General features: G+C 46.9%; 50 protein-coding genes, 2 tRNA genes and 1 riboswitch (1 of these 53 only partly in view). Of the genes, 7 read left to right on the top strand and 45 right to left on the bottom strand.

Annotated features, from left to right (window positions below):
* The 3 genes in view from AMS66_RS08985 to metA are tightly spaced (at most 24 nt apart) and all read right to left on the bottom strand, a layout consistent with a single transcriptional unit that may run on beyond the window.
* Nucleotides 1-586: the 5' portion of a trans-sulfuration enzyme family protein gene (locus tag AMS66_RS08985; RefSeq protein WP_053780461.1), read on the bottom strand. Its footprint begins 608 nt before the window's first position; only the first 586 of its 1,194 coding nucleotides appear in the window; its start codon is at nt 584-586; the stop codon falls past the left edge of the window.
* The gene (locus tag AMS66_RS08980; RefSeq protein ID WP_053780460.1) at nt 579-1,766 is read right to left on the bottom strand and encodes an aminotransferase class I/II-fold pyridoxal phosphate-dependent enzyme; all 1,188 of its coding nucleotides are present in this window, start codon (nt 1,764-1,766) and stop codon (nt 579-581) included. The genes AMS66_RS08985 and AMS66_RS08980 overlap by 8 nt, the downstream gene beginning before the upstream one ends.
* A 24-nt stretch (nt 1,767-1,790) precedes the next feature.
* Nucleotides 1,791-2,708 (bottom strand): homoserine O-acetyltransferase MetA, encoded by a 918-nt coding sequence (gene metA / locus AMS66_RS08975; protein ID WP_053780459.1) that lies wholly within the window; start codon nt 2,706-2,708, stop codon nt 1,791-1,793.
* Nucleotides 2,709-2,942: 234 nt separating this feature from the next.
* A riboswitch (SAM riboswitch) is annotated at nt 2,943-3,067 on the bottom strand.
* A gap of 453 nt (nt 3,068-3,520) precedes the next feature.
* Here metA and corA point away from each other — a divergent pair.
* Complete coding sequence (corA, locus tag AMS66_RS08970; RefSeq protein ID WP_053780458.1) at nt 3,521-4,456, top strand: magnesium/cobalt transporter CorA; 936 nt, start codon at nt 3,521-3,523, stop codon at nt 4,454-4,456.
* Nucleotides 4,457-4,554: 98 nt separating this feature from the next.
* Here the strand turns inward: corA and AMS66_RS08965 are convergent, their stop codons facing one another.
* The 8 genes from AMS66_RS08965 to AMS66_RS08930 form a co-directional block, all read right to left on the bottom strand.
* Nucleotides 4,555-5,556, bottom strand: a complete 1,002-nt coding sequence (locus AMS66_RS08965; protein ID WP_053780457.1) for an HRDC domain-containing protein — start codon at nt 5,554-5,556, stop codon at nt 4,555-4,557.
* Between the two features lie 183 nt (nt 5,557-5,739).
* Complete coding sequence (locus tag AMS66_RS08960; RefSeq protein ID WP_053780456.1) at nt 5,740-6,618, bottom strand: ROK family protein; 879 nt, start codon at nt 6,616-6,618, stop codon at nt 5,740-5,742.
* A 70-nt stretch (nt 6,619-6,688) separates the two neighbouring features.
* Entirely contained in the window at nt 6,689-7,384 is a 696-nt protein-coding gene (locus AMS66_RS08955) for an MOSC domain-containing protein (RefSeq protein WP_053780455.1), read from the bottom strand.
* Between the two features lie 29 nt (nt 7,385-7,413).
* Nucleotides 7,414-8,520, bottom strand: a complete 1,107-nt coding sequence (locus tag AMS66_RS08950; RefSeq protein WP_053780555.1) for a phosphodiester glycosidase family protein — start codon at nt 8,518-8,520, stop codon at nt 7,414-7,416.
* 5 nt (nt 8,521-8,525) lie between these two features.
* Nucleotides 8,526-9,419: a 5'-3' exonuclease gene (locus tag AMS66_RS08945; protein WP_082350622.1), complete on the bottom strand. Its 894-nt coding sequence runs from the start codon at nt 9,417-9,419 to the stop codon at nt 8,526-8,528.
* Nucleotides 9,420-9,592: 173 nt separating this feature from the next.
* Nucleotides 9,593-9,958, bottom strand: coding sequence for an arsenate reductase family protein (locus AMS66_RS08940; RefSeq protein WP_053780454.1), 366 nt, complete (start codon nt 9,956-9,958; stop codon nt 9,593-9,595).
* Between the two features lie 353 nt (nt 9,959-10,311).
* Nucleotides 10,312-11,295 carry an RluA family pseudouridine synthase gene (locus tag AMS66_RS08935; protein WP_053780453.1) on the bottom strand — a complete coding sequence of 328 codons (984 nt, stop codon included), beginning with the start codon at nt 11,293-11,295 and terminating at the stop codon, nt 10,312-10,314.
* Complete coding sequence (locus AMS66_RS08930) at nt 11,292-11,873, bottom strand: cob(I)yrinic acid a,c-diamide adenosyltransferase (RefSeq protein ID WP_053780452.1); 582 nt, start codon at nt 11,871-11,873, stop codon at nt 11,292-11,294. Before AMS66_RS08930 ends, AMS66_RS08935 begins: the two co-directional genes overlap by 4 nt.
* Nucleotides 11,874-12,099: 226 nt before the next feature.
* Between AMS66_RS08930 and AMS66_RS08925 the strand changes: the two genes are divergently transcribed.
* Nucleotides 12,100-12,711, top strand: coding sequence for a DedA family protein (locus AMS66_RS08925; RefSeq protein ID WP_024628348.1), 612 nt, complete (start codon nt 12,100-12,102; stop codon nt 12,709-12,711).
* 105 nt (nt 12,712-12,816) lie between these two features.
* Here the strand turns inward: AMS66_RS08925 and AMS66_RS08920 are convergent, their stop codons facing one another.
* From AMS66_RS08920 to AMS66_RS08890, 7 genes are all read right to left on the bottom strand, one after another.
* The gene (locus AMS66_RS08920) at nt 12,817-13,353 is read right to left on the bottom strand and encodes a bifunctional adenosylcobinamide kinase/adenosylcobinamide-phosphate guanylyltransferase (protein WP_053780451.1); all 537 of its coding nucleotides are present in this window, start codon (nt 13,351-13,353) and stop codon (nt 12,817-12,819) included.
* Nucleotides 13,354-13,390: 37 nt separating this feature from the next.
* Complete coding sequence (locus AMS66_RS08915; protein WP_053780450.1) at nt 13,391-13,942, bottom strand: type 2 periplasmic-binding domain-containing protein; 552 nt, start codon at nt 13,940-13,942, stop codon at nt 13,391-13,393.
* A gap of 159 nt (nt 13,943-14,101) precedes the next feature.
* Nucleotides 14,102-14,368, bottom strand: coding sequence for an aspartyl-phosphate phosphatase Spo0E family protein (locus tag AMS66_RS08910; RefSeq protein ID WP_053780449.1), 267 nt, complete (start codon nt 14,366-14,368; stop codon nt 14,102-14,104).
* Nucleotides 14,369-14,513: 145 nt separating this feature from the next.
* Nucleotides 14,514-15,722 (bottom strand): aminotransferase class I/II-fold pyridoxal phosphate-dependent enzyme, encoded by a 1,209-nt coding sequence (locus AMS66_RS08905; RefSeq protein ID WP_024628344.1) that lies wholly within the window; start codon nt 15,720-15,722, stop codon nt 14,514-14,516.
* Nucleotides 15,723-15,735: 13 nt separating this feature from the next.
* Nucleotides 15,736-16,236: an Lrp/AsnC family transcriptional regulator gene (locus AMS66_RS08900; protein ID WP_024628343.1), complete on the bottom strand. Its 501-nt coding sequence runs from the start codon at nt 16,234-16,236 to the stop codon at nt 15,736-15,738.
* A 158-nt stretch (nt 16,237-16,394) separates the two neighbouring features.
* Nucleotides 16,395-16,754 carry a spore coat protein gene (locus AMS66_RS08895; RefSeq protein WP_407944532.1) on the bottom strand — a complete coding sequence of 120 codons (360 nt, stop codon included), beginning with the start codon at nt 16,752-16,754 and terminating at the stop codon, nt 16,395-16,397.
* Nucleotides 16,755-16,825: 71 nt separating this feature from the next.
* The gene (locus AMS66_RS08890) at nt 16,826-17,059 is read right to left on the bottom strand and encodes a hypothetical protein (RefSeq protein ID WP_053780447.1); all 234 of its coding nucleotides are present in this window, start codon (nt 17,057-17,059) and stop codon (nt 16,826-16,828) included.
* Between the two features lie 97 nt (nt 17,060-17,156).
* Here AMS66_RS08890 and AMS66_RS08885 point away from each other — a divergent pair, with 97 nt between their 5' ends.
* Nucleotides 17,157-18,377 carry an NAD(P)/FAD-dependent oxidoreductase gene (locus AMS66_RS08885; protein ID WP_053780446.1) on the top strand — a complete coding sequence of 407 codons (1,221 nt, stop codon included), beginning with the start codon at nt 17,157-17,159 and terminating at the stop codon, nt 18,375-18,377.
* A 61-nt stretch (nt 18,378-18,438) separates the two neighbouring features.
* Here the strand turns inward: AMS66_RS08885 and AMS66_RS08880 are convergent, their stop codons facing one another.
* The 4 genes from AMS66_RS08880 to AMS66_RS08865 all read right to left on the bottom strand — a co-directional run bounded on the left by AMS66_RS08880 (nt 18,439) and on the right by AMS66_RS08865 (nt 23,328).
* Complete coding sequence (locus AMS66_RS08880; protein ID WP_053780445.1) at nt 18,439-19,653, bottom strand: MFS transporter; 1,215 nt, start codon at nt 19,651-19,653, stop codon at nt 18,439-18,441.
* Between the two features lie 125 nt (nt 19,654-19,778).
* Nucleotides 19,779-20,345 (bottom strand): hypothetical protein, encoded by a 567-nt coding sequence (locus tag AMS66_RS08875; protein WP_053780444.1) that lies wholly within the window; start codon nt 20,343-20,345, stop codon nt 19,779-19,781.
* A gap of 120 nt (nt 20,346-20,465) precedes the next feature.
* Nucleotides 20,466-20,885, bottom strand: coding sequence for a DUF350 domain-containing protein (locus AMS66_RS08870; RefSeq protein ID WP_236703290.1), 420 nt, complete (start codon nt 20,883-20,885; stop codon nt 20,466-20,468).
* Nucleotides 20,886-20,958: 73 nt separating this feature from the next.
* Nucleotides 20,959-23,328, bottom strand: a complete 2,370-nt coding sequence (locus AMS66_RS08865; protein ID WP_053780443.1) for an endonuclease MutS2 — start codon at nt 23,326-23,328, stop codon at nt 20,959-20,961.
* A gap of 187 nt (nt 23,329-23,515) precedes the next feature.
* Here AMS66_RS08865 and AMS66_RS08860 point away from each other — a divergent pair, with 187 nt between their 5' ends.
* Nucleotides 23,516-23,881 carry a phage holin family protein gene (locus tag AMS66_RS08860; protein ID WP_053780442.1) on the top strand — a complete coding sequence of 122 codons (366 nt, stop codon included), beginning with the start codon at nt 23,516-23,518 and terminating at the stop codon, nt 23,879-23,881.
* Nucleotides 23,882-24,084: 203 nt separating this feature from the next.
* Complete coding sequence (locus AMS66_RS08855; protein WP_053780441.1) at nt 24,085-24,468, top strand: cupredoxin domain-containing protein; 384 nt, start codon at nt 24,085-24,087, stop codon at nt 24,466-24,468.
* A 104-nt stretch (nt 24,469-24,572) separates the two neighbouring features.
* On the opposite strand, the gene zapA is transcribed toward AMS66_RS08855, so the two are convergent.
* From zapA to leuB, 15 genes are all read right to left on the bottom strand, one after another.
* A complete protein-coding gene (gene zapA / locus AMS66_RS08850) occupies nt 24,573-27,293 on the bottom strand; it encodes a cell division protein ZapA (protein WP_053780440.1) in 2,721 nt (906 codons plus the stop codon).
* A gap of 138 nt (nt 27,294-27,431) precedes the next feature.
* Nucleotides 27,432-29,885, bottom strand: a complete 2,454-nt coding sequence (gene pheT / locus AMS66_RS08845; protein ID WP_053780439.1) for a phenylalanine--tRNA ligase subunit beta — start codon at nt 29,883-29,885, stop codon at nt 27,432-27,434.
* Between the two features lie 72 nt (nt 29,886-29,957).
* Nucleotides 29,958-30,992 (bottom strand): phenylalanine--tRNA ligase subunit alpha, encoded by a 1,035-nt coding sequence (pheS, locus tag AMS66_RS08840; RefSeq protein WP_024628331.1) that lies wholly within the window; start codon nt 30,990-30,992, stop codon nt 29,958-29,960.
* A 459-nt stretch (nt 30,993-31,451) separates the two neighbouring features.
* Nucleotides 31,452-33,344, bottom strand: coding sequence for a ribosomal protection-like ABC-F family protein (abc-f, locus tag AMS66_RS08835; protein ID WP_053780438.1), 1,893 nt, complete (start codon nt 33,342-33,344; stop codon nt 31,452-31,454).
* Nucleotides 33,345-33,870: 526 nt separating this feature from the next.
* Nucleotides 33,871-33,941: transfer RNA gene (locus tag AMS66_RS08825), tRNA-Gly, on the bottom strand.
* Between the two features lie 11 nt (nt 33,942-33,952).
* Nucleotides 33,953-34,026 (bottom strand) — tRNA-Pro (locus AMS66_RS08820).
* 142 nt (nt 34,027-34,168) lie between these two features.
* The gene (locus tag AMS66_RS08815) at nt 34,169-36,295 is read right to left on the bottom strand and encodes a bifunctional diguanylate cyclase/phosphodiesterase (protein WP_053780436.1); all 2,127 of its coding nucleotides are present in this window, start codon (nt 36,293-36,295) and stop codon (nt 34,169-34,171) included.
* A 407-nt stretch (nt 36,296-36,702) separates the two neighbouring features.
* Nucleotides 36,703-37,659, bottom strand: a complete 957-nt coding sequence (locus AMS66_RS08810) for an aldolase catalytic domain-containing protein (RefSeq protein ID WP_053780435.1) — start codon at nt 37,657-37,659, stop codon at nt 36,703-36,705.
* Nucleotides 37,660-37,742: 83 nt separating this feature from the next.
* On the bottom strand, nt 37,743-39,059 hold the full coding sequence (locus AMS66_RS08805; protein ID WP_053780434.1) for a DUF4129 domain-containing protein: 1,317 nt from the start codon (nt 39,057-39,059) through the stop codon (nt 37,743-37,745).
* Nucleotides 39,056-40,171 (bottom strand): DUF58 domain-containing protein, encoded by a 1,116-nt coding sequence (locus AMS66_RS08800; RefSeq protein WP_053780433.1) that lies wholly within the window; start codon nt 40,169-40,171, stop codon nt 39,056-39,058. Before AMS66_RS08800 ends, AMS66_RS08805 begins: the two co-directional genes overlap by 4 nt.
* A gap of 3 nt (nt 40,172-40,174) precedes the next feature.
* Nucleotides 40,175-41,143, bottom strand: a complete 969-nt coding sequence (locus AMS66_RS08795) for an AAA family ATPase (protein WP_053780432.1) — start codon at nt 41,141-41,143, stop codon at nt 40,175-40,177.
* A 127-nt stretch (nt 41,144-41,270) separates the two neighbouring features.
* A complete protein-coding gene (locus tag AMS66_RS08790) occupies nt 41,271-42,374 on the bottom strand; it encodes an ATP-binding protein (RefSeq protein ID WP_053780431.1) in 1,104 nt (367 codons plus the stop codon).
* Nucleotides 42,375-42,816: 442 nt separating this feature from the next.
* On the bottom strand, nt 42,817-43,233 hold the full coding sequence (locus AMS66_RS08785) for a hypothetical protein (RefSeq protein WP_024628323.1): 417 nt from the start codon (nt 43,231-43,233) through the stop codon (nt 42,817-42,819).
* Between the two features lie 358 nt (nt 43,234-43,591).
* On the bottom strand, nt 43,592-44,131 hold the full coding sequence (locus AMS66_RS08780; protein WP_024628322.1) for a peroxiredoxin: 540 nt from the start codon (nt 44,129-44,131) through the stop codon (nt 43,592-43,594).
* A gap of 273 nt (nt 44,132-44,404) precedes the next feature.
* Nucleotides 44,405-45,490, bottom strand: a complete 1,086-nt coding sequence (leuB, locus tag AMS66_RS08775) for a 3-isopropylmalate dehydrogenase (RefSeq protein ID WP_053780430.1) — start codon at nt 45,488-45,490, stop codon at nt 44,405-44,407.
* Nucleotides 45,491-45,720: 230 nt separating this feature from the next.
* Here leuB and AMS66_RS08770 point away from each other — a divergent pair, with 230 nt between their 5' ends.
* Nucleotides 45,721-46,701, top strand: coding sequence for an aldo/keto reductase (locus tag AMS66_RS08770; RefSeq protein WP_053780429.1), 981 nt, complete (start codon nt 45,721-45,723; stop codon nt 46,699-46,701).
* A gap of 227 nt (nt 46,702-46,928) precedes the next feature.
* Here AMS66_RS08770 and AMS66_RS08765 read toward each other — a convergent pair whose 3' ends face one another.
* The 4 genes from AMS66_RS08765 to ilvB form a co-directional block, all read right to left on the bottom strand.
* On the bottom strand, nt 46,929-48,470 hold the full coding sequence (locus tag AMS66_RS08765) for a 2-isopropylmalate synthase (RefSeq protein ID WP_053780428.1): 1,542 nt from the start codon (nt 48,468-48,470) through the stop codon (nt 46,929-46,931).
* Between the two features lie 124 nt (nt 48,471-48,594).
* The gene (ilvC, locus tag AMS66_RS08760; RefSeq protein ID WP_053780427.1) at nt 48,595-49,587 is read right to left on the bottom strand and encodes a ketol-acid reductoisomerase; all 993 of its coding nucleotides are present in this window, start codon (nt 49,585-49,587) and stop codon (nt 48,595-48,597) included.
* 303 nt (nt 49,588-49,890) lie between these two features.
* Nucleotides 49,891-50,373, bottom strand: a complete 483-nt coding sequence (ilvN, locus tag AMS66_RS08755) for an acetolactate synthase small subunit (RefSeq protein WP_053780426.1) — start codon at nt 50,371-50,373, stop codon at nt 49,891-49,893.
* Entirely contained in the window at nt 50,370-52,121 is a 1,752-nt protein-coding gene (gene ilvB, locus AMS66_RS08750) for a biosynthetic-type acetolactate synthase large subunit (protein WP_053780425.1), read from the bottom strand. The genes ilvN and ilvB overlap by 4 nt, the downstream gene beginning before the upstream one ends.
* 601 nt (nt 52,122-52,722) lie before the next feature.
* On the opposite strand from ilvB, the gene AMS66_RS08745 reads away from it, so the two are divergent.
* Nucleotides 52,723-53,166, top strand: a complete 444-nt coding sequence (locus tag AMS66_RS08745; RefSeq protein WP_053780552.1) for a GNAT family N-acetyltransferase — start codon at nt 52,723-52,725, stop codon at nt 53,164-53,166.
* Nucleotides 53,167-53,172: 6 nt separating this feature from the next.
* On the opposite strand, the gene AMS66_RS08740 is transcribed toward AMS66_RS08745, so the two are convergent.
* The 4 genes from AMS66_RS08740 to AMS66_RS08725 all read right to left on the bottom strand — a co-directional run bounded on the left by AMS66_RS08740 (nt 53,173) and on the right by AMS66_RS08725 (nt 57,339).
* Nucleotides 53,173-53,547, bottom strand: a complete 375-nt coding sequence (locus AMS66_RS08740) for a hypothetical protein (RefSeq protein WP_053780424.1) — start codon at nt 53,545-53,547, stop codon at nt 53,173-53,175.
* A gap of 218 nt (nt 53,548-53,765) precedes the next feature.
* A complete protein-coding gene (locus AMS66_RS08735; protein ID WP_053780423.1) occupies nt 53,766-54,728 on the bottom strand; it encodes an ABC transporter permease in 963 nt (320 codons plus the stop codon).
* Entirely contained in the window at nt 54,729-55,808 is a 1,080-nt protein-coding gene (locus AMS66_RS08730; protein ID WP_053780422.1) for an ABC transporter permease, read from the bottom strand. It abuts the gene before it with no gap.
* Nucleotides 55,801-57,339 carry an ABC transporter ATP-binding protein gene (locus AMS66_RS08725; protein ID WP_053780421.1) on the bottom strand — a complete coding sequence of 513 codons (1,539 nt, stop codon included), beginning with the start codon at nt 57,337-57,339 and terminating at the stop codon, nt 55,801-55,803. Before AMS66_RS08725 ends, AMS66_RS08730 begins: the two co-directional genes overlap by 8 nt.
* Between the last annotated feature and the right edge of the window lie 332 nt (nt 57,340-57,671).

The raw sequence follows: 57,671 nt of genomic DNA, 5'->3' as shown, positions 1-57,671 counted from the left end.
AGTACGGTGTCATAAAGGTATTATCAAGAATGGAGATTAACTCATGTTCCTGTGCCCAGGAGGTGACCGCAGCAATATCCGTGATCCGAAGTGTCGGGTTGGATGGTGTCTCCATATAGACTGCCTTCGTGTTCGGTTTGAGCGCTGCCTTTACTTCCTCAATATTGGTCATATCCACAAAGGTAGTCTCGATCTGCATCCGGCTTAGAATGGAAGTAAGCAGTCGATACGTACCTCCATATACATCTTCCGTTACAATCATGTGATCTCCTGCGGAGAACATCATGAACACGCTAGAGATGGCTGCCATGCCGGAGGAATAGGCAAATCCGCGGGCTCCACCTTCCAATAATGTAATGTAATCCTCCAATGCCTGACGAGTCGGGTTACCGGAACGGCTATAATCATGTTGAGGCGGATTAAAAATATCAAAATGATGGAATGTGGAAGCCTGGTAAATGGGCACACTGGAAGCCCCGGTGGTTTTATCGATTTCGTCACCGAAATGCAACAGCTTGGTATCGAACTTCAGGTCAGAATGAACATTCCGTTCATGATTGTTGGCATTATTGTTTTGCTCACTCATGATGCGTTCCTCCTTCTATCTCCTGCTGTGCAGCTGTGAGTGCATTGCCCAGATCGGCAATCAGATCTTCGGCATGCTCAATCCCTACAGAAAAGCGCAACAGACGGTCATCCACACCTACAGCGTCACGAATTTCAATCGGGATATCCGCATGGGTCTGTACCGCAGGATAGGTCATCAACGACTCTACCCCCCCGAGGCTTTCCGCAAAAGCAATTAGTTTGATGTGACGCAGCAACGGTTCAACATAACGAGCATCCTTTACTTTGAAAGAGAAGATGCCTGTGTTCCCGCTCGACTGTTTATTTTGTATTTCAAATCCGGGATGATCCGACAAACCAGGATGATACACTTCGTTAACGGCTGGGTGTTCCAAAAGATACTTGGCAATCGTCAAGGCATTATACTCATGCCGCTCCATACGAAGAGCGAGTGTCTTCATACCTTTCATCAACTGATAGGAGTCGCTCGGAGACAACACTGCGCCAATGGAATTGTGCAGGAATGCCATTTCCGCTGATAATTCTTCCCCTTTGGTAATAATTAATCCGGCAAGCACATCATTATGACCTCCCAGATACTTCGTGGCACTATGGATGATGATATCTGCACCAAGTTCAATTGGACGCTGGAAGAACGGAGTCAGTAGTGTATTATCCACAATGGTCAGCAAGTTGTGGCTCTTGGCCCAGGAGCAAACAGCTTCCACATCCGTAATCATCATTAGTGGATTGGTAGGTGTCTCAATAAATACCGCTTTTGTATTCGGCTGACGAATACTTTCCAGAGCTGCAAGATCATTGGTATCTACGTAACTTGCCGTCACACCAAATCGAGACAGAATGCGCTCAAGCAAACGATACGTTCCCCCGTATAGATCCAGCGATACAATCAGATGATCCCCTTGTCCAAATAAAGCGAAAATCGTTTGCAAAGCAGCCATGCCGGAGCTACAGGCAAAACCTGCATCACCCGACTCCAATGCTGCCGCTGCTTCTTCCAATACTTTCCGGGTTGGATTGGTCGTACGAATATAATCAAACCCCGTGCTTTGTCCAAGCTTCGGGTGGCGAAACGCAGTGGATTGATAGATCGGAAAATTAATGGCACCTGTTACCGGTTCATTGATGGACCCAATTTGAGCCAATCGGCTTTCGATTTTCAACTTGTTGTCTTCCATTGCAGCATCCTCCTGTAATGTCGATTAGATTTGCGGACCAATATCGTAAGGCGTCTCTTGATACACATAGTAATTGAGCCAATTAGAGAATAATAAGTTTGCATGGGCCCGCCAAGTGGCCGGGGGAACACGGGAAGGATCGTCGTTCGGGAAATAATGTCTAGGCAGCGCAATGTCCATGCCTTTAGCCGCATCCCGGTCATATTCCCATTTCAATGAGAGCGGGTCATACTCGGCATGACCGGTGGCAAATATCTGTTTGCCGTCTTTGGTAGCAACCAGGAAAATACCCGCTTCCTCCGATTCAGCCAATATTTCGAGATGCTCATTCTTTTCAATATCTTCACGACGCACTTCCGTATGGCGGGAATGCGGGACGTTGAATACTTCATCGAATCCGCGCAGTAACTGCACATTGGATCTGTTGATCGTATGTGAGAATACACCAAAACATTTTTCATCCAGCGGAACTTTGGGAACTCCGAAATGATGATATAAACCCGCTTGGGAAGCCCAACATATATGCATGGTCGAAGTCACATTGGTTTTGGTCCATTCGAAAATCTCCTGGATTTCTTTCCAATAGTTCACATCTTCAAAGTCCATTTGCTCTACAGGAGCACCTGTAATGATCATACCGTCAAAACGGCGGTGTTCAATTTCATCAAAGGTTTTGTAGAACAAGTCCAAATATTCTTGGGATGTGTTCTTGGATGTATGGGACTTCGGATGAACCAAAACGATATCTACCTGTATGGGTGTGTTACCCACCAGACGAAGCAATTGAGTTTCTGTCGTTTCCTTAGTGGGCATCAGGTTTAATATAGCGATACGTAGTGGACGAATGTCCTGCTGGTAAGCGGATGTCTCGTCCATGACAAAGATGTTCTCTCCTGCAAGTACTTCCTTGGCAGGCAGTGTGTCTGGAATTTTGATTGGCATGATGGTTCTAACTCCTCCTTGTGCATAGATAGATTCAGCCACTGCGGGTACGATACGATTCGCATCCGTACAGCTATAGGCTGCCATGAGCTTGCCTGCAGGCGCTGAATTGCAACCACAATGCTGGTGGCAAGCTCAAGTTCCTTAGCGAAAATCACTGCTGAGAAGTCGGTGCATATAACAAAGACCTTTCTCGGATTCCGAGAAAGGTCATATGTAAATAGATATGCGCCTCTCTCATCTCTCAGTTACAACAGTGTCACTTGGACACTTGGTCGCTGCAAGAATTAGCACCGTGCGGTATACCGCCGGTTGCCGGGTTTCATCGGGCCAGTCCCTCCACCTACTCTTGATAAGATTTCGCTTTATTTAATTGTAAAAACTAGTGTGGTTCAACGTTTACTTTAAAACATTAATCCCCTCACGTCAAGGTGTAGTTCAATGTCTGTTCCTCAGGATCGGAACCGTTCACCATCCGTTGTCATACACTGCTCCAGGGCGCGAAATCGACACATTTTTGCGCTTGAAAGGACCCTGTACCAGCGGTATACTAGACAAGTGTTGTAAACCCTTATGTGAGAGGTGACATATTCAATGGATGGCGACCCGAGGCCTGACTGGCAGCCGAATTCCGACAAACTGCATAGAGAATTGATATCAGCATGCCGGCAGCGGGACGTTACTTCCGTTTGGTTATAAAGCGAACGCAGTCCTGACTCCCAGGCTCCGCTGCCGACCGGCTGATCTGTTCTTTTTGCGCCCATATTGATGAAATCCGCCCATTTGGCGGGTGCAGAAGGAGTAGATGAACAATGAAAATCCGGTTGGTAAACAACGGTGTATTTATTCCGGTGGACGACATTCAGCAGGCGCTGACTCCACCAGCGGAGGGATTTTACTGGATTGATGCGGACGTAGACGATTTGGCGGTACTTCAACCGCTGTTCATGATGCATGATCTGGCCGTGGAAGACTGTTTGAGCGACGAAGAACAACGTCCGAAGATTGAAATTTATGAGAGCCATTATTTTATTGTTATTAATAGCATTCGTTTTGATGATGAAGAGATTTTTTTACGTGCCGTTAACCTCTTCCTTGGCAGACACTTCATTATCAGTGTTACCAAACAGAAAGTCAGCGAATTGCGGACATTGAAGCCAATCCTGTGGGAACAGGAGATCAGTACGCCAGATAAGCTGCTGTATCTGCTGGTTGACTTGATTGTTGATAATTATTTCACAGTTGGTGACCGAATTGAAGCCCGCATCGAGAAGCTTGAAGAAGACATCCTGATGCATACCAAGAAGTCTCATCTGAATGAGATTATCGGGCTGCGCAGTGAGATTTTATGGCTAAAAAAAGTGCTGGGACCTCAGAAAGAGGTCATCAACACACTCAATAAAAAAGATCTGCGTCTTATTGATGATCAACTGCAGAAGTATTTCAGTGACATTTATGAGAATGCTGTGAAAATATCCGAAACTTTCGAGACTTATCGCGACCTGATGGGGAACTTGCGAGAAGCTTACCAATCCAGTATCGCCAACCGGGCGAATGAAATCATGCGTGTGTTCACCGCTATTACAACGGTGTTCATGCCGCTGACCGTTATTACGGGCATCTATGGGATGAACTTTACGAACATGCCTGAGTTGGACTGGAAGTATGGTTACTTTGTGGTCATTGGCCTGATGGTTACACTGGGCCTGAGCATGTTCTTTATTTTCCGTAAAAAAGATTGGGTTTGAAATAACAAAGACGAAGCGCTCCACATCTGGAGACGCCTCGTCTTTTTTTATTTAATCTATTTTAGAATGAAATGAACACCTGCTGATCTATCCCAATTCTAGCCTGCATTCTGCTCCGTCTCTGTGTGACGACGAAACCGGATTCGAATCATACGCAGTCTTTCGTAGACCTGCTCCAGATTGCTCCCGCCAGGCTTCTCTCCTCCATATACTTTATGTAGCACAGGCTTCAGAAACGTATCTCCCAGCTCCTCGTAGGCACTCCATACCGCCTCTTGCTCCTCTTCGGGCATGACAGCAAGCTCCGCATCGAGTAGACAATCTGTGTCATACCCCTCCAGATCCAGTGTCTCCAACAGCTCAATTAGCTCCCGCCGGGACAATCCGGAACGATTCACGATCTCCTCCAGCGTATGCCCTTCCTTCATGCCTTCGAGTACCTGCTTGCGTGTTGTGAATCTGTCCAGCTCCTGCTTGTATTTCTGCTCTCTCTGTTTGTACAGCCAACTCTCATATTCTTGTTCCTTCAGAACCGTGTACACCCACTCTAGCGGAAAAGATGTGGAACGTTCCAGTCCATTCGTAAGCTCCAGCCATTCAGCTCCGTACTCAGACGCCTTATTCTCTCCTACGCCAGGCAGTTGCATCAATTCATCGATGGATTGTGGAACAAAGGCACTGATTAAGCGTAACAATCGGTTCGTTGCAATAAAATAGGGGGCTTTCCGATCAGACGCCGCTCTCTTCCTGCGCCATATGCAAAGATCCATATATAGCCCCTCATTGCCATATAATTCACTGTAACAATGAAGACGCTGACCGCCATAACTGCGCGACTTCAAATCATCATTTTCGTGAAACAAACCCTGCAACAATGGACGATACCCTTCGCCCATCTGTATCGCTAGCTGATGACGATAAACATGTAACAGCTCGTCCCATGAACTCCCATCATACCAGATGGCATCCACACGATCTCCTTCCTCATATCGGGTCCAGCCCAGATGCCACTCTCCTTCTTCTTCACCGATCCACAACTGCGCATGCTCTTCATTCTGATCTGACATTCTGGATAATCTGTTCATGAAAATGACTTCCATTTCTTGTCCCTCCTTTAATAGTTCAGCTCCACACAGTCTGTATTGTGCTATCTTATGCAGCACAAAAAAACACCTCTCCTGCAAAATCCATGCAAGAGAGGTGCTTCCTCATTAACCGTGCTATGCTGTTGCTCATATATTACCACAATGGAAAAATTCGTCAACTACTTATTTTTAAAGCTATTACTTGTTCAAAGCCAATTTTGCCAGTGCAAGCGAACCACACAGACCCGCATTATCGCCAAGTCCCGGTGAAACGACATACTGGTCAATTTCGGACTGAAGTGCAGGATGCTGAACGTATCCAGCGAGCAATTCCTGCAGCTTGCTCCGGACCATCGGGAACAGATGCTCCTGCTTCATCACACCGCCACCCATTACGATTTTTTGCGGAGTGAGGATCAATACATAATTCATCAAAGCATGCGCCAGGTAATGTGCTTCAATCTCCCAGGCTTTATGATCGGCTGGCAGTTCGTAAGCCGGTTGCTCCCAACGTTTATTGATGGCAGGACCTGCGGCAAGGCCTTCCAGACAGTCTCCATGATACGGACAGAACCCTTCATACGTATCTTCGGGATGTCTGCGTACAATGATGTGCCCCATCTCTGGATGAGACAATCCATGGACCATTTTGCCTCCTACAACTGCACCTGCACCAATACCCGTTCCAACCGTAATATACAGACAGCTATCCAGGCCTTGTGCAGCTCCCCAGGTTGCTTCCCCGAGTGCTGCACCGTTTACATCCGTGTCGAACGTCATCGGTACATTAAAGTGCTCCTTGAGCTTACCAATCATATTGTACTGTCCCCAATGTGGTTTCGGTGTTGTTGTGATGTAACCATAGGTCGGGCTTCCTTCAATTGGATCGATTGGACCAAATGAACCTACACCCAAAGCTTCAATTCCTTTACCTTCAAAAAAAGCAATGACTTGAGCCATCGTCTCTTCCGGTGTCGTTGTTGGAAAGCTTACGCGTTCAAGAACTTCTCCTTCTTCCGTACCGATACCACATACAAATTTGGTTCCTCCAGCTTCAATTGCGCCTAAAATCGTCATGTTAGTCACACTCCCAAGTAGTTTAAAATTAAAATGGATCTTCGAATCTGTCCTCTGAACGATGGCATCATTAATCCAGTTCAGCAGTTTCGAGCTTGGCCAATCGCTTCAACAAGGACTGCTTCCAGCTGTCGGCCAGCGTTGAAATGGCCAGCAAAGCACGCATACCAACCGCATCATGTTTCCCCTGATGCATAATTCGATTAGCTTCCAGAATGGTCATTGATGCAGGATCAGTGCTGATTCGTCTGAATGGTGCAGAGAGAGTTACCTCACCTTCTTGCAACACTCGAAAATAAAATCCGGTATGTCCGCTCTCCTGAAAATAAACAGGCAATTCTTTGTAATCATACCGTGCACCCAGCTTGAAGCAAGGCTGTCTTGGCTGGCTGACCTGTACCTTGGCTTCCCCCAATTCATACACATCACCAATCCGGACTTCATCTTCCATACAGCCTTCAACAGTCAGATTTTCTCCACAAGCTCCCCAGTCCAGCTTGCGATCCAACAGTTGTTCAAGGGCCGGATAACGACTGTAATCGTATACACAAACCGCCTTATCAGGCCCACCATGATGCTCCAGATCCGCCTGGGCATCCCCTGTCATTCCGGTGAATGACAGGAAGACCGGGCTGGATATGGGATGTTTCACAATGCCGCTCAACACTTCGCGCTTCTGGCCAGGCAAGGCCTGAAGTTGCCCTACGTTTACAGCTAATACCGCCGTTTTGCTTTCATCTGGCTTCCGGTTATGTGTGAGTGTCATCTGATTCTACCTCCCATATTAGCTTTCTTTTAACGAACAGAGCCACCAAAAACTAGCGTATTACTTAACAAGCGGCCAGGGGAAGTAAGCATTTTGCCGCCCGCATACATGCCTGAAGATGCACCACCATCCAGATTCATTGCCTGCTTGGCACCGAGCTTCTGCATGACAGCAGCCCATTCCTTGATCGTCGCTCCCGAAACGGTAGCCAGCATAACCGAACCGTCTGCCATAATGGCTATACCGCTTCTTGCGCCTGAGGCGTTGAGAATTTTGGTATCCTTGAAGCCCTCACTCGCTGGATTTACGGCAACTTTGCCGTCTTTCACCAGACGTGGACCTGCGCCCACAGCGGTGACTACATCTTGCCAAGGAATCTCCTTACCTGCTGCATTGGTGTATTTATAATTCATCTCTACAGTTGATCCAACGGTGAAGCGGTCCGACGAAGATTTCTGATTCCCCGTGAAGACCAGCACCGAGCCATTCTTCGGAATGGCTACATTGGTATTGGGTACTTTCTTGGTGACAATCCCTTTCTCCATCACAACCGCCGTCCCCCCTTTGAACCCGACTGTAGATCCCCGCTCTGGTGTGTATAACATCGTAATACTCGCATTCGCGGAAGGTGTTCGGTTAATAAAGGTCGCATACCAACTGCGTGATTTTCCTTCTGTATCTGTTACTTTACCTGTCAGGCTCACTTGAAGCGAATCCATGATGGCTGAGCCGTCTTCCTTAAATCCAATCGTTGTTCCGTATCTTCCAATATGTATAACTTTACCGTTTGCTATTAACATGCCGTATGGATCTGGAGCTCCGTTATAAGCTTCAAAAAACGCTCCGTTAATGGCCGCTTGCGCGCCATATGCCTTAACAATCGAAGGTAATGTTGCGGTCTGACCAACCTGCTTCTTCGCTAATCCTACGGTAACTGGTGTACCCTTGGGAATACTAACCGTCTGAACGGTAAAACTTCGTCCTGCTGCTTTTACTTTCTGTACCTTGGTGCTAATTGCCGCTTTGGCATCTGCTGTCTGTGGAGCACTCACCGCTCCTGAAAGGATTACAGGCAAAGCAAGGACGAGGGCCATAGCCCCTGTCCACCACTTTTTGCCCGTCCGTTTTGTCTGCATGCTACTCACCCTATTGCCACTCCCATCCAAGAGCCCAGGCTCTTCATCTCAAGTTGTTCGAACTTGTCCATCACCATATCCGGATCAAGACGCAATTCACATACATCCAGTGCACAAGCTACCGGAACAGCACAGTGAATCTCTGCCAGTTTGCGGGACAGATGAAGCATGTCGAGATCATTCTCAATCTTGTTACGTACTGAAGGGGTAAGTTTATCCATATTGTCCAAAATACCTTCAATGGAGCCAAACTCCTGCACAAGCTTCAAAGCCGTCTTCTCCCCAATGCCCCGTACCCCAGGATAATTGTCACTGGCATCGCCCATCAGACCTTTCATGTCAATCACTTGTCGAGGTGTCAGTTGTTTCTCCGTCATTAGAGATTCAGGCGTATACACCATGTAATTGCCATGACCTTTTTTCATAATAATAATGCTTGTGCGGTCATCGATCAGTTGCAACATATCGTGATCACCCGTAAGTACCATCACGTTCATATCCGTCTGCTCGGTGTAGTACTTGGCAAGTGTACCGATGCAATCATCAGCTTCATATCCTTGAGCGCCAATATTCGGAATGCCCAAACTATCCATCACTTCACGAATTAGAGCAAACTGAGGAATCAGATCACCCGGAGCTTCCGGACGGTTTCCCTTGTAAGCCGCATACTCTTCACCGCGAAACGTCTTGCCCCCCATATCCCAGCAGCATACGACATGACTTGGCCCAAAGGTCTGAACCGCATCCCAGAAATAACGGATAAATCCGTATACTGCGTTGGTTGGCACGCCTGCCTTTGTACGTCTGATATATCCGCTTGCAGATGTTGCATAGAATGCACGGAACAACACCGCCATACCATCTACCAGCAACAAAGTAGGTTCATTACGTTGATTCACTTGAAATTATTCTCTCCTATCCTGTATCTAGCAAATAAAATATCGAACTAATTCTATCATTATAGCATAGTTCCGCCAAGGATCGACCAGCCAAAAAAGCCCTGAAATTTGAACATTCAGAGCCTTTTTCACCTTGGTTCATTTAACAATCAATGAAATCATTCATTTATAATTTACGCATTGTTCCATTCTTGCTCATACATGTCTTCCTTAAATCCTACGGTCACTTTGTGACCATCCGTAACGATTGGACGTTTGATCAGGCGACCATTGGAAGCCAGCAAACGAATCTGCTCTTCTGAAGACAACCCTGGTAGCTTGTCCTTTAACTGCTGCTCCTTGTATACTTCTCCACTCGTATTGAAGAACTTCTTCACTTCAAGTCCGCTCTTCTGAATCAAGTCGGTCAATTCCGCTTCGGATGGCGGTGTGTCGAAAATAGGGATTAGCTCCGGCTCATGCCCCTGAGCTTCCAGCCATTTTACCGCTTTGCGGCAAGTGCCGCATTTGGCATATTGATATACTTTCAGATCACTCATCGTTATTAGTCCTCCTATGCTGCTCCGGTGGTGCTCCGGTTTCGATTTCTCGCTTCCCTTGGTTTGCTTCGCAAATCCAAAAGTCGCTCCAAACCGATACCATCGCACTGTAATTTTAAACCTTTGTGCCAATGAGAAAAAAGTACATTTGGCTATATCATTTTAGGTTCAAAAACCTTAAAACATAAAAACCTTAAGACCTTAAGACCTTAAGACCTTAGCCTACGGCATTTTGTTCGGGTGCGGTTGCATCACTCACATAGGTTCATCTATCTAAAACCATTGATAGACAGCAGGGCACCGTGCACTGAGATGCTACACACAGCGCAAATCACAGGCCGATTCACAGTATTTTACAACGCTTCTCTGGGAGATGCCTCAACATCCAGGCGTGCCTCCAATGCCGCCATATCAGCGGGCAAAGGGGCATGGAACGTCATCCGATTGTGCAAAATGGGATGGTCAAACGATAGCTCGCATGCATGCAATGCCTGACGTGCAATCCAAGTGTCTCGTTCCTCCCGAACAGCCATGGTCTGTTCATCGATCTCATGCACGGGAAGGGTCTTATACATCCGATCCCCAATTAACGGGCAGCCGATCGATGTCATATGTACCCGTATTTGATGGGTTCTGCCGCTCTCCAGCTTCAGGTTCACCGCACTAGCGCTGCCACCCGCCCATCGGGCTACAGTCGTATATAACGTTCTTGCCACATACCCGTCAGGTGTAACGATTCGACGATGCGGCTCCTCGGGATCACGATCGATCGGGCCATCGATGGCCCCCTCTTCTTGGGCAGGACTACCGTGCACAAAGGCAATATACTTTTTCTCCACCGTTCCTGCGATCATCTGTTCCGACACATGCTGATGCACATATGGATTTTTCGCGATTGCCAGCACACCCGAAGTTTCCTGATCCAGTCGATGAATCGGTCTGAAGCGGAAACGCTCGCCTTTGGACTTCCAATAATGGACAACTCCGTTTGCCAATGTACCTGTGTAATGCCCATGTGTTGGATGTACAATGACACCGGAATCCTTGTTCACGATAAGCAAGTGCTCGTCTTCATATAGTATCGTAAAGGGAATCGGCTCAGGTAAAATATCATCCGACTCTTCCTGTTCCATTCGGACTTCCAGGACGTCCCCTGCGCTAACTTTGACGCTGATGTATACCCGTTCGCCATTTAACATAATTCCCTGCTCCGTGAGTTTGAGTCTCGACAGAAGCTTGCGCGAAACCTGCAGGCGGCGTTGGAGCACGGTCTTCAGCAGCCAGCCATCTTCATGTTCGGGAACGGTGTAAGTAAGTGGTGAATAATAACCGCTCATTCTTTGTCTTTGCGGCGGAATACTTTTTTGCTCCGCACATATTCAATGTCCGCTACCTGTTGTCTCGCATTGGCAGTCCGTGCAACAACGAAGAAATAATCAGACAGACGATTCAAATATCGTCGCACAGAAGGGTTGATATCCGTATGCTGTCCGAGTGTTACGGCGCGGCGCTCAGCACGGCGACATACTGTACGGCAGACATGCAATGTGGAAGAGAGCAGACTACCCCCAGGCAAAATAAACCGTTCTACCTTCGGATTTTCCTCATCATACTGATCAATCCATTGCTCAAGCCGGGTGGCCATCTCATCCCGCACTTTATATTTGGTTTCGCTGATTTTTACAAAGGCCAGATCGGACCCGCAATCAAACAATTCTTGCTGAATTTCGAGCAAGTGTTCACGCAGATCTTCAAATTCCCCATTCGCCTGATCAATAAAACTGATGGCCTGCCCAACAAAACAATTCAGCTCATCAATTGTCCCGTAAGCTTCAACCCGGTCATCGTCCTTGATGACCCGCCCTCCAATGACTGAGGTCTGTCCCTCGTCACCTGTTCGTGTATATATGCCCATTGTAATCCCTCCTATTGTTAATATCATTCGCATGGTAGAACGCTGGGGTTAAATATAAATGCATGCCCTTCTTGAGTTTAACTTAATCAGTATACTTGACCTGCTATGAATACGGGAATGCTATTATTTTCAGAAACCAGTGAGATCCTTCATACGTATATATGAGTTGGCGTACTCTGCCGAGTATACGCCAAATTCTTGCAAACCAAAAGTAGAGGAGACGATTATGCAAAACTGGATAACCGATTTCATGGAACAATACGGCTACATAGGCATTGCACTTATTATTGCTCTTGAAAACGTATTCCCCCCCATCCCCTCCGAAATCATATTACCATTTGGCGGCTTCATGACCACCTACACCAGCCTAACCCTTCCTGGCGTCATTATTGCGGCTACCATTGGTTCTGTGCTTGGTGCTGTCATTCTGTATGGGATCGGACTGCTGATTGATGTCAATCGACTGGAGAAGATTGTAGAACGTTGGGGTCATATTCTGCGGATCAAAAAAGAAGATATCCACCGTGTCGATGCATGGTTTGACAAATATGGAATGTGGACCGTACTATTCTGTCGCATGGTTCCCCTAGTTCGCAGCCTGATCTCGATTCCTGCCGGCATGTCCAACATGAAATTTGGTTTATTCCTGCTTTTCACAACCATTGGAACACTCGCCTGGAATATTATTCTCGTCTCGGTTGGTGCGGCGCTTGGTGCTTCATGGGAGAGTATCCTGCACTTTATGGACGTGTACTCCCTGGTCGTATATGTACTTCTGGCGATTATTGTTGTGGGCTGTATAATCTGGTGGATCAGACGAAATAAAACTCGGAAATAAAGAGATTTACACGCATAGCTTTTGTCATAAAATAAAGCCTCCGCACCACCATTTGTGGTGACGGAGGCTTCTTTAGGCTCGTCTATCGTTTAATGTTATAAAATGCTAATCTTCATATCGAAGCCCTCGATCTTTGAGATCAACAGCTAAACCAGATATCAACAGATACATCTGTTCCGAATGCGCCTGCAATGCCCGGTTAACCGACGCCATTCTTGCCGCAAAAATTCGTTCTTCCTCTGAAGGATACAAAGAACCGTGCATTTCATTGGTAATCACGAGCAGCTTTCCCTGGTAAGACAGAAGGGCGTCCAGCAACAACTGTGTCTCAGAACGCTGCTGATCCAGATCATCACTTGCCCTGAACCCTGCTGCCATCCATGCTGTCAGACTATCCACAATAACGATTCGCTGATCTGCGAGGAAGAGATTGGACTCTCGATTAATCTGGTGAAGCACCTCCGTCAGGTGCTGACCGTTTCCAGCCTGGATGGCACGATAATGAGCGGATGGTAATTCGGGAATCACGGGATCATGATCACCAGTGGATAAATAGATGCCTTCCCGGCTAATCCGGGCTGCGTATCCAAGCGCAAATCGGGTTTTACCACTGCCTATGCCGCCTGTGACCGTAATTAGCAATCCGCTCCCCTCCTTCAGTAGCCATACTAGATTGCATTTACTCTGTCAGCGCCTTCAGCACTTTCTTGGATTCTTCGACATTGGACGCTGAAACTGGAATGGTAGCAAACAGATTTTGCGCAGCATAATCTACATCTTTAAACATTTGCATGTCTTCCAGCGGAATGCCATAGAGATGTGATTCTGTCTTGATATCTGAACCGTCATCTCCTTCACCCTTCTCCACCAGAACCCCGCCTTCAAATACACCGCGCTTATACTTCTCCGGATCAAATGTATCATCAAGCGGAATATTGGAGCCGTTACTTCCGTACTGCTTCATATCAGCCTCAGGCAAAATAAAAATATCATGTCCACCAGCTGCATACTCTACCATAATTTTCTGAACATCATACATCGCACTGGTGATAACCTCCACCTTGGGCTCCTCGCCCAACTTTTGCTGCAAATTAGCTTGCAACTGCTCCGAGATCACGGATGGATTTCCTTGGTTGTCAATAAAAAAAATGGTAAACCCGTCCTTACCGCCACAACCAGCAAGCAGAAAAATCATAGAAATAATTGCGGTAAGCCCCCAAAATCTCTTCATTCCAGTTCCCCCTTTAGTCTCCTATGTACAATATATCACAATTGTTCCACGCAAAAAAATAACCCTGCTTATCCGAAGCAAACTGTTCATAAATCAAAAAAAAGACCCCTACCGGGTCTTCTTCGAATTGCATACGTAACGTTTCGATACAACGAAAAATTATTTTCCTTTAATCGGATTAGCCTTCATGTATTCATTAATCTTCAAATCTAGCAAGCTGCTAATTTCAATTACAATATCGGATGTGAATGATTTCTCTTCAAGGAATATCTGTTCCATCTTGCGGCGTAGCATATGGATCTCATCTTCCAAGGAAACGTTATGCAAAGATGCGTGATCCGGTTTCACCGACCATCGGTCGCCATGATCGCCTTCTGCCAAATAATGCCCACGATTAGTCGGTAAATCATATTCAACACAAAACAAAGCCAACCCCTCCTTGGAAAAATTAGTTTCCAAATACAAGAAAAACATATTTCAAATTGAAATTATATCACAATATTTTGTAAAAGAAAGTTATTTTTTTCTAGTTTGAAGAATGTTCACAATTGTTTTAAGCTTCTAATCCCTATTAACCCTCTTTTTGCAGCTTGTAAACAAAGTTTCCGATTCGTTCCAATGCTTCATTCAATTGGGTCACGGATGTTGCATAGGAACAACGAAGAAATCCTTCACCTTGTGGACCGAACACATTACCTGGAACAGCCGCTACTTTATTTTCCGTTAGCAGGCGTTCGGCAAAAAGATCTGAACTCAGCCCTGTCTTCTGGATACTAGGAAATGCATAAAATGCTCCCTGAGGTTCATGGCAGTCCAGTCCAATTTCCCGAAAACCCTGTACGATAAGGCGTCTGCGCTGATTATAGGATTCGACCATTCTATCCTTCTCACCCAAACCGTTTGTCAATGCCTCAAGCGCAGCCACCTGTCCCATGGCAGGTGCACACATCACCGTATATTGATGGATTTTGAGCATCGCTGCAATCAGTTCAGGATGTCCACACATATACCCGATTCGCCAGCCGGTCATCGCAAAAGCCTTGGAAAACCCACTAACCAATATGGTTCGTTCCTTCATATCCGGAATTGAAGCGAAACTAACATGTTTTTGCGTATACGTCAGCTCTGCATAAATCTCATCCGCGATGACGATCAGGTCATGCTTTTTAATCACTTCAGCAATAGGCAGCCATTCTTCATAGGTCATAATGGCACCTGTTGGATTACTCGGATAACATAAGATAACCACCTTGGACTTCGGTGTAATTCCCGCTTCCAGCGCCTCGGCAGTCAGTTTAAACTGATCCTTCGCATACGTTTCTACACCAACCGGTATACCTCCACCAATCGAAGCGATTGGAGAATATGCCACATACGAAGGTTCGGGAATAAGAATCTCGTCTCCAGGTACGATTAATGCACGCAATGCCAGATCAATGGCCTCACTACCACCAACGGTAACGATAATCTCATCCTTAGGATCATACTTGGTATCAAACTGAGTGTCCAGATACTCGCTAATGGCTTCCCTCAGTTTAGGCATTCCCGCATTGGAAGTATAACTGGTCATGCCTCTTTCGAGTGAATATACACAAGCTTCACGCATATGCCATGGTGTTACAAAGTCCGGTTCACCTACACCCAGTGTGATGATGTCCTTGTTGTCGCCGACCAAATCAAAAAATTTACGTATACCGGATGGCGGTATCTGTTGAACCAAAGGTGCCAGGTACGAAGTCATTTTCTTGTTGTTTCCTGTTGTCTGTTCATTCACTATCATGACGCATCTTCCTTTACGGCGAGATCATGAGACGGTTGTCTTCCTGATGGTCTTCAAAAATAATCCCGTCCTGCTTATATTTTTTAAGAATAAAATTCGTTTTGGTTGAAAGTACAGAGTCAATCGGAGACAATTTCTCCGATACAAAATTAGCGACTTCACGCAGGTTGCCACCTTCTACTTCTACGAGCAGATCATATGCACCTGACATGAGATATACCGATTTCACTTGCGGATACAGATAAATGCGTTCAGCGATTCCTTCGAAGCCACGCCCACGCTCAGGCGTAATCTGCACTTCGATCAAGGCTGTTACTTTCTCATCATCGATCTTGCTCCAATTCACAACGGTTGCGTATTTCACAATAACGTGGTCCTGTTCAAGCTGTGCCACGGCGTTCTTGATCTTATCTTCCGACTCCCCCAGCAGCGTCGACAGCAGTGCGGGAGTCCTTCTCGCGTCTTCCTTCAACAAATCCAGAACTTTTAATTGCAGATCGTTCAGATCCTTCATGTCTTTCCCTCCAGCGTCATTCAGGTTCCTGAAAATGAATTAATACTTATATTACATGAATTCAACGATCATGCAAAGACAAAAACCGCCCGCCCTGAATTCGGGCAAGCGGTGGTATGGTCTGCAACAGTCCCTGCTTCAAACCATAATTACAAAGGTTACATGTAATAAGGGTTACCGTAATTCGGTTGATGCTGGGGTACATTAGGTGCCTGGCTGTAAGCACTGGCCTGCGTATTCTTTTCCTGAATGAACTGTTGGCATTTCTGTTGGGTCTGGTGGGCCGATTGAATCTGCTTGTCCACATCCTGGCGCAATGCCTTCGAACCTACCGAATACATGTTGTTCTGCTGCATCACATTGAACAGCTCACCTTGCAGACGGAGTGTGTCATTGGTCAAGTCTGTGAACATCCGGCGTGTAATCGGGCAGGAAGCTTCGGTTGTTGCTGTCGTATATTCACGCGCGGTTCGTCTTAAATCCGCAAGAATCGACTTCAACAAATCCTGCTCCTGCATAAATGATCCATTAGAAGTTGAAGATTGAGAATACACACGGTTTCCTCCTATACGGTTAGATTCAGCTTATATTACTGTGCTTGTGTTGGAGCAATAGATTGATGTTGCTGCAGAGCATTGACGAGTGTGTTCAGATGCTGTTCATGGGAACGAACATAGTGATTCAGTGCCTGCTGAATTTGCGGATGTTGTGAGATGGAAGCTGTGGCCGCACACTGCTTGATTAGCAGTTCTTCATTGGTTATTGAATCCGCAATATAATTCAATTCTTTCGGACTCAGCGCTTGCATGGATTGATTCTGCATGTTTCGTTGACCTCCTCGGCATAAAGTTTATGCGCAATTATTGTTAACCCGGTCACTCAAAAGTATACAAACGTTAATAGCAAAGGAGATGTTTCTCATGGATCTGGTCTATGGTACACCTTTCTGGCCTTCCACTTTTAATACAAATTCCACCTATCCGCCGCTACAAACCGACATCTCCTGTGACTGCCTGATCATCGGCGGTGGTATGGGGGGCGCACTGACTTCCGAATTGCTCACGGAGCGTGGAGTTAACACAGTAGTCATTGATAAAAGGAAAATTGCCCATGGCAGTAGCTCTGCCAATACAGGTCTTTTACAATACACGAACGATAAAACACTGACCTCCTGTATTCATACCTTTGGCGAAAAAACAGGTGTGCGGTTCTATGAATTATGTCGTGAAGCCATGCAGAAGCTTACACAAATTGCGGACAAGCTAGATACGGATCCCTGGTTTATTCCGCGGACCAGTTTCTGTTTTGCCAGCAGCAAAGATGATATAGCCATGTTGGATGAAGAATATCAAACGTTGAAGCGGTATGGCTTTGAAGCTGAACTGTGGAATTCCGACAAAATTAGCAACCATTTTCCGTTCAGCAAGCCTGCCGCATTGTATACGTTGGGGGATGCCGAAGTGAACCCGTATCGCTTTGTTCATGCCTTGTTTGAATCGGCGAACAAAAGAGGTGCACGAATCTACGGACAGACGGAGATGATTCATTGTGAATTCGATGATGATGGTGTGCTGTGTCATACTTCAGGTGGGAAAATCCGTGCCAGTAAGGTTATTTTTGCTGCCGGTTATGAGACACAGGCCATCAAAAGGGACCAAGGAGCCTACCTGCAAACCACCTATGCTATTGCTACTAAGCCGTTGCCAGACCTGAAAGAATGGCATGAGCACAGCCTGATCTGGGAGACAGCACGCCCTTACCTGTATATGAGAACAACACCAGACGGACGGATGATTGCTGGAGGTCTGGATGAAGAGACACCGCGGGAAGATCAGCGCGAGATTCGGGCAAAACACCGGGGAGATACACTCCTGGAAGAAGTTCGCTCTTATTTCCCGTTGGATGATCTTGAAGTTGATTATGCCTGGGGTGCCGTGTTCGGAAATACACATGACGGTCTTCCGTTTATCGGGCCACATCCCGAATACCCACATTCTTATTTTCTCGAGGGTTATGGCGGTAATGGGACGGTGTACAGCATGTTCGCTGCTTCTATTTTGGCTGATGCTGTTACAGGCGTTAAGAATGGTGATATGGAACTTTTCTCATTAACGAGAACGAGTAAGCCTACTCCTGTATAAGCAATATCTCAATAAATAAGGGTACAGCTCAGGATCAAATCCCTGGACTGTACCCTTTTTTCTATGCAGAAGGTTTTTGCTGATCCGGATGTACTAACATTTTGCGCATAAATATCCAGCCAATAAGCGGGAAAGCCCCAAGCGCCACAATAAGCCAGGTTAACGTTTGTAATGAAGGGCCATTCATGACAGTCAAGATAAATACAGCAAGGCCAAATAAACGACCGACCATCAAACACAGCTCCCTTAATACGACAAGTTCAACCCTTTTCTCTACATTTTCGCCGCTCGTTCCCATCAGGTCGAATCCTGCCGAAATCATCGGCAAAATATACAGTGGCATCGACAAGGCTGACCCGATTCCCATAATCAAAAGCGTCCCATAGCTGACCTTCCATAACAAAGGAATCAATACGATAAATAACAATATCGCTCCAGCTAACATTCCCCTGGACCTGTATTGCGGCTTAAACCATTTCCCTGCGGCCCAGTAACTCACCAGAGCTACGGCAGAAGTGATTAACGAGAACTGCCCAAGCTTATATTCCTGCTTCGTAGCTATATAGACGAGCAATGCAATCAGAAAGGCAAATACACCTTCTCGCACGCCTTGCGCGAACAGTCCCATGCCAAGCGGTCTCCATGGACTATCCTTGACAGATAACTGTCGCCACGGTTCAGACCAGCGGTATGTGCCGCTGACCTCCCTTTTTTTCAGAAAAAAACTGAACACGACGGCAATCACATAAATCACCAACGAAACCGTAAAGATAAGGCGATAGCCCGTATTATCAGCCATTCGTGAAATAATAAGACCTGAGAACCATGGGCCGATAATGCCTGTCATGGAACCCAATAAACCCACCCAACCGTTGAACAGGTCCCTATTTTCCCGGTCAGTCACCTCAAAATAAACAACGTTGAACGCAATCCAGAACAATCCGAGTGCACATCCAAACAAAATCCCCAGAGGCCATATCCAGTCAACCGCCCTTGGTCCCGCCCATAACACAAGCATGTAAAAAACACCTGACAATCCCGTTCCCAATCGCAACGCACTCATTTTATTATGTTCCTTGACCCACTTCCCCGCGAGCCAGAACGTGAGTCCGAGTGCAATTTGCTGGCTTATCGTGAACCATCCCAGCATGGCGTAATCCGGACGACTTTTCCACAGATATACATTCAGAAACGTCCCCGACAAAGCTCCAGCTAACACAAACAATCCATTCACGCCTAGTAGCAGAATGGATTGTCGGCCCAGAGAAATCTTCATCTGCTCCCTCCTTATTCCACCTGAAGTCAGCACTTCATAGGCAGGTCTCAGGGTTAACGTACCCCAAGCAGAAGGAAAACATGATGAATTTCCCGGAATATTATATTTAGAACGTTAGACCTTCTTTATTTCCGCGCACTCAAATTCTGGATCAGACGCAGACGGTCATCTTCGGACAAGTTATATTGAACCTGGAAGCAGCCCGAGCATACATACATTTGTACATAGAACGGCGCATCCAGCAACGAGTCCGCACCGGAAACGGCATTGGCAACAGGGTTAAAAGTATCCTTGGTTGCCTTCTGTGTACCCGTGAGAATCATGAATTCACGACAGTGTGGGCATTCCGGTACCTCTTCTTGCAAGTCAAGTTGCTTCTCCACGCCTTCTTCGTATTGAATCAAGTCATTTCCCTCATCCGCATACTTCGTCAATGTACGAAGCTCCGGCAATTTCAGCTCTACTTCATCTCCCCACAGGTTGGCGAGATCCGTAGTTTGTTCATCGTCCACGACATCATCCATATCATAGATGTCTTCCTCGGCTTCATCGTTCTCTTCATCACCGATATTGATGTTTAGTGTACGATATCCCTTTAATTCATTGTGACAGTATGGGCACTCTTCTTCAGGACCTAGTTCCTCATCCCATACAATCTCTGTGTGACACCATGGACATACTGTTGGTTCCATATTGAATCAACCTTTCTCTTTCAGATAATCATGTGTTCAACACATAAATGACGCCTATGGCAAAAAATACAATCGATGCAGCAAACAGAATCCGTATCAATATTTTCATGAACGGTCCCCCTACATGATGCTCGCGCCAATAACAAATGACAACGAGACGGAAATAATCATTGAAATCAATCCAACGGCCCGGTTATCCGCTTCAATCTCTTTGTCAATAGAGAACACCGGTGTCAGAAACTCGAATAGAAAATAAGCAATGAGCAGAAGGACAAACCCCACAAATGACCACGTCATAGCTTCATACACCGATGATTTGGCCTGAATGCAGAAATGAAGCACGTTACAGATTCCAAAGATCTTGCCTCCTGTAGCCATTGCAACCGCCACATTGCCCTTCTTGATTTCATGCCAGCATTTGTACTTGGTCACCAGTTCAAAGCAAGCAAGAAATACAAGCAGCTCCATAATCGCTACGGAGAAAAATCCGAGCACCATCCCTAAGGGATGAGACAGCAATTGGTCAATCGTCCCTTTCACTCATCGTTCCCCTTCCCCATTCTGCTGCCTGAAACCCACTCAGGCGGCAGAACATCTTTGATTCTTGGTAGGGCTATTCCAATTCAGCGACGGTCACACCGTTTCCGCCTTCTCCGTAATTGCCCAGCCGGTAACTTTTTATATGTCTATGCTTACGCAGGTAATCCTGAATACCGGAACGCAAAATTCCTGTTCCTTTACCATGAATGATATAAACCTGACCCAGATTAGCAAGGAAGGCTTCATCGATAAAACGGTCTGTCTCCATCAAGGCCTCTTCCAAATTCGTGCCCCGCAAATCCAGTTCACTTTTCACATTGTCATCGCGAGTTCGCTTCATACCCGTTACCGGTTTCTGCTTCGGTTTGGATTCTGCTGGTGCAGACTGCTGTAATTCAAGATCATTCAGGGATACTTTCATTTTCATAATCCCTAACTGAACCATGGCTTCCTTGCTGCCGGACATCTCCACCACATGACCTTTTTGATTCAAACTGTAGACAAGAACTTCGTCGCCAGGGCCGATGGCCCGAGACTTCGTGGCCGTTGCAGTACGCTTAATTGTCTTCCTGCGTTTCTCCGGTTCCGCTTCATCCAGTTGTTTGCGAGCAGCAATCAGTTTGTGCTCTTTCACGGATGCGCCCTCTTCCATAGCGAGCAGGCGAAGATCGGCTATAATCTTCTCAGCTTCCGCTCTGGCCTTGTCCACAATGTTCCGGGCGTCTTCTTCCGCTTTTTCAATACGGCGGTCACGCTGCTGTTCCAGCTTCTCCAGTTCGACTTGGTGACGACTGCGCAATTTCTCCATATCCTGGCGCAGACGCTCCGCACTTTCACGTTCTTGCTCAGCAGTAAGCCGGTTCTCTTCCAGAGAAGCGATCATATGCTCTACGCGCTGGTCTTCCTCTTTCACTTCGCCACGAGCATAATCCAGTATGTATCCTGGCAGACCCAGTCGCTCCGCAATTGCGAACGCGTTACTCCGTCCCGGAACACCTACGAGTAATCGATAGGTCGGACTCAGTGTATTGACGTCGAATTCCATGCTGGCATTAATAACACCTTTGCGCTCATAAGCATAAGCCTTCAGCTCACTGTAATGCGTTGTTGCTACCATGCGGCATCCGGTCTGATGCATATGCTCCAGAAGGGAGATCGCCAGCGCAGACCCTTCTGCTGGGTCAGTACCTGCCCCAAGTTCATCCAGCAGCACCAGGCTTTTGGTGGTCATGTTTTTCAATATCCGAATGATGTTCGTCATATGGCTGGAGAACGTACTCAGATTCTGTTCAATGCTTTGTTCGTCACCAATGTCCGCGTAAATTGCATCAAATACACATAGCTGGCTGCCGTCTTCGGCCGGAACGAACAAACCAGACATCGCCATGAGACTCAGTAATCCAATGGTCTTCAGCGTTACCGTCTTACCACCCGTATTTGGACCCGTTACAATTATGGACGTATAATCGTTGCCGAGTTCAATATCGGTGGGCACCACATTTTCAATCGAAATCAGCGGATGACGCCCCTTCTTGAGCTTGATGAATCCACGATCATTCATTCGTGGCAATGTGGCCTTTAATTCACGGGCTAGACGTGCTTTGGCAAAAATAAAATCCAAAGATCCCAGCAGGTCAACATCATACAATAACCACTCTGCCTGTTCACTGACAAGTGCTGTCAATTTCTGCAAAATCACTTCAATTTCGCGTTCTTCCCGAATTCGGGTCTCACGTAGTTTGTTATTCATCGCAACAATGGATTCCGGCTCAATAAAAAGAGTTGCTCCCGAACCGGATTGATCATGTACAATCCCGCCAAAGTACGAGCGATACTCCGATTTCACGGGAATTACGAAACGATCTCCCCGAATTGTAATCAGCTGGTCCTGCAGCATTTTGGATACCGTCGAAGAACGAATCATCGAATCCAGCTTCTCGCGGATGCGAGCTTCACCACCGCGCAACTCACGACGAATCTGCGCCAGTGTTACACTTGCGCTATCCGAGACTTCGGCATTGTCGTCAATACAGATACGAATCTCATCTTCAAGTGTTTTTTGCTCAGATAACTGATCACTGATATAGAAAATCGATTCCACCTTTTCATCCTCGTGCAATGCAGCGATCTGACGTTTCAATCGACGTGCTGCCAAGGTGGTGTTGGAAATTCCCAGTAACTCATGCGGGTTTAACGTCCCCCCGATTTCGGCTCGTTTGATGGAAGCGGTAATGTCCACAATTCCTCCAAAAGATGGAGAGCCTTTCAGACGGTCAAACGTAAAAGCTTCATCTGTTTGCTGGAGCAGTCTCTTCACTTCTTCCAGTTCACTGATCGGCTCCAATTGATCCGCTTTCTTTTTTCCCATTGTAGTCTGGGCAAAGCTTTGCAATGTATTTAAAATTTTGCGATATTCCAAAGTGTGTAAAATTTTCGTGTCCAAATGTACAACTCCTTCCAAACTATAACTGTATTATAACGAAAGAAACTTTCCAGCGCTATTTAACGAATCCTTCCACACATAACTTGGGACATAGCGCCGCAAACTACAGGTGTCAGGATTGTGCAACCTCGTTATTGAACAGGATGTACAATGCTCAATCCGATCTGAATAAAGGAGGTATAACACCATGAATTTTCTGGGACATGTCGTGCGATTTATCATCGCCGCAATTGTTTTGATGGTCGTCAGCTGGATCGTACCCGGATTCGCCGTGGGTGGTTTCTGGAGCGCACTGATGCTTGCTTTGGTTATCGCTCTACTCGGCTGGGTTGTTGAAGGCATCTTCGGTAAAAGGGTTAACCCTTTTGGACGCGGTATTGTCGGCTTCATCGTCAGCGCACTGGTGATCTGGATTGGTCAATATGTCGTAGATCATGTGCATGTCAGTCTGCTTGGTGCCGTTCTGGCTGCATTGGTCATCGGGATCATTGATCTGTTCATCCCGGTTTCCACCCCTTTTGATGCCGGAAGAAGATCCAAAGATCACGCATAAGCTCCAACGAACCTACTCCCCACAGGCTTCCCCTAAACCTCTGATGGCTTAAACGCCTGATGAGGTTTATTTTTTTGTTATGTGCAAGCTGATGTTCAAAAAAACGACATAGGCAGCATGTACAGGCATCGTCAATTTGCGGTATGATGACTGAAGAAATCATTCAAATTTTATCCATATCACGCTTTTTAAGGAGGCACATCATGAAAAAAGGCATGGCATGGCTTACAGCCTGTATGCTGATCCTGGTTCTTGCTGCATGTGGTGGAACTGGACAATCCGCAGGATCAAACAGCGAGTCCGATTCGGATGTAACTGCAAGCGAAGAACTGGTAATCAAAGCAAGCAACTATGAATTTGACCAACCTGAGTACCACTTGAAAAAAGGTGTCCCGGTTAAGATTGTTTATGAAAATACAAATGGTAACCATGGCGTTCTCGTGCCCGAGCTGAACCTTCGGCTGGACACCAAGAACAGTTCCAAAGTGATTACTCCTGACAAAGCAGGGGAATTTGAAATGTCCTGTTCTGTCTATTGCGGGAGCGGTCACGGCAGTATGATCTCCAAAATTATTGTTGAAGAATAGTGTTCAAGACAAGGAGCCCCCGTAGCGACGGGAGCTCTTTCTTCATTATAACAAATTGTACAAGAGTGCGCTGTCCAGGATTCCAGTTATGACGTAATCATCAGCTAGGTCTGATCCTGCTCAATCAATTCAATCCATTCGTTATATTCCGTCTGCAATTTCGTATATTCATCCCGCAATTGGCGGTAATCCGTATTCAGTTGCTCCGCCTTCTCCTGCTCCATTTCACGTTCAACTTGCAGCAAACGCAGCTGGTTAGCCGCAACTTCATACCGCTCACCGATCTCCAGCAGTTCATTCTCCATCGTCTGCTTTTCTTCGATCGCTTCTGCACGCTGCTTGTCAAGCTGCTGCCGCTCATGTTCCAGCTCTTCTACCTTCTCCACACTGGCAGCACTTTCTTTCTGCCAGAGATTCACTTCATTCTCAAGTGCAGCCCATCGTTCCTGCCAGGATTGCTCCTGAGCCGCCCATTCATCAGCACGCCGTTGCCAAACCTGCTCTTGTTGTTCCGCATGTTGTTCTGCTTGTTCTACCCTGGAGCTTAGCTCAACTTTCCGAGCAGTCAGCTCTTGCAGGCGAGAGGAGAGCTCTGCCTGTTTGGCAGACAATTCTTCATGCTTAATCTGCCACTCAAGTGCTTCTTCTTCTGTCTGAGTCAGCAAGCTGCCTTGTTCATCAATTCGTTCAGACAGCTGGCTGGCATTCTGCCTGGATTCTTCAAGCGCACGCATGATTTCTTTCTTTTCTTCGCTCATTTCATTCAGCTTGCGAGTATAGTCCTCTTCACGCTGCAGTGCATCACCATAATCCTTGCGGATTTGTTTATAACTTTCCTGCAGCTTGTTCAGTTCTTCACGCGCTTCATTCAATTCACCATCAAGCTCTTTATGCTGCTGCTCCAGACGACCTGCTTGCGCAATATAACGTTCAGCTTCTTCGCTGGCGTGACGAGCTTCTTCTTTAACGACGGATAATTCATCATGAAGGGACTGTACACCAGACTCCAGCGTTTCATTCTGTTCCGCAGCTTCGAGTACCTGCGTCTCCAGTTCACCGATTTCGATCAGGCGTTGTTCAGCCTGCTCTTTCCAGGACTGCTCGCTCTGCGTCAGTGCGCCGAGTTCATGTTGCAATGTCCGTACTGCCGCATGAGCCTGCTCAAGCACTTTTTGCAGCCTGCGCTGCTCATCCTCAGACTTCACTTCGGCTTCACGGAGTTTCTTGATCTCCTGTTCAAGCTGGCCGTGCTGTTCCTGTACTTTACGCAGCTGTGCTGTCAGAGAAGATTCACGTTCAACGGTCTCGTTATACTGCTGCTTCCACTGCTGTTCCGCTTCCCGGGACTGCTCTACCTCAGCTTCTGTGTTGCGAAGCTGTTCAGTCAGCTGAGCACTATCTGCTTTTAATTGTTCCAGCTGCTGCTCCAATTCCGTAATTCGACGAAGCTGAACATCCTGCTCCTGTTTGTATACGGCTTGTTCACTGCGCAACGTTTCCGTTTGATTACGCTCGTGTTGGAGCTGTTGCTCCTGATCCACAACAACCTCTTGAGCATTCTTGAGCTGCTTACGCACCTCGGCTAGCTGGCCTTCAACATCGGTTAAGCGCGATTTGGCCTGTTTACGCTCTTCTTCCAACTGCTGCTTCAGCTTGCCTCGTTCTTCTTGCAGCAAAGCCTCAGCAGTTACCGCAGCTTCATTCGCTTGAGTCTGGGCTGCTTCATGGATTTGCTGAAGCTGCTCCTCATAAGCCGCTTCTTTTTCCATCCACTCCAGTTCCGCCTGTTCGGATGACTCCTTGAACGTTGATTTCAGCTGCTCTATCTCAGCCAGTCGCTTCTGCTCTGCTTGCTGCTGCAGTGCGGCTTGTTCTTCTTTTGCCTTTTCAGTCAGCTGTTGAGCCTGATTCGCGGCAGCTTGCTCTGCCTGCTGAATACGCTGTTCCATCTCGGATTGAAGTTCACGGTATTGAAGCTGTGCTTCTTCCTGAACTTTTTGCAATTGGGCCTCTGCTTGTTCCAATTCAGACAAAATTGCCGCTTCTGCTTGTTCCTTCGCTGTTTGTACTTGCTGTGCGGCCTGCACCTCAATTTTTTGACGTTCTGCCACGGCCCGAGCTTCGGCTTCTTTCAGCTGAGCTGCCGTCTTATCCTGCAGCTCCTTGTATTGTGCAGCCGCTTTGGCCTGGGCTTGCTGCAACTCATTTGCAGAACGTGTCTGTGCTTCCTTCAGCTGCGCTGCCGCCTGAGTCTGTGCATTCTTGATTTGATTCGCTGCTTTTTCTTCTGCTTCTTTGAGACGCGCCTGTGCCTTCTCCTCAGCCGCTTTCAGTTGCGCCGCAGTTTGAGCCTGAAGCTTTTGCTCGCGACCTGCTGCCTGAGCGCGTTCTTGCTCCAGTAATGTATTAAGCTTGGCTATTTCTGCCTGCTGATCTTTCTGGAGCTTCGCGATGGCCTGTTCCGCCTCAGCCTTAAGCTTCATTGCTTCAGCGAATTCTTGGTCTCTGCGTTCCAGTTCCTGCTGATGTTCATTTTGTATGGCGTTCAACCGGTTCAATTCGTTTCTCAGTTCTGTACGTTCTCCAGTAAGCATCTTCAGTTCATTCCGAATTTCATGAGTCTGAAGAGACTGTTCAGCCATATGTACAGCCGCCAGCACCGCAATACGCGGAGTATCCAGACGGGAATTTTGCTTGGAGATCGCGCTCATACGCTCATCTACCAGGTTTGCTACTTGTTTCATATAGTCGGCACTGCTGCCAACCAGTTTATAGGAAGTCCCGTAGATCTCTACGGTGACGCGTGTACGATCAGGTGTAGTCACAGTTGTGCCCTCCTTCAAGTCTGTATGTTGATTCTAAGCTGTTTAACAAAAAAAGTCACATCGATCCTCTAATGCTAAGGATTCGATGTGACTTCAAGCAATTCCTGCTAATCTTTGTTCAAAAAATTGACTTATGTTCTATTTACGCAATTCGGCTCCAAATTGCTCCTCCAGACGAGCAACAACATGAGCATGAACCTCGGTAATTTCCTCATCTGTCAATGTGCGTTCACGATTGCGATAAACGAGAGCCATCGCTACACTCTTCTTGTCTTCACCCAATTTGCTGCCTGTGAACACGTCGAATACCTGTACGGTTTGCAGCAGCTCACCAGCAGATTCACGAATCGCACGCAGCATATCCCCAGCTTCGATATCTTTACTCACAACAACCGCGATATCCCGCTCAACTGCAGGGAAACGTGGAAGCTCACGATAACGGATATCCGCATCCGCTTCACTGTAGATAGCTTCAAGCCCGATCTCCGCGAGGTACACATCATTCAGATCATATTGCTGTTGCAGTTCAGGATGCAATTGACCCATCGTACCGATCAGTTTGCCTTCTCCGCCATCTTTTCCTTCCAGGTATACCGATGCAGAACGACCAGGATGGAAACCTTCTGGACTGTTTGCCACCAGGCGAATGCGCTGCTCCAGACCGACATAGGAGAACAGATTCTCAAGTGCACCTTTCAGATCAAAGAAGTCTACTTTCTCTGCTCCCACATTCCACTGCTGGGATGCACGATTACCGGTGAGCAATAAGCTCAGGACAGGAATCTCATGCGGTTGCTTGGTCAGCTTTTCTTCTTCAGTGAAGAACACACTGCCTACTTCAAATACAGCCAGTGAATCATGCTTGCGGTTCATGTTATACACCGCTGCATCCAGCATTTGCGGCAAAATGCTCTTGCGAAGCACGCTGCGATCCTCACTCATTGGCATAGCCAGCTTCACAGCTTTACTGCCTTCTGTCAGAGCAGGGAACAAGGAAACTTTATCCGGGTGTACGAACGAATAGCTGATCATTTCCTGCCAGCCACTACCTGCAAACAGGCCACGAATGGTACGGCGCATCGCTTGCGAACGCGTATAAGCACCCGGTGTCGTTGGTCCTTCAATCAGTGTGGTTGGAATATTGTCGTATCCATACAGACGGGCAACCTCTTCAAACAGATCCACGTCAAGTGTAATATCCCCTCTGCGGCTTGGCACTTCAACATCCAGCAGGCCCTGCTGCGCATCACCACACGCAAAGTGCAAACGAGCGAAAATGGTTTTCACTTCAAGCAGGGACAACTCGGTTCCCAGATAGCGATTCAGTTTCTCCAGCGACAGCTGTACAACGCGTTTATCCGCAGCAGCTGTTCCTGCTTCCACAATTCCCTGATGAACTTCGCCTTCTGCATAACGCTGTATCAACTCAGCCGCACGGTTCAATGCCGTAATGACAGCAGCCGGGTCGACTTCCTTCTCAAAACGCATGCTTGCTTCGGAACGCAGCCCCAGTTGGCGCGACGTTTTCCGAACAGTTCCGCCATCAAACTTGGCGGATTCCAGCAACAGATTCACAGTGGTTTCCGTTACCTCGGAATTCTCGCCACCCATAACACCCGCGATGGCTACCGGTTTCACGCCATCCGTAATGAGCAGCATATGCGGCTCCAGCTTGCGCTCCTGGCTATCCAGCGTCACGATCGTTTCGCCTTCTTTGGCCATCCGCACTTCGATATGGCCCTTCTCCAGTTTATCTGCATCAAAAGCATGCAGCGGCTGTCCGTATTCCAGCATGACATAGTTCGTGATATCGACGATATTATTGATCGGACGGATGCCAGCGGCCATCAAACGGTTTTGCATCCACTGCGGGGAAGCTCCGAGCTTGATCCCTGTTACATAACGGGCTGCATAATGACTGCATTGTTCGCCAGCCGTAATCTCAACCGAGATATGATTCGCAGCCGCATCACCGATTTCCACCATCTTCTCTTCAGGGTCAGGCAATTTCACTTCACGACCCAGAATTGCACCTACTTCATAAGCTGCACCAAGCATGCTCAGACAGTCGGAGCGGTTCGGTGTCAGGTCAAGTTCAAGAACATGATCATCGAGACCAAGCACCTGGCTGATTGGTGTGCCAATTTCCGTTTGTGCTGGCAGAACAAGAATGCCTTCCTGTTGGTCCTTCGGCAGCAACTTGTCGTTCATGCCCAGTTCTTTCGCAGAGCAGATCATGCCAAGGGATACAACACCGCGCAGCTTGGCTTTTTTGATATCGAGTCCACCAGGGAGCTTCGCTCCAACCAGGGCAACGACTACCTTTTGACCCGCATCCACATTTTTCGCACCACATACGATCTGCAGATCTTCTTCCTGTCCAGCATCAATCACACATACATTCAGCTTGTCAGCGTCAGGGTGCTTCTCCTTGCTCTTCACGTAACCGACAACCACTTTGTTCACGCCCTGGTTCCGGTTCTCCACTACATCAATCTCAATCCCTGCACGAGTGAATTTCTCTGCCAACTCCTGCGGTGCCACGCCTTCCAGCGCGATATAATCAGACAGCCAATCTGTCGATACTCTCATGGACGTTCACTTCCTAATCTATGAATTGGTGTTGCAAATGAAGGGCGTTTGCCCTGTATACTACTTCGGTAATTACAGGCGTCCGAATTGTTTCAAGAACGCCATATCACTGTTGTAGAAATGACGAATATCATCAATGCCATATTTCAGCATAGCAATACGCTCTACGCCCATTCCGAATGCAAACCCACTGTATTTCTCCGGATCATAACCGCCCATCTCAAGTACTTTCGGGTGAACCATACCGCCGCCCAAAATCTCAAGCCAGCCCGTCTGTTTACATACCCGGCAGCCACTACCACCACATTGCACACAAGTGACATCCACTTCAGCACTTGGCTCGGTGAAAGGGAAGAAACTTGGACGGAGACGAATTTCAGTGTGTGAACCGAACATTTCGCGTACGAATTGCAGCAAAGTGCCTTTAAGGTCACTCATGCGAATGTTCTCGCTAATGACCAAACCCTCAACCTGATTGAACTGGAACGAATGCGTCGCATCGTCATCGTCACGACGGTATACTTTACCCGGACAGATGACTTTAACAGGCACTTCGCCTTTCATGCTTTGCATGGTACGAACCTGAACCGGTGACGTATGCGTACGCATCAACAGGTCTTCTGTTACATAGAAGGAATCCTGCATATCACGCGCCGGGTGGTTCTTCGGCAGATTCAGTGCTTCAAAGTTGTAATAATCCATTTCAACCTCAGGACCTTCCGCTACTCGGTAGCCCATGCCGATGAAAATATCTTCGATTTCCTGTACCACTTTGGTCAGTGGATGCAGTCCGCCTTGACGTCCGCGACGTCCCGGCAGGGTCACATCAATTTTCTCGGATTGCAGACGTTTCGCCGTCTCTTCCTTCTGGAACTGCTCCTGTTTGCTGTCAATGACTTCTTCAATCGCGCCGCGAACATCATTGGCGACCTGACCAATCACCGGACGCTCCTCTGCACTTAGCGCACCCATACCGCGCAAAATCTCGGTCAACGCACCCTTTTTCCCCAAATACTTTACACGCAGATCACTCAGCGTCTGTGGATCGTTCACGCCAGACAGCTGTTCCAGCGCTTCGATCTTTAATGCCTCCAAACGTTCTTTCATGTGTAAATGCCCCCTTTTTGTGGTGTTAATGCAACAAAAAAAGGCCTTCTCTCCCCTGAAGGGACGAAAAGACCGTGGTACCACCCTTGTTAGACATTCAGTGCTGCCTGGCCCTTCCGGCCTGCAACATGTTTGTCTCACTCTATACGGAATAACGACCGTTAACCGTTACCCCCTACTAACTCCTGCGATGAATCACAAGATATGGTTCAGGGAACCGCTCCGGAGTGAATTTCAGCAGCCTTGTTCTACAGAAACGCTCTCAATCTACGGCGCTTCCTCCCTGTACAGAGGCACTGCTTACTTGTCTCCATCATCACGTTTGCATGTCAGAAAAACCTTCAAATTTACTGATGATCGTCCATTATTATATGCAAAATCGCTCGAAATAGCAAGCCGTAAAGCCGCATGATTAAACGTTAAGCCAAAAAGTAAAACGGCATAAGCTTCGTCACTCGATCACTTCTGTTTTCGCACTTCGCGCAACTGTTTCAAACGACGCTGAATTTCACGAACCTCGGTTACTTCAGCCGCCCGTTCAATTACCTCATCAGGCTTGGTCAACACATCATTGCCCACACTGTTCATGGGAGATAACAACTCGGACAAACGCATCTCAAGCCGTAGCCGTTCATCATCTGACTCTCGAACCTCAAGGGCGGACTCTCGCATTTTAATGGATTGCTCCCGATCCTCCACCCCGCCTTCAAACAGTGTAGCTTTCCCACCAGGCTCCAGATCAAGCAAGCGGCTGGCGAGTACTTTAGTCAGCATACGGTCATGGGATACGAGTACCAGTGCTCCGGATGCCTGCTTCAATATATTCTCCATCACTTCCTGTGTGTCAATATCCAGATAATTGGTCGGTTCATCCAACACCAGCAGGTTGGCTCCGCCGAAATACAACCGCAGGAACGCAACCCTGCACTTCTCCCCCATGCTCAAATCCCCAATGCGCTTGAACACATCATCTCTCGAAAACAAAAAGCATCCCAGAATGGTACGGGCAGCACTTTGTGTCATGGATGGAAGACTGAGCAAACTGTCCAGAAGCGTCTGACTTTCCGGTAATCCCTCAAGCTCTTGCGAAAAATAACCAACCTTCAGCTGTGGATGACGTGTCACCTTTCCTTCAGAAGGTTCCAGTTCCCCGATCATCAGCTTGAGCAACGTCGTCTTGCCTGTGCCATTTGGACCGCGTACGGCAAGACGATCTCCACGTCCGACCGCAATCCGGAGATTGTGAAGCAACGTTTGGCTTCCCTGATAGCCAAAGCTAACATTTTCTAGTCCAAGGAGCTGGCGCGCAGCCAGCGTGTTCACTTGCAGCTCCATGTTCAATTTCGCAGCTTCGCGGGGTTTATCCACGCGTTCCTTCTCCAGACGCTCCAGTTGCTTTTGCTTGGCATGGTAGCGGGAAATGTTCTTGTTGGCTTTGGCTTTGTAAAAGCTCTGGGTAATTTTGACCTCCACATCGGTCGCTGAATTATGAGCCTGATGAAACCATTCCTGATAATTGCGAATCGTCTCTTCTAGCGCTTTTCGTTCCAGCTCCTGCTTGCGATAGGTTGCTTCCTGCTCACGCAATTCGCGTTCTTTATGGCCTTTGTAATCCGTGTAACCCCCCTTATATTTGGTCAGAGCATCCGGGGTGAACTCGATGACACCCGTTGCCACCTGATCAATAAAGGTCCGGTCATGAGAGACAAACAACAATGTTCCGGCATAGGTGGATAGCCATTCTTCAAGCCAGCGCATGCTCTCTTCATCCAGATGATTTGTCGGTTCATCCAGAATCAGAAATTTGGGTTTACTGACCAGCAGTCCTGCGAGACGAGCCTTCGTTTTTTGCCCACCACTCAAAGAATGATACGATTTGCTCCAATGTTCCGACGATAATCCGAGACGCGTCAGTACCTTCTCTACCTCAGTTTCCCACATATACCCGTTCAATTGCTCGTATTGCTCCATCGCTATTGTATATGCTTCGAGTAGCCGCTGCTCATCTGCCGCTCCACTGTTGCTCATACGTTGTTCCAGGTCTTCCAGGTCACGCTTCACCTCGTAGATCCGTCCACTTTCCTGCCGGACAGCATCAAGCACATTCATCTCAGGTTTGATCAAGGAGCGCTGGCGCATGAAACCCCACTCTTGCTGCGGAATGTGGCGTTCGATGCGTCCACCACCATCTTCTTCTCCAAGAATTATGCGTAATAAAGTGGTCTTGCCACACCCGTTGCGACCCAGGATGGCAAGCCGCTCCCCTTCATTTATTTCCAGATTCAATCCTGCGAATAACTCATTCCCGTTCCACTCTTTCGATACTTCATGTAGGCGTACCATTGTCATCATGAGGCCTCATCCTTCCTGCAATTCAAAATAAAAAACCGCTGGCATCAGCCGGCGGTCTGGCAATTCAGGATTGGATAAAGCGTCAAAAAACAAGCATAAGATACCCCACGGTATGAACAAAGAACCCCTAAAAGGGTACACACAAGCCAGAACAGCCTGCACGTTTCCATACCTGATCCCATAGCTGAATTTGGACACACGAATCCCCTCATTGCTCAGCCGCTTTTTGGCTGACTGCGTCAATACACTCTCTGCAGTTACTGGGGTTCAATTCATGTGTTTTACTTCATGGGACGTATGGTTACCTCTCATTCATGTGTAGTATCGATTTCTCCGTTATTGTACCAGATGATGGGGAAAAAGCAAAGGTTTTGAATTCGGAGCCATTGATATGGCTCGATGTAGCCCATCGTGATAGCCTAAACTCAAATCAACATCTTTATTCAAATATGACTTGTGATACACTAATTTCGAAAAAAAGAAAAAAACCTTGTTCTCACAAGGGTTTCAGGTGTTGCATTAGTTAAGCGGGTGATGGGAATCGAACCCACGCTATTAGCTTGGAAGGCTAAAGTTCTACCATTGAACTACACCCGCGCGAATGACGATCGGGACGACACGATTTGAACATGCGACCCCCTGGTCCCAAACCAGGTGCTCTACCAAGCTGAGCTACGTCCCGTCAAGTTCCGAGGAACATTAATATGAATATTACAAAATTAATATACCATGATCATCCAACGCTTGCAACTTCTTTTTAACAGACTCCCTCCTCGTTATGAAACCAAAAGAAGACAGAAGCGTGTCTGCGCCCCTGCCTATCCTTAACCTGTGGGTTTATCCACATCTCTCAAAAACTTTTTTTCAAAATCGGCGGCCACAATCGGTTTGCTGAAAAAGTACCCTTGGGCCTCATGACAATGCTGATCACGAAGGAACGAAAGCTGGTCCTCATTTTCAACGCCCTCAGCCGTTACCTTTAACTGCAAGTGATGCGCCATGGATGTAATTGTCGATACAATTGCCGCATTGTTACTGTCCTCCATTACTTCATTGACAAAGGAACGGTCGATCTTGAGGCGGTCAATCGGCAGATCTTTCAAATAATGCAGAGAACTGTACCCGGTGCCAAAATCATCAATACTGATGTGCACACCAATTTCCTTGATTTTGCGCAATTGTTCAAACGCACGATCTTTATCAAACGTCATGCTCTCGGTGATTTCCAGTTCAAGCCACACAGGTTCCAAACCCGTTTCCTTGAGAATGCCGCTGATGTTATCCAGCAGATGAGAGTGCCTGAACTGCCTCATGGACAAGTTAACCGACACACACAGCTTGCGGTAACCCGCTTCCTGCCACCGTTTGTTCTGTGCACATGCCTCACGCAATACCCATTCTCCAAGTGGTACGATCAGTCCACTCTCCTCAGCAAGAGGAATAAATTCCGCAGGGGATACTGACCCTCTCAGCGGATGCTGCCAGCGTACCAAAGCCTCCATACCCACAATCAAGCCACTCTTCAGATTGACCTGCGGCTGATACACAAGGTAGAATTGCCCACGATCCAGCGCTTTGCGCAAATCATTCTCAAGCTGCAAACGTTCTTGGGCTTTCATCTGCATCGCATGGGCATATCGGTTTAGCTCCATTCCCTGCTCTTTGGCATTATGCAGCGCCGTATCCGCATTCTGGATGATCTCCTCCGGTGAGTCTCCGTCATGCGGGAATATCGCCATACCGATACCCAGCGTGAGATGATATTCGTTACCGTCTACAGTTACAGGTTTTTCGAACAGCTGCAAGATCGATCTTGTCCGCCTTAACGCCGTATCTGTTGTACAGAAGTCTGTCATTGTCAGTACGAATTCATCTCTTCCCAGTCCGAACACTTCCTCCCCCGGGAGCGAAGAATGCTTCAAACGTTGTCCAACCTGACGAAGCACACGGTTAGCCGCTTGTTGGCCCAGTGAATCATTAATCGTTTTGAATCGGTTGATATTCAATACCAAGACTCCGACAAGCTGCTCCTCTACCATAGCAGCATCCATCATCAATTTCAGTCGTTGAGAAAGACGACGGCGATTCGGCAGCCCTGTCACATCATCATGGTGAGCAATAAAGTTCATTTTCGCCTCAGCCACCTGCTGCTTGAGGAACGGCGTATCCACCACAGACGAATACAGTCCCTTCTGGATGAAGAAATAGCCCAAACAATTGCTTAGTAGACCTAGCAGCAGATTGAGATCATTAATCTTCGTAGCAGAGACAAAGTAACATTCTCCATAGAAAAAACAGAGGATTGCACAAAGGATGGTAGGCAGGTCACCATCTTTTCCTTTTTTCCATTGAACGAATAACACAACCGCAGTCACGCTAAACAGAATGCCAATCAGGAAATGAATTCGAGTAAACATGCCTCCAAGCACATCTCCCTCCAACAAGTTCGGCAGTACAGCCCATTCCTGAATTGCCACTGTATACAAAACAACAAAAATACCGAGTGTTCCACTGAAAATCAAAAATTTGCGTGGTAACGCAATTTCCCTCTCGCTGACTGCATATATGAACAACAAACCTGCCGCACAAACAAGAGATCCAAGAGACATCATCTTCAGTGAGAACTCCGACTCCACCATCGCGCCATTCGGCATTTCTTCGGCAAAAGAAACGATGTGAACCAATTCAAATAAACCAATTAATAAAAACAGCGTAGTCATAAGGACCCTTCGGAGGGTCAGTCTTTGAGTCTGAAATAACCAGCTTTGATTATAAATGCCGATACAGCCCGCTGCCGCAGCGAAGCCACCCAAGAGTGTCAAAACCGGGTAAACGGATATGATCAGATCAGAGCTTGCAGAGGAACGAAACCATTGACTTGCGAGGAAACACAATAAGCCGCCTATTGCGACCCAACCTATTTTTCTCTGATCTTGCTGATTAGCCTTCATGCCGTGTTTTTCCTTCCCGGGATCACCTATCCTGAAATAACCTTAACGATATAAACCTACTTTGTTACAATATTCGACATTTTATTATATCTACCAACGTTCAATTCACATGTGAGAACATGCTATCTGGTACATAATAACATTTATTTCCGCAGACGTGAACAAAAAAATAAGCACTCATAGGAATATTTATTCATAGATATGTAGAAAAACAAGGCAATAAGAACTAAAAAAACATGAACCCCCCATCGGAGTCCATGCTTTTTTAGATTTGCAACTGTATTTCAGACTAATTTTCGCTCTATTTGCATCATTCGACTCGAAATGCTAAAGTGTTCAAGTTTAGATGTATTAGATACATCTCTTGTTCACTGAAAGTCCAATTCAAGAATTATGCAACATGTTGTTTATTTGTCAAAATTCACTTCTGGTGTTGTCAATTTATCATAGAAATCAACAACCTTATCTTTGTCTTCCGACGAACGCAGTGCCATTGCCGAGCGAGGATGCTCGTCCAATGTACCTGTAATCATGTAAGGCAAAATGTAACCCCATTCTTCTTTTTCCCGGAGTGGGACCATCAATTGCTCCAATACACCTAGTACTGGACGCAGATTGTATTTCGTGCCTTTCAAATGAGCAACGAGCAGTTCAGTCGGACAGTTCCCTGCGGCGCGTCCCATGCCGTATACGGAAGCATCCAGCAGTTCAACGCCAAGCTCAGCGGCTACCAATGTGTTGGAGAATGCCAGTTGCATGTTATTGTGTGTGTGAACGCCCAGACGTTTGTTCGGCAGATGAGTTTTGAACTTCTCCACCAGATATTTCACATCGTTATGATCCAGGCTTCCATAGGAGTCTACTATGTATACAACATCCACAGCACTTTCCTTGATCAGTTCAAATGCTTCCAGCAGTTCATTTTCCATAACATTAGAAAGTGCCATAATGTTCAGCGTTGTTTCATATCCACGATCGTGGAACGTTTGAACCAGAGCAAGGGCCTTATCTACATCTTTGCTGTAGCAGGCTACACGAATCAGATCCAGCATGCTTTCACTGCGTGGCAAAATGTCATTCTCGTCCACACGTCCAACGTCAACCAGTGCAGACAATTTGGTGTTTCCTTTTTGCGGAATAACCTTGCGCAGGAAATCATCATTCAGAAAACGCCATGGTCCTGCTTCTTCTGCACCTTTCAAGAGCTTAGGTGAGTTTTTGTATCCAATTTCCATATAATCAACGCCAGCTTCATTCAATCCAGCATAGAGCTGTTGAACAAAGTCCACGCTAAAGTCCCAGTTATTTACCAATCCGCCATCACGGATTGTACAATCTACTATTTTGCAATGATTTGTCTTCATTAATGTCTGCTCCTTTTCTGACCAACTTGTGTATTCCTCTCATGATACTTGAACGTAACAATAAAAGTAAAGGGATTCCCGACTTATTTACTTCGATAAGATTTCCATATCCGATCCATCTCACTCATCTCGGAATCGTCTGGAGTTTTCTTCCCATATCGCACAGCGTTATAGGTATCTGGTAGCATTGCAGAGAGCTTCTGTTCATCTTCTCTGGCTCCATGCTGAACAATCGCCTCTGCAGCCTCCAGTGGTGTATGTGCACCCTGTATACTCACTCCCCGTTGTGCAGCTCTGTCGATCCACTTGCGATAATAGTATCGAACACGTTCAGCTTCCTGTGAGGGCAGTGACTCCTTCTTGCGGAACCAGGATTTGCGTGTTTTTGCAGGCGCCTCTAACGTTTCGCTAATGTCCACATACTCCGTCCGGGGCTCTACCTTCTTCTGACCGGGCTGCAGCAGCCCTTTGAAGCGCTCCATAAGTTTGTTTATCGCCTTCTGTCCCAAACGCAGAATAAGCCAGAGGATCACAACTGCGACAGCTCCCATGACTACCCAACCCAGGATGTCCCAGAAAACAGATGGCTCCCCTGCCGGTTCCATTCCTTCAGGCATCATCGGCGGTTCATTTGGAGCTGTAGACGGAGTAGGAGGCTCCTGATTAGAACTTGAGCCTATTAAACCTCTGATCCATGCAAGCAGACGGTCACGCAGTGGGCCTAGCCAGGCAACAAGACTGGGAAAAGCACCGATTCCTGCGATCACAATCAGCATCCATAACAGTCGCTGGTGATTCGCCCGGGCAAACTCACGCAGCACGATCCTTCTTGAGCCATCATTTAATATTGCACGATCCAGCTGCACACTGTATTGACCTACCAACCAGCCAACAAAACTGATGACTCCCGCTGCATATATGGTTCCAGTGTAAGCCCGAAGAGGTTGCATGAATTCAATTCCATTGGCCGCCCCACTGAGCACAATTGCACTGACTACACCCCAAATCTGCAAGCGCCAAATCAAAATCGAACGGAAAGCAGGTTGAAAATTCAACCCGATATAGGCTGAAATTACACCCCATACCACTGCCGTCAACAAATCAGGTAAAGGAAGCGCCCATAATATTGCGATAACCAAGGAGAGCAGCAGTCCCATAAGCAACGCTGCACCCCATCGAATAAACGTGTTTTTTTCGCTGATGGTTGGTAACTTGTGCTGTACCCACTGACCTAACCAGCCGGCAATAACAAAGATAGCCATTAATATGTATGGCAAATGTCCCGTTGCATAAAGGGAAGCCAGGGTCAAAAGCGGATAAAAATATATACCAATCAACAGAACGGCCGACATGGATAAAAGCACTCTTTCCTTGGTATTGTTGCTGTTGGACTCATTCATGCACTCACCGCCTTAGCATCGCTTTTCCCGCCTTCTACCGGGAGAATGGTTACACGGTGCCCTTGCTCATGTAAACGTGCAATTTCACGCTCCATAGCGGCAGATACATAGGACGTAATTAAGAGATAACTGCGAACCTGTTGGGCTTCTTCATTCCGTTCTACTTCATCACTCAGGAACTGCTCCATGGGAACCATGCATTTCAACTCCGTCTCAGCCATAGCTTCCAGCAGCATTTCCAGATGAGGAGTGCCGTAATCCGGCTCAATCCGCAATGTATCACGCCCTCCACTTATACGATAGCCATTATGAGCAAATCCTGCGGGTAACCCTCTTCCAATGGCATCTACCGCTGCTGTTGCAGCATAACGGAGTGCCCGTTCGATCATCTCCGGGCGAGTAACGACACTCCACATGTCTGCAGACTCCTGAATGTTGACCACAATCCAGGATTGAGGATCGGCAGTCCATCCCTGCTTGTAGACCTGCAATTCTCCCGTGCGTGCACTCGCCTTCCAATGAATACGGTTCATTGGATCACCCGCACCATAGGGACGTACCCCGAGGATCAGAAAGGGATCTTCAACAATCCAACGGGATACCTCAACCTCACCCTGCCATATCTGATAGATCGCAGGCAGATCCTCCGCATGAACAAGAGAAGGATATACGACCACGGACAGATGAACAGGAATTGGCTTCGAGGTACGCCAAAGGCCGAACAGATCCCCTCCGGTCATAGTTACGGTGTTTAACGTGTAGATCCCACGTCTGCTGCATATAAAAGGATGCTTGCGCGTAATACGGGTAAACGGTTTCAAAGTAAAGATACTTTTATGATTCTGATAGATATCTCCCTGGCTAATATCCATACCCGAGCCTGAACGAAATACAAATGAAACTGGCATCATAGCTTCAAGCCTGAGCCATGGAACCGAAATTCGTTTTTCATTCGCAATCGTCTCTACCATCTCCAGCTCATCCCCGGCGTAACAGCGCGTTTTGCTGAACTGTCTGGTGTACTTCAACTTGCGTAAAGCGGGACGGCCGAACCATATGCCGTGTACTCCAATAACAATGCCTCCAACAATGACAAGCCATAGTAATGCCATATGTTATCGCCCGCTGCCTGTAGCCAGATTCTCCGTCGGCACTTCAGTCTGGCTCAGAAGCTCCTGAATAATACGTTCCGCCAATCCCTCTTGTTGCCTCACCCGGTTGCGGAATACAAGCCGATGGGCTAGCACAGGCTCTGCCAATACCTTAATATCATCAGGGAGAACGAAGTCTCTGCCGTGTAAAGCTGCCCAGGCCTGGCTTGCCTTGAGCAACGCCTGGCCTCCTCGTGGACTTACACCCAGTGAAAGCTCGGGATGTTGCCTAGTCGCTTCTGTCAGGCGAATAATATATCTCAACAGATCTTCGTCGATTTGCACCGATGTATAAGTGTTCTGTGCCTCAATTAACTGCTCACGACTAATGATAGCGGATAGATCAGCAACAGAACGGCTTGCTACCGTACGTCTCAGAATTTCTACACTTTCTTCACTGCTTGGATAGCCCATTCGAATCTTCATCATGAAACGATCCATCTGTGCCTCTGGTAACGGAAAAGTTCCCTGGTTATCTACCGGGTTTTGAGTGGCAATGACGATAAACGGTCGTTCCAGCTGTCTGGTCGAACCATCAATACTAATCTGCCGTTCCTCCATACACTCCAGCAAACTGGACTGGGTACGCGGTGTAGCCCGGTTGATCTCATCTGCCAGCACCAAGTTGGCAAACAGGGGGCCAGGTCTAAATTCAAAGTCACCTTCTTTTTGGTTAAAAAAATGAATCCCCGTCAAATCGGATGGCAACAGATCCGGTGTGAACTGAATACGCTGGAAGGTACAATCCAGTGAAGAGGCTACTGATTTTGCCAACATGGTTTTCCCCGTACCAGGCACGTCCTCCAGCAGGACATGTCCTGAGGCAATAATGGCTGTCATCACAAGCTCAATCGTATGGTCTTTGCCCACAATGATCTTCCCAACATGGTCCATTAACTGTTTGTTCATTTGTTCCATTCCCTGGATATTCATAATTGGTTCTTCCTCCCGTAAATTGAGCTATGTATTCGCATTCATTCTAACTATAACCCTAATCGTCCCAACAAAAAACAACAGGAATCGGCGGGTTAGCCAATTCCTGTTCGCATAACTCTTGTCTTTACACCAAAGGAAGCATGATGATGAACCGGGTGCCTTCCCCTTTTTTGCTATCCACAGAGATGTTACCTCCGTGATTCTTAATAATGCGGTAACTCACGGAAAGTCCCAGCCCTGTCCCGCTCTCCTTAGTGGTGAAAAACGGGTCAAACAAGCGCACAAGCGTGTTATGGTCCATTCCCTGTCCATTATCGGCAATGGAGATCTGCACATACTTGTTCTCGGTTCCCGTGGAGATCCGAATCAGACCTGTGTGCTCTTCGCCCACATCCTCGATGGCATCCATCGCATTTTTAACCATATTCAAAATTACCTGCTTAATCTGTTTGACATCGATAGACACATTTAACGGGACTTCTGCTTCATCCAGAGTGATCTCGCACCCCTTCATTAATCCTTCGCTTTCTGTCAGCAAAACCACCTCTTTGAGCAAAGAGTTAACAGACATAATGGTCTTTTGAGGAGCTGACGGTTTCGAGGAATTCAGAAATTCGTAGATAATGTCGTTCGCCCTATCAATCTCCGTTAGAATGATTCGAGCGTACTCGTCTTTCCCCAATTGCAACAAATGGGGCCGAAGCAACTGGATAAATCCGCGGATAGCCGTCAAAGGATTGCGAATTTCATGGGCAATAGATGCCGAAATTCGCCCCAACATTGCAAGTTTGTCATTTTGATAAGCGGTCTGCTCAATCTGTTTATAATCGGAAACATCCTTCACACTGAAGAGGAAGTCCCCATCCATCTGATCCCCGTACGTTACTGTAACCAGCCAATGCCTGCCATACTCGTCAATCAATTCATGATAGCGCTTACGATGAAAGATAGTTTCCCGATAGATGCGTAAAATTTTCTTTTTCTTGAATCGGCTCATCTGTGGATGATGCAGCATTTGCATCAGGGTGCAGCCGCTCAATAGACTCCTAGGAAGCTCCAACAATTTTGCCATCTGAACGTTAATAAACGTCAATACACCGTTACTGTCAAACAACATAATACCGCTATCCAGATGTTCCAGGACATTCTCATACTTGTTGTTATCCAGATGTACAGGCGGGAATCCATCCGTTGGTCGAGGCACTGTATCCTGAAATTCACTAATCATGTCAGGTTCCTCCTTTTCACGTAAATGATAAACTTGCCATTCGGACATCATATCATCACAGAAACAGGAAGGGCCGATTTTATTTTCATTACCGGTGCCCTTTCATTAGGGGGCTGAGCCGAAAATATGGATGGCATGTCCGGAACACAAGCTGGTCTATTCCGGGTAACCAAGAGTCGATCCGGAAAACATTATACGTTTGTTCCATTCTAAGCTTCTCCTATTCCCAAACACGAACATTTTTTGCTCCGCCTCTTTTGCAAGTCTGTTTTTATCATAGACAAGTTTATAGAAGGGAGTCAATCGGAGAAAGTGTCGAATGGAAATTTTTTTAAGAAAAACCGTGAATTAGTTTCTATATACAACAAAAACGAAGCTTTTTCGCTCGATTAGCGAATCAGCTTCGTTCGTATAGTTTAAATTTTAAATGATTAAATTCAATCTATAGTCCACTCTTGTTATGCTGAATTTTGAGTCTGCGCTGACTCATGACGGCTAAGCGACGCTTAAGTTCGCTTTCCCACTTCTCATCCTTCATTTCCTTGGCAAGACGAAGTAGATCCAGAGACATGTCGATCTGACGCTGCACAATGACCATGGCGTCCTCGCTTTCACGATTCACACAATTTTCAAAAATCGCATCTTCATCTTCCGTCACGTAATCTTGAAAATCAATCTCCGACGCACCATCTCCATGCGCATATTCAGCCAAAATTTCATATTCATTTTCCACTTTATAATGCACTTCTACCCGGTGACACACCGGACAAAACAGCAGGGGAACATTATGAACCTGGGTGCGGTAATGCTTCAGCGTGCCCTTTGTTCCCACCATACTTGCCCCACAACAGTAACTCATTTTTGTTCACCCTCCTTATAACGTGCCGAGACTTTTTAATGGATAGCCGTCCCGTACACTTCAAGCACTTCCGAAAAAGGAATAGTTCCATCAGTGTATCACATTCATGTACAAATTATAAATGCAGAGCACCGGAATATTTACCGGGTTTCCATACCCTATTCGCCTTGAGGCCCTTCGATTCCTCTTTCCAGAGATAAAAATGAAGGCTTTCTTCTATTACATCATTACCACGTTTACGTCCCTGTTTAAACACTTTTCTTCCTTTAGGGCTTATATTCTGGTAAAAGGGTGCAAAAAGCCCTCAATCCCATGAGGGATGAGGGCTTGAACTACAAACGTTCAAGTTCAATCAGGCTTACAGGTTGTTGTCGCCTGGTTTCCAGTTCATTGCACACAATCCACCGGATTGAAGAGCTTGCAGTACACGAAGTGTTTCTTCAACACTACGGCCTACATCATTGTGGTTAACGACTTGGTATTTCAATTCGCCTTCTGGATCGATGATGAACAAACCGCGCAGTGCAACGCCTTCTTCTTCGATCAGAATGCCATAATCTTTAGCAACTTGTTTCGTGATGTCGGAAGCAAGTGGGAAGTTCAATTGACCAAGACCATTGCTGTCTTTAGGTGTGTTGATCCAAGCTTTGTGGCTGTGTACGGAGTCAACGCTCACGCCAAGAACTTCAGTATCCAAAGCTTTGAATTGCTCAGCAGCATCACTCAAAGCTGTAATTTCAGTTGGGCACACAAAAGTGAAATCCAAAGGATAAAAGAAAAATACGAGCCATTTGCCACGATAATCGGACAGTTTTACGGAACCAAAGTCTTGTCCATCTCCCGATACTGTTTCCATTGCAAAATCCGGTGCGGGTCTACCAACCAAACGTTCTGCCATAACTAACAATTCCTCCTTTGGGATTATGTAAGCACTCAAGTTGAATGCTCATCATCAAGAAAAACGAGAACGCTTTTCCTGTAATTAAAATGGGTTTGTTACTTGATAACAAGTACAAGTAAAATGTTATCATCCGGACTTCTCAAAGTCAAGATTATAATCGTTGTTTTATTATAATAATTATAAATAAGGATTTTTCGTGGCAAAAATCATAAAGGAACAGCCCTCTGCAATTCCTGATCGGAGCAAAGGGCTGTACTGTTCTTACTATTATTAAGCCTGTTTCTGAATTGCCGCGACGATCAGATCGCCCATTTCTGTCGTACTGATCGCTTTGCTCTTGTCTACAGCGATATCGCTTGTACGATGTCCCGCATTCAGCACATCAGACACAGCTGCTTCAATTGCGTCAGCACCTTCTGCATAACCAAAGGTTGTACGGAACATCAATGCCAGCGAAAGGATCGTTGCGATCGGGTTCGCCAGTCCTTGACCTGCGATATCCGGCGCTGAACCGTGTACTGGCTCATACAGACCAAAGCTTCCTTCACCCAGTGATGCAGATGCCAGCATGCCGATCGAACCTGTCAGCATCGCTGCTTCATCACTAAGGATATCTCCGAACATATTTTCAGTCACGATAACGTCAAAGCTGGATGGACGACGCAGCAACTGCATTGCACAGTTGTCTACAAGCACATGTTCCACTTCAACATCCGGATATTCCGGTGCTACACGGTTAACGACTTCTCTCCAAAGACGGGAAGTTTCCAGCACGTTGGCTTTATCTACTGAAGCCAGTCTCTTACTACGCCCTTGGGCAATTTCAAACGCCTGACGAACGATGCGCTCCACTTCGGTTACATTATATACGCATGTATCCACTGCTTCTTCGCCTTGTGCACCTTCACGTCTGAACTTTTCACCAAAGTAGATTCCCCCGGTCAACTCACGCACGACCATCAGATCCGTACCTTCCAGCACTTCCGGTTTCAAGGTGGAAGCATCCTTCAAGCAATCAAACACCACTGCCGGACGCAGGTTTGAGAACAGTCCGAGCGCTTTGCGAATGCCAAGCAAGCCTGTTTCCGGACGCAATTCCTTGCTGTTGTTGTCCCATTTTGGACCACCAACGGCTCCGAGCAACACAGCATCTGCACTCTTACATACTGTCAGTGTTTCTTCAGGAAGCGGTGTACCTTTCTCATCAATGGCGATTCCACCAAACAGCGCATGCTCTGTCTCAAAACGGTATCCGAACACTTCCTCCGTACGTTTGAGAACTTTCTCTGCCTCCGCTACGACTTCAGGACCGATTCCGTCACCTGCGATAACTGCAATTTTTTTCACGTCTGCCATGGGTTGTCCACTCCTTATATCCATTCATTCGGTTATTCACTTCAATAATTAACGTGTCATTTTTAACTCTCTCTTTTGTATCATATTCGGAGGTCATTTGACTAAGATATACAATCTATGACTTTAATAGTTTTTGCCTATAAGTGGTTTTGGATTGGTTGTTCTGTACCTCTGACTGAGTTAAAATAAGCCTGAAGACAAATTCAGGTAACTCAGGAGGGATTGCAATCATGCAATACACGTACTTGGGAAAATCAGGTCTTAAAGTCAGCCGGATCTGTCTCGGCACGATGAACTTTGGACCTGCTACAGACGAAAAAGAGGCATTCCGTATCATGGATGCAGCACTCGATGCCGGTGTGAACTTTTTTGATACCGCTAACATTTACGGCTGGGGCGAAAATTCGGGTCTCACCGAGGAGATCATTGGGCGCTGGTTTAAACAGGGCGGCGGCAGACGTGAAAAAGTCGTTCTTGCGACCAAAGTCTATGGCTCCATGCATGACGATACAGACGGTCCAAACAACGATGCGGGTCTCTCCGCCTACAAAATCAGACGCCATCTGGAAGGTTCCCTCCGCCGCCTGCAAACAGACCATGTTGAACTGTACCAGATGCACCATGTTGATCCCGCCATATCGTGGGACGAGCTGTGGGGCGCGTTTGAGAATGCTGTTCATCAGGGCAAAATTGGTTATGTAGGTTCAAGCAACTTTGCTGCATGGCAGATTGCCGTTGCACAAAGTGAAGCCAAAAATCGCCATTTCCTCGGTCTTGTATCCGAGCAGCATAAATACAGTCTTAACTGCCGTTTACCTGAGCTCGAAGTGCTGCCCGCAGCGAAAGAGCTGGGCCTTGGCGTTATTCCGTGGAGTCCGCTTGATGGTGGGTTACTCGGACGTAATGCGCTTCAAAAGCTGGAAGGCACACGCAGCGGTGGCATTGCTGAACGGATTGAGTCCCATCAAACGCAGCTGGAACAATTCGCAGCACTTTGCCGTGAACTCGGCGAACCGCAGGATACCATAGCTTTGGCCTGGGTTGCCGCCAATCCGGCAGTTACCGCACCCATTATTGGGCCGCGTACACTGGAGCAGTTCGAAACTGCGCTCAAATGTTTGGATGTTACTTTGGATGAAGCGGTCCTCAAACGTTTGGATGAAATCTTCCCGGGTCCGGGAGGACAAGCTCCGAACGCATATGCTTGGTAAAAGCTTACCAGCATAACTGAATACGTCTTTTAAACGAAAATGCTCTATATCAAAAATGCAATTATTCTATACGTAACAACAAAAAAGTCTGACCTTCAATTTTAGAGGGTCAGACTTTTTATGTACCTCACTGAACTACAATACATAGGGCTGGGTACTCCATCCCAGCTTCTCCAGCCAGACGAATTCCAGTCCAATGAAGAGTTTTGCTTGCTGCAAATGATGTGTTACAGGTTCACATTAACGCGATTCGTGTAGGTCTTGCGTTTCTCAATCAACTTGTTTAATCCATCGACATAAGCACGTGCACTGGCACCCAGAATATCGGTACTTACGCCACGTCCTTGTACAGATATTTGGTTTTGAGTAAGTACGACGTGAACCTCACCCAATGCATCCTTACCATGCGTAACCGATTTGATCGAGTAGTCGGATAGCGTTACCTCTTCTCCGCTCACTTGGTCAATCGCATTATAAATGGCATCTACCGATCCATTTCCTTCTGCTTTTTGTTCCACCGTATCACCATTAAGTGTAGCAATGCGAACTTTAGCCGTTGGAATGGATTCATCACCATACGTCACAAAGATGGATTCCAGTTTAAACACCTCAGGTGCATCCTGCAATTTCTCTTCGATGACCGCCAGCAAATCCTCATCAGTCACTTCTTTTTTCTTATCTGCCAGATCTTTGAATTGGGCAAAAGCACGGTTCAAAGCTTCTTCTTCCAGTTCATAACCGAGCTCAATCAAGCGTTCACGGAAGGCATGACGTCCCGAGTGTTTACCCAATACAAGCTTGCTTTCCTTCAGACCGATGGACTCTGGCGTCATAATCTCGTAGGTTGTTTTCTCCTTCAGCATGCCGTCCTGGTGAATTCCAGATTCGTGTGCAAACGCATTCGCACCAACAATCGCTTTATTCCCAGGAACAACCATACCCGTCAAACGACTCACGAGACGGCTGGTCCGTGCAATCTCAGAAAGTTGCAGCGAGGTTTTCGCCTGGAAAAATTCCTGACGTGTTTCCAGTGCCATGGCAATTTCTTCAATCGCGGTATTACCCGCACGTTCACCAATTCCGTTGATGGTCCCCTCAATTTGATCGGCTCCGTTCAGAATCGCTGCGAGCGTGTTGGCAGTTGCCATCCCCAGGTCGTTGTGACAGTGTGCACTCAGCTGCACCTTATCAATGTTGTGTACGTTTTCCTTGAGATGTTTGAAAATATTTCCGTACTCGTACGGGCTCAGATAGCCAACCGTATCCGGGATATTTACAACGGCTGCGCCTTCTTCTACAGCCATATTCACCATCTCAACGAGGAAATCATACTCGGTACGACCTGCATCCTCCAACGAGAATTCAATCTTCGAAAAAGTTTTCTTCGCATAGCGAATGGCTGAACGAGCCGTATCAAGAACCTGAGCTCTGTCCATACGCAATTTATGCTGACGATGAATGGGTGAAGTTGCCAAAAAAATATGGATACACGGGTCCTGAGCGCCCTTCAATGCTTCTTTCACCGCATCGATATCCTGCTCTCTGGAGCGGGACAAGCCAATGACGGTAACATTTTTGACCGCTTTGGCTACTGCATTAACTGCCGCCAAATCGCCTGGAGAGGCCGCGGGGAAACCGGCTTCCATCCGATCAATACCAAGCCGCTCGAGCTGGTGCGCAATTTCCACCTTTTCACGAGTATTCAGATTGACCCCCGGGGATTGTTCTCCATCACGCAGCGTTGTGTCAAATACATAGATTTTACGCACGCCTCGCACCTCCTAGACTTGTATTTTATGTTCCTCTAAAACCAGTAATAGCGGCACACGCATATGCACGGCCGCTATTCCCGGTTAAAGCTGTAAGTTTACTTGATTACCTTAAAGTGCATGCTTACTTCTTGATCCAGTGCATCATCTCACGCAATTGTCCGCCAACCACTTCAATTGGGTGTTCAGCTTCGTTGCGACGAGTTGCTGTCAGGAAAGCACGGCCGGATTGGTTTTCCAGGATGAAGTCACGTGCAAATTTACCTTGTTGGATATCTGTCAGAACTTCTTTCATTGCTTTCTTCGTATCTTCAGTTACCACGCGAGGTCCAGTTACATAGTCACCGTACTCCGCTGTGTTACTGATGGAATCACGCATACTTGCAAGTCCACCTTCATACATCAGGTCAACGATCAGTTTCAATTCGTGCAGACACTCGAAGTATGCCATTTCAGGAGCGTAACCCGCTTCTGTCAACGTTTCGAAACCAGCTTTTACCAGGGCACTTACACCGCCACACAGAACAGCTTGCTCACCGAACAGGTCTGTTTCTGTTTCTTCACGGAAGGAAGTTTCGATAACTCCTGCACGCGTGCAACCGATACCTTTGGCATAAGCCAGACCGATATCTTTTGCTTTACCTGTTGCATCTTGCTCAATTGCGATCAGGCCCGGTACACCGAAACCTTCCACGTAGGTACGACGTACCATGTGGCCAGGGGACTTAGGAGCTACCAGCAATACATCGCTGTCTTTTGGAGCAACGATTTGACCGAAATGAACGTTGAAACCGTGGGAGAAGAGCAATGCTGCGCCTTTTTTCAGGTTTGGTTCGATCTCGTTTTTGTATACAGAAGCTTGTGTTTCGTCAGGCAGCAAAATTTGAACTACGTCTGCACGGCTAGTTGCTTCAGCCGGGGACAGAACTTCAAATCCGTCATTTTTTGCAGTGTCAAAAGATTTACCTTCACGAAGTCCGATGACTACGTTCAATCCACTGTCACGCAGGTTTTGAGCTTGGGCATGGCCCTGGCTACCATAACCGATGACCGCAATCGTTTTTCCTTTCAATACGTTAAGCTCTGCATCCTGTTCATAATAAGTAGTTACTGGCATGTTTATAAGTCCTCCTTTGTATTGTAAAGAACCCTTCATTAATGAGCGGGTGTCTCAAGGGACCGGCACGCTTTTTTTGCTTTTAGCGTCTCTGGTCTGATCCGATCCGTTCAGACACCCGCCCGTTAATGCGGGTATGTGGCTATATTGTCAAGCGTTACATCACTAAAATGTTGAATTGCAACGGGTACCGGACTGGCACCTCATCTAAGATCAACTGTTACATTTCAGCTCACTGCTGCTAACGTAGTATTGTCGTTCCGTTGATAAGCATCAGGCCATGCTCTTTTTCAATATGACTGTTTATACGTTACCTCGTACCAATGCAGTTATTCCTGTACGTGACAGTTCGCGAATGCCATATGGCTTAAGCAATTCAATCATCGCATCAATTTTATCTGTATCTCCGACCACCTGTACAATCAGGCTGCCTGGACCAATATCCACAACAGATGCGCGGAATGTTTCTACTACACCAAGAATTTCTGGACGTTCGGACGGCTCTGCCTTTACCTTGATCAATGCAAGTTCACGGGCAACCATCGGTTTCAGACTGAAATCAACCACTTTGATGACATCGATGATTTTGTACAGTTGCTTTTCAATCTGTTCCAGCGTTTTGTCATCACCGATCGTCACAATGACCATCCGGGACAATCCCGGTTCCTCGGATTGACCTACCGTAATACTCTCAATGTTGAATCCCCGTCGACCGAACAACCCCGATACCCGCTGCAGGACGCCAGGCTGATCGTTGACCAATATCGAAATCGTATGTCTTATCATTCCTCAGCATCCCCCATCAGCATTTGATCGATTGTCGCTCCTTGCGGAACCATTGGATATACGTTTTCTTCCTTGCGTACTACGAATTCAACAACGACCGGTCCTGGTGTATCCAGAGCTTCTTGCCAAGCACGCTCGGCTTCTTCCTTATTGGTTGCACGCAATCCTTTTACCCCATAAGCTTCAGCAAGTTTTACAAAATCAGGGCTGCCTGCCAGATCGATATGACTGTAACGATTCTCATAGATGATCTCTTGCCACTGACGTACCATTCCAAGCACCTGATTGTTGATAATAACAATCTTCACCGGGATGTTGTTAATGGCACAAATCGCAAGCTCTTGAGAACACATCTGCATGCCGCCGTCACCGTTAATGGAAATAACAAGTCTGTCCGGGTTGGCCATTTGAGCACCGATTGCAGAAGGGAATCCAAAACCCATCGTTCCCAGTCCACCGGAGGTTACCCATGAACGCGGTTTGTTGAATTTATAATATTGAGCTGCCCACATTTGATGCTGTCCAACGTCCGTAGTCACGATTGCTTCGCCTTTGGTTGTATCATTCAGCATTTCCACAACCCACTGCGGTTTCAATACTTCCTCTGAATCTGTGTAGCTGTACGGTTTCTCTTGTTTCCATTGTTTGATCTGGTCTCTCCATGCATCTGCACGTTCAGCGCGTTGAACCTCTTTGTTCGCTATTTCCAGAACCGTCTTCACATCACCAACGATTGGAATGTCTGTTGCAATGTTTTTGCCAATTTCAGCCGGATCAATGTCAATGTGCACAATTTTGGCATGTGGAGCGAATCCGTCCAGCTTGCCTGTTACCCGGTCATCGAAGCGTGCTCCGATGTTGATCAGCAAATCCGATTTTTGAATCGCCTGATTGGAAGTGTATGTTCCGTGCATACCCGGCATCCCGGTCCACAATTCGTGACCACTCGGGAATGCTCCAAGTCCGAGAAGTGTTGTCGTGATTGGAATGCCTGTCTTCTCCACAAATTCGAACAGCGCTTCGTGTCCACCGGAGTAAACTACACCGCCGCCTGCCAGAATCATCGGACGCTCTGCTTCCTGAATCGCCTGAGCCAGACGATCAACCTGAAGTTTGTTCGGTACTGTCCGTGGGTTGTACCCTCTCAATATAACAGGTTCAGTCACGGGTTCAAACAACGTTTTGTTAGCCGATACATCCTTCGGAATGTCGATCAATACGGGACCTTTACGTCCTGTATTCGCAATATGAAATGCCTCATGAATGACACGTGACAAATCTTTTACGTCTTTTACCAGATAACTGTGTTTGGTGATTGGCATCGTGATTCCGGTAATATCCGCTTCCTGGAAAGCATCGGAGCCGATCAGACTGGAAATTACATTTCCCGTAATGACTACGAGTGGTACGGAATCCATATACGCTGTTGCAATACCCGTAACTAGATTCGTTGCTCCAGGTCCGGAGGTAGCGATACAGACACCCACTTTTCCACTCGCCCGTGCATATCCGTCAGCTGCATGAATGGCACCTTGTTCGTGACGGGTTAACACGTGCTTGAAATCCTCGAAACCATACATCGCATCGTAAATGTACAACACTGCGCCGCCCGGGTAACCAAAAACGCACTCTACACCTTCCAGCAACAAGCTTCTCAGCAGAATTTCGGAACCGCTAATGACCTCCGGCTTCATCCATTTTTCACGTAATTCATCTGTCGATCGTACTTCTGGAATTTGAGCTCCCATCAGTCATCCTCCTCTCGGAATTTACATCATTCTGACATTTAAAGTTACAAAAAAAACCTTCCATCCCTGCAAACAAGTTTATGCTTGCGAGGGACGAAAGGTTGTTGCTTCCGTGGTACCACCCAACTTTGTCCGAAATTTCGCAATAACGGACCTTACCAGGTACAAAAAATGATAGACCAAACGGACATACCCGTTTTCCATACCTGTTGTCTGTAACGCAGACATACGATTTTCCCTAATAACCTAATGGAGTGACATCCAATGCTTTTCAGGAAAACAGCTCCGAGGTGAGCTCGTATATAAGGGATAATGGTGGTGGTTTCAGCAATTCCAGCCACTCTCTGAGCAAAAGAGCCCTTAAAACTTCGTCCTCTTCATAGCCGATGAAATATTCTCGTTAAATGTTAGGAACATTATATGATTCCTCCAACCGATAAGTCAATACCCCTTTTGTATAAAAATTCAGAACGTCCCTAATCCTTCATCCTCAATATTTAACGTTACCCCAATCCCTGCGCTTCATTCAGTCACCTTTCAACTTGCCTCAGGCATAGGATATACGAGCAGCACGACTGGTCCTGAAAGGAGGCTTCCGATGGTGATTCGGCAACGTAAATCCAAGCTGGATGATGCCGCCATAATGAGGCTGATTGACTCTCAACTTGTTCCGCTATCTCATATGAGTGAAAGTGAAATCAATAAAATACGCAAAGAAATACCCCTGCGAATGAACAGGGGCATGACCTTTGTTGTCTCATCGAATCCTGACAACGAAGCTGTCGCATTCATCCATTTTCTCATGCACGGCGAACTGCTGTATGTGGATATGATGGCTGTTGCCACAAAAGAACAGCGAAAGAGGTACGGTCAGACTTTGCTGCTCAAAGCGGAGAACTTTGCGGCATCTCGAGGTTGCAAAAGATCCAAAGTGATGGTTGACGAAGGCAATACAAAAGGACTCCGATTTTACCAAAAAAATGGATATAGTACGATTCGATACATTATGTTAAGCCGCTGTTACGAGTTGGAAAAAACATTATAAATCGGTCTAGAAAAAGCCTGGTGGCCGTGGTCCGTAGGGTCCAAATCCAGGTCCTGGTCCATATCCGCCACCAAATCCCGGTCCGTACCCTGGACCTGGTTTTGGTCCCGGGCCAAACCCTGGACCAGCACCTGGACCAAAACCGAATCCAGGACCAGGGCCGTAAGCATAAGGCAGCGTACCGATGGCGAGCAGATCAAATAATACCAATGGCAAAATGGCTTTGGTGCGTACTTTTTTGCCAACTGAGCGTTTCAGCACCAATTTATTTCCCGATACTTTCAACAATCTCCCAGTCACCCGAGTACCGTCTTTTTTGATCGCAACAATATTTTTGCCTATTAATTTCATCGCTTCATCACGCGTAACTTGTTGTTTCATACTTTCCCCTCCTCCTCGGATCGTTCAAAACAGTGTATTCGTCCAGAGTCGGCTTCGCCTGTTTCTTTGTCCCTAAATGAAAATATGGGTGCCTTCCCCATCACCGTCAAGCATCTTGGTAGTTCGACTTTTTCCCCTTATGAAAACACAAAAAAAGGCTCGCACGAGGCGAACCTTTTTTTTGTAAATCAATATGTGGGAAAACATCATTTCTGTCGTTACCTTTTCCCCGGATCATAAGGTTCCCCGAGTGCGGACGGAGCAGAAGAGCGTCCAACAGCCGCAACGAGTACGATAATGGTGAGCAGGTAAGGCAGCATATAAATAATTTCCTGGGGAATACTTTGAGACCATTCAAACAGTTGTACATAGTTTCGGATGGCTTGCGAGAACCCAAAGAACACAGCTGCCCCAAAGGCTCCGATTGGATTCCACTTACCAAAGATCATCGCTGCAATCGCAATGTAACCTTGACCTGAAACCGTATTATGAGAGAACGTACCTGTTGTAGTCAGCGTGATTGCAGCACCACCGATAGCAGCCAGCGCACCACTAATCATCACCGCAATATAACGGTAACGACGCACTTTAACACCCACGGTATCCGCAGCACTTGGATGTTCACCAACAGAGCGAAGACGAAGGCCGAATGGGGTTTTGTACATAATGTAATAAGTCAGAAAAACGAACAGAATAGCCAGATATGTTGTCGGGTACACATTCTTGAAGAAAGCTTCCCCAAGCAAAGGAATATCTTTTAACAGTGGCACATCAAACTTGCTGAATCCTTGTACCAGTGGTGAATCGCCTGATCCTTCAAACAGCAGTTTTACCAGATAAAGTGTGCTTCCTGCTGCCAGGAAGTTAATTACGATACCGCTTATAATTTGGTCCGCCTTAAATGTAATTGAGGCAACCGCATGGATCAGCGAAACCACTACGCCCAGCACAACCGCGAACAGAATCCCCATCCAGGCAGATGTCGTTCCTCCCATGCCGGCTTCTTGTGCATAGTGCGCAGCAATTCCCGCTGCAAAAGCACCAAATACCATGAAACCTTCAAGTCCAAGGTTGGTCACACCGGATTTTTCCGAGAAAATTCCGCCCAGGGATGCAAAAATCAATGCCGTGGCAAAGACAAGCGTCGTATTGATAATTTGCCCAATTGTCAACAAGTCCATCTACAACACCTTCTCTTTCTTGCGCTTGGAATAGAACGGTTTAAGTACCCAGCGCACGATGCCTTGTGCCGCAATGAAGAAGATAATCGAACCGATAACAATCCGAATAATCTCGGGCGGTACATCCGCAGCAAAGCTCATTCCCGCAGATCCATAAGTGAGCGTACCGAACAACAAAGCGCCCAGTAACACACCAAACGGATGATTCAAACCAATCAGTGCAACCGCGATGCCGTCAAAACCTGTTCCTGGCGAGCCCGACATAACGGTCTGATATTGGAACACTCCGAGTACCTGGAATGCACCGCCAAGACCTGCAAGCATACCACTGATAAACATGGCTTTAACGATATTGCGATTGACATGCATACCCGCATACTCTGCCGCATTCGGGTTATATCCTACGGCACGAATCTCGTATCCTTGTTTGGTTTTCCACATGTAAATATAAAAGAGCACAGCCATGACAAGCGCAATCAATGTTCCCATGTGAACACGGGAGTTGCCCATCAGCTCAGAAAGCCATGTCAGACTTATCGATGCGGTATCACTGATATCCACCGAACGATTTTCACCTTTTAACAGCAGGAATTGGCGCACGATCAGGTTGGCCAGATACAGACCAATCCAGTTCAGCATGATACTACTGATAACTTCATTTACCCCACGCGCTGCTTTCAGGTAACCAGCAATAGCTGCCCACAGACCACCAAATACCGCACCAGCAATCAAAGCCAGTGGAGCATGAATGTAGATTGGCAGACCTGCAAACTTCACACCTACAAAAGTCGCGGCAGTCATACCGACGAGAAATTGTCCTTCTCCCCCGATATTAAACAGTCCTGCACGTGCCGCAAATGCAAATGCAAGTCCTGTCATAATCAGCGGTGTCATTTCCCGAACCGCTTCACCAAAGTTGTACATGTCTCCGAAAACCTTCGTAAACAATGCACTGTAAGCTTCAATCGGATTGTATCCGCCAATCAGCATGACAATACCACCCAGGATCAGACCCATAATGATGGCTACAATAGGTAATATAAATGAATCACGGGTAAACCATTTCAATACCTTACTCATGCACAGTACCTCTCTTTTGGGTGCTGCCCGCCATCATCAAGCCGAGCTCCCTGTCATTGGTTTCTTCCGGCAGCACCTCGCCCACGATCTGTCCTTCATAGATGACAGCAATTCGGTCGGATACGTTGATAATTTCATCCAGCTCGAATGAGATCAGCAATACCGCTTTGCCCTGATCACGTTGTGCAATCAATTGTTTTTGAACAAACTCAATAGCACCTACGTCCAGACCACGAGTTGGTTGGGCAGCAATAAGCAGTTCAGGGTTCTTATCAATCTCACGTGCGATAATGGCTTTCTGTTGGTTCCCCCCCGATAAGGAGCGGGCTTTTGTTTCAATGCTTGGTGTACGCACATCAAATGCCTCGACAAGACGCTTCGCTTGTTTCTTGATCGCATCGAAGTTAAGGAATCCTCTGCGCGTATAAGGAGCTTTATAATACGATTCAAGGACGATATTTTCACTCACAGAAAAATCAAGGACAAGTCCATGTTTGTGCCGGTCTTCCGGAATATGAGCTACACCCGACTCCGAAATATGGCGCGGAGAATGATTAGACAGTTCTTTACCCTCAAGGCGAATTGAACCGCTATCTACTTTACGCAGTCCGGTAAGAGCCTCAATCAGTTCGCTCTGTCCATTACCATCAACACCTGCGATTCCTACAATCTCTCCTGCACGTACATTCAGGTTGAGTTCGTTCAGAACCGAGATACCTTCTTTATTTTTGGCGGTCAATTTGCTTACTTCAAGCACATTGTTCCCTGGTGTAGCCAGCTTTTTGTCCACTTTAAATGTGACATTGCGACCAACCATTTTTTCTGCCAACTCATTCGGATTCGTTTCTGATGTTATAACTGAATCAATCACTTTACCCCGGCGAATAATCGTCACTGTATCGGAGATTTCCATGATTTCTTTCAGTTTGTGTGTGATCAGAATAATGGACTTGCCTTCGGCCACCAACTTTTTCATGATCACCATCAGTTCTTTGATTTCCTGAGGTGTTAATACAGCAGTAGGCTCGTCAAAAATGAGAATGTCTGCACCACGATACAACGTTTTTACAATCTCAACACGTTGCTGCATTCCGACAGAAATGTCATGAATTTTGGCATGGGGATTCACTTTGAGTCCATACTGTTCAGACAGACGCTGCACTTCAGCAGCAGCTTTTTTATAATTAATGTTGAGACCTTTCCTTGGTTCAGATCCCAAAATAATGTTCTCTGTTACCGTGAACGGCTGTACAAGCTTAAAGTGCTGATGCACCATGCCGATGCCAAGATCGATTGCTTTGTTAGGGCTGTCGATGATGACAGGCTTGCCATTCACTTCAATGGAACCTTCATCCGGCTGATAGAGACCAAAGACAATATTCATTAACGTTGATTTACCAGCGCCGTTTTCGCCCAGTAGAGCATGGATCTCGCCTTTACGAAGCTGAAGGCTGATGGCGTCGTTGGCAACAATGCCTGGGAAACGCTTCGTGATTTGTTTCAACTCAACGACGGGGGTTGCTGCACCCATGTAATCACCCTTATACCTGATATAGTGTGGTTCCGCAAACGTAAGAAAAACGTCTAACGACGTTTATTCAAGGAAGATGACCGCTTTTTAAGCGGTACTTTTTCTTGGGATTATCGAATCCTTCAGTTTCAATTGAAACTTCTGCATTCCATAATCTTAAGAAAAGCTCCTACCGGAGCGTTGATACGAAGTCTTCTTGCTGTTACCTTGCGCTGTTCCCAAGCACGTACTACATAGCTTGTACAATTGTTAAGATGACCTGAGCAAATTTTCCTGCTCTGACAATCATAAGGCCGGTCAAGACCGGCCTCTATGATTATTCATTTTTACAG

Origin of the sequence: Paenibacillus xylanivorans, from assembly GCF_001280595.1 — a bacterium.
GTDB lineage: Bacteria > Bacillota > Bacilli > Paenibacillales > Paenibacillaceae > Paenibacillus > Paenibacillus xylanivorans.
This window is presented reverse-complemented; position numbering and strand designations above follow the sequence as displayed.

Bases quoted from the DNA above. Each gene is read 5' to 3' on its own strand.
- AMS66_RS08980 (WP_053780460.1), bottom strand. From the start codon at position 1,766: ATGGAAGACAACAAGTTGAAAATCGAAAGCCGATTGGCTCAAATTGGG.
- metA (WP_053780459.1), bottom strand. From the start codon at position 2,708: ATGCCAATCAAAATTCCAGACACACTGCCTGCCAAGGAAGTACTTGCA.
- corA (WP_053780458.1), top strand. From the start codon at position 3,521: ATGAAAATCCGGTTGGTAAACAACGGTGTATTTATTCCGGTGGACGAC.
- AMS66_RS08965 (WP_053780457.1), bottom strand. From the start codon at position 5,556: ATGGAAGTCATTTTCATGAACAGATTATCCAGAATGTCAGATCAGAAT.
- AMS66_RS08960 (WP_053780456.1), bottom strand. From the start codon at position 6,618: ATGACGATTTTAGGCGCAATTGAAGCTGGAGGAACCAAATTTGTATGT.
- AMS66_RS08955 (WP_053780455.1), bottom strand. From the start codon at position 7,384: ATGACACTCACACATAACCGGAAGCCAGATGAAAGCAAAACGGCGGTA.
- AMS66_RS08950 (WP_053780555.1), bottom strand. From the start codon at position 8,520: ATGCAGACAAAACGGACGGGCAAAAAGTGGTGGACAGGGGCTATGGCC.
- AMS66_RS08940 (WP_053780454.1), bottom strand. From the start codon at position 9,958: ATGAGTGATCTGAAAGTATATCAATATGCCAAATGCGGCACTTGCCGC.
- AMS66_RS08935 (WP_053780453.1), bottom strand. From the start codon at position 11,295: ATGAGCGGTTATTATTCACCACTTACTTACACCGTTCCCGAACATGAA.
- AMS66_RS08930 (WP_053780452.1), bottom strand. From the start codon at position 11,873: ATGGGCATATATACACGAACAGGTGACGAGGGACAGACCTCAGTCATT.
- AMS66_RS08925 (WP_024628348.1), top strand. From the start codon at position 12,100: ATGCAAAACTGGATAACCGATTTCATGGAACAATACGGCTACATAGGC.
- AMS66_RS08915 (WP_053780450.1), bottom strand. From the start codon at position 13,942: ATGAAGAGATTTTGGGGGCTTACCGCAATTATTTCTATGATTTTTCTG.
- AMS66_RS08905 (WP_024628344.1), bottom strand. From the start codon at position 15,722: ATGATAGTGAATGAACAGACAACAGGAAACAACAAGAAAATGACTTCG.
- AMS66_RS08900 (WP_024628343.1), bottom strand. From the start codon at position 16,236: ATGAAGGATCTGAACGATCTGCAATTAAAAGTTCTGGATTTGTTGAAG.
- AMS66_RS08895 (WP_407944532.1), bottom strand. From the start codon at position 16,754: ATGCAGGAGCAGGATTTGTTGAAGTCGATTCTTGCGGATTTAAGACGA.
- AMS66_RS08890 (WP_053780447.1), bottom strand. From the start codon at position 17,059: ATGCAGAATCAATCCATGCAAGCGCTGAGTCCGAAAGAATTGAATTAT.
- AMS66_RS08885 (WP_053780446.1), top strand. From the start codon at position 17,157: ATGGATCTGGTCTATGGTACACCTTTCTGGCCTTCCACTTTTAATACA.
- AMS66_RS08880 (WP_053780445.1), bottom strand. From the start codon at position 19,653: ATGAAGATTTCTCTGGGCCGACAATCCATTCTGCTACTAGGCGTGAAT.
- AMS66_RS08875 (WP_053780444.1), bottom strand. From the start codon at position 20,345: ATGGAACCAACAGTATGTCCATGGTGTCACACAGAGATTGTATGGGAT.
- AMS66_RS08860 (WP_053780442.1), top strand. From the start codon at position 23,516: ATGAATTTTCTGGGACATGTCGTGCGATTTATCATCGCCGCAATTGTT.
- AMS66_RS08855 (WP_053780441.1), top strand. From the start codon at position 24,085: ATGAAAAAAGGCATGGCATGGCTTACAGCCTGTATGCTGATCCTGGTT.
- pheT (WP_053780439.1), bottom strand. From the start codon at position 29,885: ATGAGAGTATCGACAGATTGGCTGTCTGATTATATCGCGCTGGAAGGC.
- pheS (WP_024628331.1), bottom strand. From the start codon at position 30,992: ATGAAAGAACGTTTGGAGGCATTAAAGATCGAAGCGCTGGAACAGCTG.
- abc-f (WP_053780438.1), bottom strand. From the start codon at position 33,344: ATGATGACAATGGTACGCCTACATGAAGTATCGAAAGAGTGGAACGGG.
- AMS66_RS08815 (WP_053780436.1), bottom strand. From the start codon at position 36,295: ATGAAGGCTAATCAGCAAGATCAGAGAAAAATAGGTTGGGTCGCAATA.
- AMS66_RS08810 (WP_053780435.1), bottom strand. From the start codon at position 37,659: ATGAAGACAAATCATTGCAAAATAGTAGATTGTACAATCCGTGATGGC.
- AMS66_RS08805 (WP_053780434.1), bottom strand. From the start codon at position 39,059: ATGAATGAGTCCAACAGCAACAATACCAAGGAAAGAGTGCTTTTATCC.
- AMS66_RS08800 (WP_053780433.1), bottom strand. From the start codon at position 40,171: ATGGCATTACTATGGCTTGTCATTGTTGGAGGCATTGTTATTGGAGTA.
- AMS66_RS08795 (WP_053780432.1), bottom strand. From the start codon at position 41,143: ATGAATATCCAGGGAATGGAACAAATGAACAAACAGTTAATGGACCAT.
- AMS66_RS08790 (WP_053780431.1), bottom strand. From the start codon at position 42,374: ATGATTAGTGAATTTCAGGATACAGTGCCTCGACCAACGGATGGATTC.
- AMS66_RS08785 (WP_024628323.1), bottom strand. From the start codon at position 43,233: ATGAGTTACTGTTGTGGGGCAAGTATGGTGGGAACAAAGGGCACGCTG.
- AMS66_RS08780 (WP_024628322.1), bottom strand. From the start codon at position 44,131: ATGGCAGAACGTTTGGTTGGTAGACCCGCACCGGATTTTGCAATGGAA.
- leuB (WP_053780430.1), bottom strand. From the start codon at position 45,490: ATGGCAGACGTGAAAAAAATTGCAGTTATCGCAGGTGACGGAATCGGT.
- AMS66_RS08770 (WP_053780429.1), top strand. From the start codon at position 45,721: ATGCAATACACGTACTTGGGAAAATCAGGTCTTAAAGTCAGCCGGATC.
- ilvC (WP_053780427.1), bottom strand. From the start codon at position 49,587: ATGCCAGTAACTACTTATTATGAACAGGATGCAGAGCTTAACGTATTG.
- ilvN (WP_053780426.1), bottom strand. From the start codon at position 50,373: ATGATAAGACATACGATTTCGATATTGGTCAACGATCAGCCTGGCGTC.
- ilvB (WP_053780425.1), bottom strand. From the start codon at position 52,121: ATGGGAGCTCAAATTCCAGAAGTACGATCGACAGATGAATTACGTGAA.
- AMS66_RS08740 (WP_053780424.1), bottom strand. From the start codon at position 53,547: ATGAAACAACAAGTTACGCGTGATGAAGCGATGAAATTAATAGGCAAA.
- AMS66_RS08735 (WP_053780423.1), bottom strand. From the start codon at position 54,728: ATGGACTTGTTGACAATTGGGCAAATTATCAATACGACGCTTGTCTTT.
- AMS66_RS08730 (WP_053780422.1), bottom strand. From the start codon at position 55,808: ATGAGTAAGGTATTGAAATGGTTTACCCGTGATTCATTTATATTACCT.
- AMS66_RS08725 (WP_053780421.1), bottom strand. From the start codon at position 57,339: ATGGGTGCAGCAACCCCCGTCGTTGAGTTGAAACAAATCACGAAGCGT.